Here is a 57,671-nt window from a genome sequence, read left to right on the forward strand (position 1 = left end):
AAACCTCCTCGCAATTACTGTTGAGCCTAATAAATGATGTTCTGGACTTCTCTAAAATTGAATCTGGTATGTTGCTTATCAGCCCTCATTCAACCGGTGTTCGTGAATCCATCTACGATATTGCTTCTATTATTTCCCCGAAAGCGAAAGAAAAAGGCATCGACGTTCAAGTCAGCATCAGCCGCAATACGCCCTATCACGTTATGTTGGATGATCACCGTATACGCCAAATTATCATGAACTTCATGTCCAATGCCGTAAAGTTCACCGAACAAGGCTGCGTTGAACTCTCTGTCATCACTAGAGAAATCAAAAATGGTGAAGCGAGCATCGAGTTTTCAGTCAAAGACTCAGGGATCGGTATTGATGAGCAGCAACAAAAAAAGATATTTGCTCCTTTCGCCCAAGAAGATAACTCCACCACCCGACAGTTTGGAGGGACAGGGCTCGGGCTTGCAATTAGCACGCAGCTGGTAGAGTTGATGGGCGGTGAGATTCAGCTTGAATCCGAGAAAGGAAAAGGTAGCCGATTTTTCTTCAAACTTACGGCTCCAATTGTGACTCAAGAGTTCAATGGCTATCACTCCCTTAATCACAACGATATATGGATAGTTTGCAACAACCCTACTTTGGAGCAAAAGCTGCGTGACGAGTTGAGCTTTTTCCACATCAATGTTCAGCAATCAGTAAATACACTGGATGCTCTGCCAACGTGGATTGATAACGAGCGCATCATTGTTATCAACGTAGAAACTTCTCCAAATACCGCAGCCAAACATCTAGGTGAAATGAAAAGACTTTGCATGCAAAATGTTCGAGTTTGTCTTATTAAACACCTTCATAGCGCCCAACGTGATTTTGGTAACAGCATTAGTGCATTGGTCACTCAACCCCTCTTAGGACAGCGCTTAGTAAAAGCACTTGAAACTTGTGCTGCAAACTTCTCTCAAGTAAACAAAGAGAACACGACCACACCCAATGCTAAGACTTTCCCAAAAATCTTGGTGGTCGACGACAACACCGTCAATCAAAAAATCGCTGGATTACACGTCACAAAAGCGGGCTTCGACTTTGATATCGCCGTAAACGGAGAAGAAGCCGTAGATATGTTTCAACAGAATCAATACTGCTTAATCTTAATGGATTGCATGATGCCGGTGATGGATGGGTTTGAAGCAACCAAAATGATCCGTCAAATTGAAGCCAAAGAAAAACGGACGATCAGAATCCCAATTATCGCGCTAACAGCAAGTGTAGTCGATGATGACATTCAAAAGTGTTTTGATGTTGGAATGGATGATTATGTGCCCAAACCTTTTAAAGCGGGTTTGTTGAAAGAGAAATTAGATAAAGCCATTGGACTACGCATTTCCAATATTGCTTCTGATGAAAAGCGACTGGCAACAAACACCACTCACACTCCTGAAAAAACCTCGCATGCTGAACAATCAGAAGCGACCGTGACGCCTATTCGCTCAGAACGGATTTTGCTCGTCGAAGATAACAGAGTAAATCAAAAAGTCGCTTCGCTGCTGTTATCCAAAGCTGGTTATCAATTTGAAGTGGCCGAAAACGGACAGGTTGCGGTCGAAATGTTCCAAAAAGACGGTGGGTTCGACATCATTTTGATGGACTGCATGATGCCGATCATGGATGGGTTCGAAGCCTCGCGACAAATACGCGCCTACGAAGCAAGTAAGGGTCTTCCGAAGACTCCCATCATCGCGCTAACGGCAAGTGTTGTGGATGATGACATTCAACGCTGCTTCGATTCAGGCATGGACGCTTATGTACCCAAGCCTGTTCGTAGAGAAAAGCTGTTGTACCAGATTGAAAATGCGATATAGGTAGCGATGATGAGCGGCGACATTTCTCTCCTCTGTTTTCTTTTGCGCTGCATAAAACGCTACCTATTCATTGTTGTTTTCCTTCTACCCATAGATAGTCAAGTACTTGCTGCAGAGAGCTACGCCGTTTTCTCGTTTAATAATGAGTTCTCGCCCCTAACCATCAATAAAGCGCGAAAGTTGTACAGAGGAAAAACGCAACTCTTACAAGGGCAGAGAATTGAGCTATCTGACTGGCCAGCGACATCAGCGGAGAGAGCGGAGTTCTATCGCTACCTTCTCAATAAAAACTTGGCGCAAATGAACGCGCACTGGGCAAGCTTGTCTTTTTCAGGCAAAGCGAGACCACCCAAAGTGATTGCAAACTCTAGCATTGATGCGCTGATCACGTGGATGCAAGAAAAGCCCAATCGGATTGGTTATGCCCCTGCGTCGAGCGTGCCTGGAAATGCTCGTATTTTGTGTGTGGTGAGCTCGGAGGATTAATATGAAAAAATATTTGACCATGTTATCACTGAGTGTTGTCGCCTTTCCGAGCTTAGCCACCATTGAGTTATCAGATCACCTGTCTTTGAGTGGTTTTGGTTCGACATCTTGGTCTAAGTCGGATAACTCCACAACGGTTCTCGTCAACCGCTTTATTCATGATGAAGCCTGCTACGATTGTGACACAACCTTCGGCCTGCAACTTGATTACTTTTACAAGGCATTTCGAGCATCCGCACAGATAGTCAAGCGTCCGCAAGATCATTGGAACTCGCCCCAATTAGAGTGGGCATATTTAGCTTATACCTATAAAAATGTAGAGATACGTGGGGGACGATTGAGGCTGCCGCTGTTTTTGATGTCTGAGTATAATTATGTCGGTCACGCTTTTACTCAAGCTCGACCACCAAATGAAGTGTATGACAGCATATTAGGCATCACCGCTTACAATGGTTTATCCATTCGCTGGAATCACGACCTCAATGAGCAAATCATGCTTACTGCAATGCCGTTTATAGGGTTTAAAGACAGCAGTGATGTCACCCTCAACGAAGACACTGAACTGAAGATCGAATCAGACAACACAGCCGGAATAAACTTAACACTCAGCGGAAATGCCTACCGTTTGAACTTTTCTTATCTACATGGCGATTATGACCAAACTACGGTTCTCTCCAATACCAAGCAATCCACACCTGAAGGGGGAGCCATGTTAATTGACCGCTTGGTTCTAAAAGAAAAAGGCAACACGATTGACCAGTTTTCTCTAGGAGTAAGGTATGAGCTTGATAACCTTGTGATAATGGCTGAAGGACAAACCAGCAACATTTCCTCCTCTTGGTACGCAACAACGAGTTACAACGTGAATAAATTGACCCCCTACATAGTTTACGGCCAGCAGTTTAATAGCAGTGATACAAAGAATGGGGACAGCTATCTGTTTGGGGTGAGATACGACCTAGATTATAACGTGTCACTGAATGTTGAATGGCAAAAGTTTAACGCCCACAATAACGATACTGGCGCGTTTTCATCAATACCAGAAGATAACAGCGCCAATCTTTACACCCTGATGTTAAATTTCGTTTTTTAACTTTTCTATACTGACTCCGTATAAACCATGGGCATTTACCTTTGTTATCGTTGATACATGTTGTGCGTGATTTGACGCTCTTTGTAATAGAATTCTTTGTCATGTTCGCCTATCTCTCGCAATACACGACACGGGTTCCCTACCGCAACAACATCACTTGGTATATCTTTCGTTACCACGCTACCAGCACCAATTACGCTGTTTTCTCCAATCTTGACGCCAGGCAATACCACTGAGTTAGCGCCGATCCATACATTATCACCAATATGAATAGGGATATTGAATTGCGCAACTTCTCTTCTGAGCTCCGGTTCAATCGGGTGGCCTGCCGTTGCTAGTGTCACATTGGGTCCAATCATGACGCTATTGCCAATGTAGATATACGTATCATCGACTAGGGTTAAGTTAAAGTTTGCATACACGTTATCACCAACGTATGTATGCCTCCCCCAATTCGCTCGAAGCGGCGGCTCAAAATAGCAGTTGTCACCAACAGCGCCGAGCAAACGTCGTAATATTTCTGTGCGCTTTTCAGATTCAGAAGGCCGAGTTTGATTGTAATCGTAAAGAACTTCTAAACACTGTGTTTGCTGCTCGACTAACGCTTCATCATTACAAAAATATATTTTCTGACTATGAAGCATTGATTCACTATCCATAATATCCTCCGTTCTATCTGCCCAGTAGCCTCAGGCTGCTGGAACACCTCGCAGTACGAGTTCCTGTCAAGATTGGCTAACAGAATGCATGATGTCGTTTTTTGCAATAAGTTTAATGACATGCTTGCGAGGCCTAACGCAAAATACCGAATAACTTGAAAGAAATATGTGAATCAGACGAGTAAATAACACAAAGCTCGATGCAGAGTTAGCTTTGTTTATCTCGTTTCATTTTCAAGCGCTTTTCTTTACGTCGTAACGCTCGGAAAAACTTCGACTCCTCGTGATACCAGCCGATAACACTAACCGGGAAGCCCACTAGCATCATGATAAAAAGATCCGCGGGCAGCTGCTCCAAAATATCACTCAGGGAGTGCAGCTCACCAAAAATGAATAAACCAATGACTTTACCAAGCAATAGTGCGCAACAAATCATAAAAAAAGACTTCATGATGTAATGCCATTTGCCTTTTTTACGCTCTTCTCGCCAATAGGCATATTTATGTTGTCGGTCGTACATTCATCCCCCCAAGTGACAATGTCACTAGCCACAAACATTCAGGCAAAGTAACGGCTTTAGCTGCACTCTAATGATAGTGTGAATCAGAAGCGAATGCTTGTCATGGCAATGAGAAAGCGGCACATCATGCTGCGCATTTTACGACCTTATGGACGCTAGCATGATCGTGCAATACAGGGAGATATCAGCTTGTTAATTACGGAGTGAGTTAATGTTTTCGGAACACCCAAATTGGACCAATAAGAAGAAACTGCAAATCTTCGAAAAAAGACGGTTTCTTCCCTTCTATTTTGTGACCAATGAACTGCAAGATCCACAGTACACCGAATAGGAGCATCGAAATATGCAGTACGGGCAGCGCCAATACCTCCAAAGACCATATCAGGCCGATGCACGCTAATGTATACCCTAACATCATCATAAAGACGCTGAGAGACAAACGAAAATAGAAAACCCATACCGGTATGACAGCAATCCAGACCCAGTTAAACTCGAAACCCAAGATGGAGATTTGAGGAATTGACCAAATTAGACCGACCACAGATAGGTAAATACCCGGAACTGCGATTGTGTGAATCTTTTGGTTGATGGGGTTTTGATGGCTCTCCCCATATTCTTTTAGCCATTCAGATAATGCTCGCATATCATTCCTACTTTTCCGCCTACTTATTCTTATATAGCTTGAGGATGGAAAAGGTGCGAATTTTTCTGTAATAGCTATTACTGACCAAGCAATGCTCGTTGCACTTTTGGTAGTTTGGCAACGACGAGAGTATAAGAGCGTTCACATAAATCCTGAATCAATCCATCTTCCACATCACCATTAAAATAAACCGTTATCCAGTGACGCTTATTTAGGTGATAACCAGGAGTGATGTCCGTAAACTGCGATGTTAAGACTTCTCCATCTTCTGGTTTTACTTTTACGCTGACATACTCCCGACCGTTTCTCTCTGCAATAATCGCAAACATTTTACCTTTGATTTTGTATACAAGCGCTTCTGGCCCAAATGGGAAATCACTCTCCGCACACATAAAGGTACTTAAATAACCTTCTAACTCTTTGCTTCTCATTCCGTCCCACCCTTCCTGTATCTTTTACTCAAACAAAGGCAATAGTAGTCTTAACGCCTGGTTAACCTGCGCTTTCTCATTGCCTTCTAAACCATGTAGCAGCGATTGCTGAACGTCCACATGCTCTAAGATCAACTTGTCAATTAAGGTTAAGCCCTTTTCAGTTAACTCAACGGTGACACTGCGTCTATCTTCTTTACTGTGTGTTCTGGTAATAAAGCCTTTCTTCTCGAGTTTATCTAATCGGTTCGTCATCGCGCCCGAAGTGAGCATCATCGAATCAATTAGCGCTGAGGGAGTAAGGCAATATGGTGAACCTGCTCGGCGAAGTGTCGCCAACACATCAAATTCACCCATCTTAAGATCGTACTTCTTATGTAGGTCAGCGACCCGACACTCCATGTGCTTAGCAATTCGCATTAGCCGACCCATAATTGCCATCGGTTCAGTGTCGAGCTCTGGCTTCTCCTTAGCCCACTGCTCTACCACTCTATCAATTGCGTCCATGGTTTCTCTCCAAACGTCATTTAATTTTTATTTTAACATAAAGATACTTTACAAAAAGTAACCTTACCGATATCTTTACAATTAATTATCTCAACGTAAAGATATTTAACATGAATATTTTGCTTGCAATGATCCCGGCTTTTTTTTGGGGGACAACTTATGCTGTTACTCAGTTTACGCTTCCGGACTGGCCTCCCGTTTTACTTGGTGCGCTAAGAGCATTGCCTGCGGGTCTTTTGCTCCTCGCAATAAAGCCATCTTTCCCGAAAAAGAGTGAATGGAAAGTGCTGCTTGTTTTAGGAACTATCAACATCGCTTGCTTCTTTGGTCTCATTTTTGTCATGGCGTTGACGCTTCCTTCTGCGATCTCAGGTGTCGGTATGGTATCAGTGCCCGTTTTTGCGATGCTGTTTGGCTGGGCAGTCTATAAGCGCCAGCCAAGCGCAATACAGGCAATAAGTGGAGCGACTTTGATTGCTTTGGCTTGGTTCTTATTTGATCCTAGTTCTATTTCGCTCAACCCTATGGGCTTGCTGGCGATGATCTCCGCCATCATGTGTATTGTGGTAGGCAGTAGCGTAACGAAGTCACTAGGAACGAAAATGCATTGGTGGACAGTATTAACATGGCAGCTCATTTTGGGTGGTGTGATTATGTCTGTCGCAACAAGCGTGCTGGCAATAAACAATCCAGAGCCATACGTTACAGCCATTCAAAACTTATCAATGACGAACACCCTTGGGCTGCTGTGGGTGATCATTCTGAACACTGCATTAGGCTACGGCATGTATGTTTGGCTATTGCAGCGTATGTCGGTCGTTGACTTTACTTTTGGTGGTATTGCCAACCCCGTTGCGGGCATTGTGTCAGGTTTGCTGCTATTAGGTGAGACTTTCACCCCTCTCCAATACAGCTTGATGCTAGGGATGATTGTTATGTCATTGCTCCCTCAATTGATCGCTTCATTAAAAACCAAAAAAGCCGCCCTTTCTTCCTAAGTAAAATCCTAACGCCCGATGCTAAAATCGGGCGTTCATATTCTCTGTAAACTCTGTTTGAATTCTAAGACTTCAACAGGTTTTTTATGGAACAGTGAACCCCAAAAGGTTCAGCAATAAAAAAGGTGCCGAAAGACACCTTTAATAATGAATACGCCCCATTATGCCTTGCTTTAAGTCATCACAAGGTTGTTAATAGGCTCTGGTTTAGCGTAGACATACCCTTGAATAAGGTAAATAGAATGCTGAGCCAAATACGCGACTTGAGCCTCGCTCTCTACACCTTCTGCAATCATCTCACATTCCGCTTTCTTTGCTGCCGAGACAATAGAATCCAACACTTTCAATTTTTGGTCATCAGAGCCTATTGGGTCGATGAACATCTTATCCACTTTCAAGCATCGGATACCCAGATCTTGCAAATAAAAAAAGCCGCCATACCCAGTCCCAAAATCGTCAATTTTGAACTTGTAGCCTTTATTCGCCAGATACAAAATCTCTTTTTTCGCTGCCTCTGTATCTTTTACAGGAATTCGCTCGGTCAACTCAAAATGCACTCTCTTCGGACATGGCCAATTCAGTTCTGACAGTAACTTAGTGAGTTCACCTGACTCTAAATGGGAAGAAACAATATTGATGCTGACCCACACATGCTCAGGTAACACACTAAGATCTTGTATGATTTTACGAATAAGCTGATTCGTCATTGGGACAATCAGACCACTTTCTTCTGCAGCGCCGATGAACATGTTTGGCGGCACCATACCATCACGGCGAGACCACCGAATCAGTGCTTCATACCCCACTGTCGCACCATCACGGCTATCGACAATCGCTTGGTAGTAAGGGACAAATTCCGCATTATTAATCCCATTCTGGATCAAACCTTTGATAGACTTTCTCAAGCTCTTACTGGACACATATACAAACGCAAAAGCCAGCCCCATAAGCACACTGACTAGGCCTCCCCATAGAAAGACTCTTTCCTGAGCATAGCTCTTCAGTTTCTCGCCACTGTGTATTTTGATGAGCATATTAGCTTGAGAATCAGCCGAGAAGAATAACTCCTTTGAAACTGCCGCTTCTTCTGCTGCAATGGCTGGTTTTCCTCGACTTATTGTTAAATCTCCAAATACAGGCTCATCATATATAAACTCGACGAACAAACAGTCTTCACAAGGCGTTTTGATCACTTCTTTAACCCAACTATTATCGAGAACCCAGACAACTTCGACATGTTCATTTTCATAAATGACCATCCACTCAACTTGATCTTGGTGTTCCGGTAAAATAAGTGATGCAAAAAAGTTTTCGCCAAGCTGAAATCGTTGCGCATTGGATAAATGAGATACTTCACGACCAATCGTGGAGCATGTTTTACCGTCATTCGTTTCCATCGCAATAAAACGGATGTAACGATTATAAAAACGTGGGTCGCGTAATGTTCTAACATCACTATTACTGCACGTGAAATCTAACTGCGCAACCTGCTTTACAATCGCCTCATCCAAATACATGGATCGTTGGTGTAAATAATCGACATAGGTGTCTATTTTAGTCTCTTTGATATAGCTGATGTAAAAATTGGCTATTGAATTAAAAGCCACAACAAAAACTGCAATGGGAACTAAGCCAAGCAAAATGGCATTTCTTGTTATCTTTGTAATCAAAGTTCCTCCTAACGTTCAGCCAAACAACTTAAATTAAAGAGTGACATGAACACTATCTCACGTTCACACACCAAAAAGTGAGGATCGAATCTCAATAAGAAGTATAGAAGAGCAAGGCTTGCCACAGAAAAATGAGAGTACTGCTGCATATCCAAGATAGCAACTCTCTTGAGTGAGACTTACCGACGATAATCGCGAGAAAAGAGGGGGTTATGCTCAACATAACCAATGTATAAAACGACTTTTTTGCCATCCAATGACTCGCCACAGTCACTAACTTTCTAATTGACCTTTGAAGGCACTAGCAACACACTGCATGATAAAATAGGAAAAGCTACTTAGAGCTTTTTACCAGCATTACAGGCTTATCGACCAGGGAGGGTCATGAAATGAAATTAGCTCAATTAAATATTGCGCTTGCTAAATATCCTTTGGATGCACCAGAAATTAAAGAGTTCGTAGACAATTTGGACTTAATTAATGGTATAGCTGAAGAAAGTGAAGGCTTTATTTGGCGTCTAAAAGACGACTCCGGTGATGCAACAAACATTAAATTATTTGATGACCCGAACATGATTGTAAACATGTCTATTTGGGAAAGTACTGACTCACTTAAAAACTTTATGTTTCGTACCGGTCATAGAGATTTCATGCGCCGAAAAAGCGAATGGTTTCATCGTTTAGCGGTGGATAGCTATGTTCTGTGGTGGGTAGAAGACGGTTATATACCAACACCACAAGAAGCCTTGTTACGCCTTCAGCATTTGCGCGAAAACGGAGATACGCCATTTGCTTTCACATTTAAAACAAACTTTACAGAAGCAGATCTTGTGTAAAGTACACGTATGCCAAAGAATCGGCGTTCAAATTTACACTGACTATAAGGTTAATTGGTGTGAATCACTGTCAGTTCTACCGACTTACTCGGAAAGGCGGGCAAGTGAACGCATAAAATGCGTTCACTTGGTTTATCGTTAATAGGGTGTTCTATTTCAGAAATAAAGTTCATTCGTGCTAAATTTACGGTACCATGCACAATTGACCAAATTGTAGTTATTCATGATTATACCAACTAAGACTCCCTCTCCCCTGCCCTCTGATGTATCTTGCTCTAACTGTAAGGCTTGTTGTTGCCGTCTCGAGGTTATGATTATTTCTGATACTGGCGTACCTGAAGAGTTTATTGCGCGTGACCAGTATGGAGGCGAAACAATGATGCGGCTAAATGATGGTTGGTGTGCAGCTTTAGACAGAGACACATTAATGTGTACGATTTACGAAAATAGGCCTTGGATTTGCCGCGAATTCGAAATGGGCTCCAATGAATGTTTAGATGAGCGAGTTAAATTCTTGTAAAACCACTCAAATTTACACTGATGGCAATGCGGAGTATTTGTAGAGGGTGTACAAAGGAAAAATAAGGTGTTTAAATCTGAGTATCAACAAATTATGGATACAAAAAAGCCCACCGTTTGGTGGGCTTTTTCTAAAATTTGGTGGGTCCGGGCGAACTCGAATCGCCGACCCCTACCATGTCAAGGTAGTACTCTAACCAACTGAGCTACGGACCCAAATTTTTTATGTTCCTATCCATTCAATTCAGAATGGTGCGTCCGAGTGGACTCGAACCACCGACCCCCGCCATGTCAAGGCGATACTCTAACCAGCTGAGCTACGGACGCATTTCTCTGGAACGACGAGGATATTAGCTATAAGCGAACGACGGTGCAAGCACAAATTTACCAACTTTGAACCGTTTGGCGAAAATGTAAACTCAACACGCGTTTTCAGATGATTTTATCGACAAGGACTGAGCCTGCTGGGTTTAAAAGTGTGATCTATATAACTTTTATTATCTCACTTAATTGTCGTAAGGCACTTCACTGAGCATCCAAATCTGTAAGGTTTGCGATACCTTAGGGCAAGTACCAAACAAAATCTGATATTTAGGTTTAAATGGTTCGCCGATATAGGTTGTACGGATCAACTCTCCTGTTTTGACGTCCACTTGAGTGCTCACCCTGCCTTTGAAGTTTTGAAATATAACAAACTGCTCACTGTGGTAAACCATTTGCTCTCGGTAAAACAAGAAATGATCTTGGGGTGTCTCCGTTAACTCACACTCCAGTGGTTTCAAATTAGGTATCGCACTAACATTAGATGCGATGAACAACGCTGACAAAATCCATCCGTATCGCATATGGCTTCCCTATTCTGCACTCTTTTTCAAAGTATAGGTCTTGCCTTGAGGACTGATACAAAAAAGGCTTTGATTGTCTCGAATCAAAGCCTCATCAGTTTTGCTGTTCAACTGTCGTCTTTAGTCGTCCGACTCAAACACCACATTGTAATTCTCGGTGTAAGTACAATTTGGTTGGCGGCTGCAAGTAAAGAAGCGTCGACCTTTGAATTCACCTTGGCTTGCGGTTTTAATGATCATCGGACTGCCACATTTTTTACAAAAGCGCACTTCTTTATCGGGCTCAATCAAATCAATGTGTGCTGCAAGCAAACGACGTAATCGCCCAACTTGATAACTGTGCTTTATCGAAGCGCCGATTAAAGGTAGGTTTGCCGTCTTACAAACATGGATCAGTAACTTTTGTCTTTCTACCTTGCCCTTGCTTAACTCTTGCCCGTTATCCAATTCAAAGATCACACGCGGCTCTAGCGTCCTAGGATCACAAATAACGTAATCAAAATAACTTCGAGATATGCGATTGTTCGCGACAAAAAACTGCTTCTTATTTTTGATTTCTTTTGGCGTAACCAAACTGGACATGTTTACTTTCGCGAATACTACGGCATGCTCCCCTACCGCCGCTCTTAACGCATTATAGAACGCACCCTCTTGACCTCTGAGCAGAGGACCTTTCGAGCGATAAGGATAATCACGCGTGTCGTCGTGCTTAATCACGTACTTTTGAATAACAAAGAAGAATAAAACCAGAAGAACAACAATGATAAAAATGTTGGTCATAAATAAAGTGCATCCAAAACAACTCGTTGCTCAAAGCGTAAATGGAAATGCTATGCAGAGCAACAAAACCTCGCAATTTTGAGGAGCCACTACTATAGCGTGATACAGAAAATTTGACTCCCCAATAAAAACGAGCCAATCACACACTTGGATTGGCTCGTTTAAATTTTTGTTAATACATTATGATGCTAAGAATCAACTATTAGCGTCTGGCTGATTCTCTGGCATCGCATCAATAAAAGCAGGCATTTGATTGCATGACTGCACAACCGCGTTAATGGTTGGATAAAGAGAAGTATCTACACCAAAGCGTTGTGCGTTATAAAATTGTGGTACCAGACAAATATCGACAATAGATGGCGAGCTTGTCAGGCTAAACTTACAATCACCATTTAGTTTACGATGCTTCTGAAGTTTCTCTTCTAATGCTGCAAAACCTTTGTGGATCCAGTGATGAATCCAAGCGACTTTGCGCTCTGGCTCGCAAGCTAACTCCCCCTCTAAATACTGTAGAACTCTTAAGTTATTCAGAGGATGAATCTCCATTGCAATATCCTGAGCCAAAGCCAGTGCTTGATATCGAAGTGGTGTTTGCTCGGGGATCACAGTGACATCCGGATAGTGTTCTTCTAAGTATTGAATGATGGCCAGTGACTGGGTTAACTGAACCTCCCCATCCACCAGCACAGGAACCAGTTCAGAAGCGTTTAACTCATGATACTCGTCACTGTGTTGTTCACCACCATTGCGCACCAAGTGTACCGATTTTGAATCATACGATAACTCTTTAAGATTCAAACAAATACGCACACGATACGCCGCTGAAGACCGCCAATATCCGTACAAAACCATGCTATCGCTCATATCGTCTCCCAACTGGCGCTCTTAATGCTTGAGATATTGGCTAACTTGTTGGTCAATCGAACCAAAGATGTTGTTGCCATCCGCATCGAACATTTCCAATCTGATTGAATCTCCAAACGACATGAAGTTAGTCGACGGTTTACCATCACGAATGGTTTCAATCATGCGAACTTCCGCGATACATGAATAGCCAACACCACCCTCCTCAATCGAAGTGCCATGTTCGGTGCCTTGCTTATTAGATACCGTGCCAGAACCTATAATCGCCCCAGCAGATAGCGGGCGCGTTTTAGTCGCATGAACAATTAAGTCTGCAAAATCAAACGTCATATCGATACCCGCATTTGGGCGACCAAACGGCTTGTGGTTGTATGTCGAGACCAGTGGTAAATGCACTTTGTTTTCGTACCACGCATCGCCTAGTTCGTCAGGTGTTACTGCCACAGGAGAAAACGCAGAAGAAGGTTTAGATTGGAAAAAGCCAAACCCTTTGGCTAACTCTGCGGGAATTAGTCCACGCAGTGAGACATCATTCACCAGCATGATCAAACGAATCGACTCCTGAGCCTCTGCAACACTTGCGCCCATTGGTACGTCACCAGTTACCACAGCAACTTCGCCTTCGAAATCAATACCCCATTCATCACTGGCAAACTCGATGTTGTCACAAGGACCAATAAAGGCATCAGAGCCTCCTTGGTACATCAGCGGATCCGTCCAAAAACTCTCTGGCATTTCAGCGCCGCGAGCCTTTCGAACCAACTCAACGTGGTTTACGTAAGCACTGCCATCAGCCCACTGATAAGCGCGAGGAAGCGGCGACTCACAGTAGTGCGCTTCAAACTCTTCATACCCTGCGACCATACCGTTGTTCAGTGCGACGTACAGCTCTTCCAGTTGCGGTGCTAGCGCATCCCAGTTATCAAGCGCAACCTGCATCGTCGCTGCCAAATTCATTGGGTGGAAAATTTCTGTCGCAGGTACGCAGCGCGTTAAGTCTTTACTCACGACCATCAACAAACCGTCACGAGTGCCATTTTTCTTGGTTGCTAATTTCATCCTTGCCTCTTACTTCTCTTGCCAGCTATAGACGTATTCTTTGTTTTCTACTTTTTCCAGTTCATCCGAGAACTGAAGCGCGTGGCGCGTATCTATCATCACCGCGACTTCGTCGGTAAAAGTCTTCTTATGCTCTCGCCCTGCTTTGAAAGCTCTCGGGTGAGGACCATGTGTAAAACCTGCTGGATGGAATGTCACCATACCCGCTTCAATGTTGTCACGACTAAAGAAGTCACCTGCATGGTAGAACAAGACTTCGTCATAATCGTCATTGTTGTGATAGAACGGTACTTTGAGCGCTCCGGGATCACTTTCAATCGGACGAGGAACAAAGGTGCACACCACAAATCCTGCTCCTACAAATGTAGTATGTGCAGAAGGCGGTAAGTGGTAACGATGTGACATAAGTGGACGAATATCACGCCAGTTCACTTTTACTACCGCCAAATCACCATGCCAGCCAATCGCATCCAACGGGTTGAATGGGTAAGTGATAACACTGACTTTATCGTGGCGTTTCACCTGAACCTGTGTTTGATTCTCAGAATATTGATCACGGAACTGATCGTTGATCGACGGCGTTTCCAAAACCGCTGGATCAAACACCGCGTGGTTTCCAACCATGCCTTTTTCGGGCAATGTATAGGCCGCATCGGTGTTTTCGATCATCAAAATGAACATCGGCTCGCTTGGCTCTAAACGCCAGCTCGTCGAGCGTGGGATCATAACATAATCCCCTTCGCTCACTTTCAAATGACCATAATCACAATACAGATCTGCCGTACCTTGGTGGATGAATAGCAGTTCGTCGCCATCCGCATTTCTCACCAAGAAGTCCATTTTTTCATCCATACGCCAAACACGAACTTTACAATTCGCGTTGTGTAATAGATGCGGGACTGCCCAAGGGGTAATATGGCTGGCTTTCTCGACTAAATTAAAATCGAACGCTCGTGGACGTAGCTCGCCCTCCCACTCAGACCATCCCGTTGGGGCATGTTGATGATGAAAATGTGTTGCGGGGCCGAAGAAGCCACTTCGACCTGCCTCACGTTCATAAATTGCCTCTTCCGGGAAGTCAGCATGCGCTTGTTTAGAGCACACTCCCTCCCGGTGAGGGAATGTGATCCATTTATGCATCGCTCAATACTCCTCGGCGAATTTGGTCTTCTTCTATCGATTCAAACAACGCTTTGAAGTTACCCTCGCCAAAGCCTTCATTGCCTTTACGTTGGATGATTTCGAAGAACACAGGGCCGATAACGGTTTGAGTAAAGATTTGTAGCAAGATGCCATCTTTCGTTGGCGCGCCATCAATAAGAATCTGTAAATCACGAAGCTTGCTTACATCTTCACCGTGGCCTTCAACACGCTGATCGACTTTCTCGTAATAAGTATCTGGCGTTGGCATAAAGTCCATGCCTCGCTCACGCAAGGTTTTGACCGTTTCGTAGATGTCGTCAGTGGTCAATGCAATGTGTTGAATACCTTCGCCATTGTATTCACGGATAAACTCTTCAATCTGTGATTTATCATCTGACGACTCATTGATAGGAATTCGGATTTTGCCGCAAGGTGCGGTCATCGCACGGCTGACAAGACCAGTCAGCTTACCTTCGATATCGAAATAACGAATTTCGCGGAAGTTACCAATGCGCTCATAGAAACCAGACCAGACATCCATGTTGCCTTGCTTAACGTTGTGCGTTAAGTGGTCGATTTCGTAAAGACCAACATTCGCTTTTGATAAACGCTCATCAGCATCATCATAAAAACGAAAATCGACATCATAGATGCTCTGCTTTCCATAACGATCGACAAAATAAAGCAAGCTTTCACCGATGCCATAAATAGCAGGAATGCTAAGCTCCATCGGCCCAATTTCCGTTTTATATTCTTTACCGCCATTCTCTAACGCATGCGCCAGAGCAACGGTGGCGTCTTTCACACGAAATGCCATGCCACAAACCGACGGACCGTGAACTTTGGCGAATCCCTCAGCTTGGCTATGCGGCTGCGCATTCACAATAAAGCTAATGTCACCTTGTCGATATAACCACGCTTCTTTTGAGCGATGCTTTGCGATTTCCGCAAAACCTAACGATATAAACAGATCTTTAAGCTGTTGAATGCCTTTGTTGTCAGCAGCGGTATATTCAACAAACTCAAATCCGTCTGTTCCTAGTGGGTTATATGCATCAACCATGACTTTCTCCTTGTCTCAGTAGCTTTTGTTTGGACTTATTTTTCTAACTTGGCGCAGGTCTTGAGAAATTGGAATACGTGGGGAGAAATCTTTATCTTGGCGATTTTTACGCACAATTGTAAAATGTATGTTACACAGAAAAAACGCATCGAATCCACTTTCGTAAACATCAAACAAAATGCTTATTTTCAATATATTAGATTGATATTTTCGGCTTTACGCCAACACACAAAATGTAAACAAGTTGTTACTTTGGCATTTTATCTTGGCAACGTAGCTCAAAAAGTAAAAGGAGATGGAAAGTCTATTGCACCCTATCTCTATCCGATTTATTCATTTGATCCTGCAAAACATCAAAAGTAATGTTTCGTGACGCTTCATACAGTTCGAAAGGCTCATCGGTCAGAATCGTGTCATGGATACTCCTTTATTGATTCACCTCAGTTTTATTCAAAAGTAACTGTGCCATAAGTGGTGCTCTGTTCCCTATCGAGCCGAGCCACAAGGCTTCACGCTCGATCAGAAAAAGAGACATCTAATGACACACATCAATCAAGAACGCCTAGTTGAACACTTTTGCCAACTAGTACGTATCGACAGCGAATCAAAAAACGAAAAACAAATTGCAGAAACACTGGCAGAACAGCTAGGCGAGCTAGGCTTTACCGTGCACAAGCTTCCAGTGCCTGAGCATATTTCTAACGGTTTTAACGTGTACGCCCGTTTAGACGGCAAAAAAGACGGCTCTATCCTAATGAGCTGTCATATGGATACGGTCACTCCAGGTATTGGCATTGAGCCAATCATCGAAGACGGCGTTATCCGTTCAGAAGGCAATACGATTCTTGGTGGCGATGATAAATCTGGTATTGCTGCCATCATGGAAGCCGTTCGTTGTATTCAAGCGGAAAACCTTGAGCACAAAACGTTAGAGCTTGCTTTCACCGTGTATGAAGAAGGCGGTTTATTCGGTTCACAATACTTCGATATGTCACACGTCACTTCAACGGAAGCAATCGTGTTAGATACGGGTGGTCCTATTGGCACTATTGTGACCGCAGCCCCAGGCCAGCAAAAAATCGTGGCAACAATCAAAGGTCGACCAGCACATGCAGGGCTTGCGCCAGAAGAAGGCATCAGTGCGATCATGGTGGCGGCAAATGCCATCAACCAAATGAAGCTGCTTCGCATCGACGAAGAAACGACAGCCAACATCGGTGTAGTGAATGGCGGTCAGGCCACAAACATTGTCATGCCTGAATTAAAAATCGTGGCAGAAGCACGCTCCCTGAATGGCAATAAACTAGATGCTCAGGTCAATCATATGATCTCAACATTAGAGTCTGTCTGTGAAAAACACGGTGCAGAAGTCGACATTGAATCTAGCCGAGCCTACGATGCATTTGTTATTGAAGAAAACCACCCACACGTTAGCGCTATAAAAGCGGCGTTTGCAGAGTTGGGAATTGAGGCTTTCACAAAAGGCACTGGCGGCGGTAGCGATGCTAACAACTTTAACAAGAAAGGTCTCACAACGGTCAATCTTTCAACTGGCATGGCAAAAGTACACACGACAGAAGAGTTTATCGCGGTAAGTGATATGGTCAAAATCACTGAGTTCGTAAAACATTTCCTAGTCAGTTAACGTCGTACCTTTTGAAGAACAGACGAACTACCCTCCCCTTTTAGCGCGCTTGAAGGGGATTTTTTATTTGCGCGAAACAAAGCCTACCCCGTAATGCGGACTTAGTGCCGGCTCCATATCAATCCCCCAGCTCACTTTTTGAGACCAAATAGCCCAACATTTGGCACCCTGTTACAACATTGTTAAAACTCGATTGTGTGGACAATTTATACAATATACATTTCTAGCATCTTTCAGGATGAAAAGAGTGAGACAAGGATGAAATTACCTAAGTTGCTTTTGTTAGCGTCGATGATGAGTCCAATACTGGCAACATCAAGCTATGCCGCGCCGTATCCCGCAGGTGTGACCCTCGATGAGACACAAGAAATTACGCTAAACAATGGGGCTGAAGTTACTTCTATTGACCCAGCCAAGCAAGCCGCAGAGCCCGCTTTTAATCTCGGTCGAGACCTGTTTGAAGGTCTGGTCATTCAAGATAAGCAAGGTAAAACCATTCCTGGTGTTGCTGAGTCTTGGTCAGTCAATGACAACAATACGGTTTATACCTTCCACTTACGTGATGCAAAATGGTCAAATGGCGAAACGGTCACTGCACAAGATTTTGTCTACAGCTGGCAACGCTTACTGAATCCAAGCACTGCTTCACCGTACGCTTGGTTTGCCGCCATTCCAAATATCGAAAACTCGCAAGCCATTATGAAGGGCGAATCCGATCCTGAGTCCTTGGGCGTGAAGGCGCTGGATGAAAAAACGTTCCAGGTAACACTCGAAGCGCCTATTCCCTTCTTTACGAAACTATTAAGTCATCCCGTGCTTGCACCCGTTCATAAAGCGACCGTAGAAAAACATGGCAACCGCTGGACCCAGCCTGAGCATATCGTTACAAATGGTGCGTTTACTGTCTCTGAATGGAAAGTTAACGAAAAAATGGTGATGGTTAAAAACCCACATTACTGGGACGCAAGCAATGTAGTGCTGGAAAAAGTCACCTGGCTACCAATTGGTGATGCAAACGTAGTGCTAAACCGCTACCTAGCCGGTGAGATAGACCAAGCGGTTTCCATTCCTGCTGCTCAGAAGAAAAAGTTAATTCAACAACGCCCACAAGAAGTGGCAAGCACCAGTGCGTCTCTTGGCTCCACATTCTATTACCTCAACACTCAACAAGGACCAACAAAAGACGTGCGGGTCCGTAAAGCCCTCTCATATGCCATTGACCGTCAACTGTTAACGAGTGCTATCTTGAGAAACGGTGGGGTTCCAATGTATACCCTTGTGCCACCTCAAACAGATGGTTTTAAATCTCACACTCCTGAGTTCGCAACTTGGAACCGTCATAAACGTATCGAAAAAGCGCAGCAATTACTGTCAGAAGCTGGATACGATAAAAGCAATCCGCTTAAGTTGACGTTTACCGTACCAACTTTCTCGATGGACGTAAAAATGGCAACGACCATGGCAGGTATGTGGAAAAGCCGTTTGGGTGCGCAAGTCACAATAAAACAGCTAGAACCGAAAGTGTTCTACGCACTTAAAGAGCCGACCGACATTACTCGCGGCGGCTGGACGGCCGACTACAATGAAGCCTCTACGTGGTTAGATATCTTTGTTTCTAATGGCGAGTACAACGATTCTCGTTATACCAACCCGCAATACGACGAGTTAATGGCTCGCTCAAAGACCATGAGCAATCCATCAGAACTGTATCTACAAGCAGAAAGCATGCTGATTGAAGACATGGCCATTATTCCTATTTATCGTCCGGGTAACGATCAATACCTCATCAAGCCTTATGTGGGCGGCTACGAACTGACAAACCCTGAGTCGTCGTACTACCGCAAGAATGTCTATGTGAAAGCCCACTAAAAGCATGTTTTCGGTCTGAGTCGGCAAGTTCAATGTTTACTTGTCGTTCCTCATATCTCTCGGTGGAGAAGGCAACCTGAGCTCAGACCATTTTTATTCATAACCGTTCGAAGTGATTTCGGATGACCAAAGGATGATGGATCATGATTTGGTACATTGTTAAGCGATTAGCTATCGCTATCCCCACGCTTCTATTCATCGCACTCGTATCATTTTGGCTGATGCACATTGCACCAGGGGGACCATTTGATATGGAACGGCCTATGCCAGAAGTGGTACGTGCGAATATCGAAGCAAAATTCCATTTGGACCAGCCCTTCCTTACTCAGTTTTGGATTTACATTGGTAATTTCATACAAGGAGATCTCGGTCCGAGCTTCGTTTATCAAGACTTCAGTGTTACACAGCTCGTCGCACAATCATGGCCAGTTTCAGCAGTATTAGGAGTACTCTCTTTTTGTATCTCCGTTCCACTTGGCATGTTACTTGGCACCATTGCGGCATTGAACCGAAATAGCCGCCTAGATTACGGCCTGATGACACTTTCGATGACTGGAGTTGTGGTTCCGGCTTTCGTGCTTGCTCCAGTTTTAGTCATGATCTTCGCTATTCAGCTCGGCTGGTTCCCTGCTGGTGGTTGGGAAGGAGGAAAGCTGGCTTTTCTTGTTCTTCCCGTGCTCAGCCTGGCGATTGGTTCCATTGCGAGTATTGCACGCGTCATGCGTGGCGCAATGATTGAAACGCTCAACCAGCCATACATTCGAACGGCAAAGGCCAAAGGTTTGTCCACAACCTACATTTTATTCCATCACGCTTTGCGACCATCCTTGATTCCCGTCGTTGCAATGCTCGGCCCTGCGTTTGTGTCTGTCGTGACAGGCTCGGTGATTATCGACATTTTCTTTGGTACAGGTGGCATGGGACAACACTTTGTGTCTGGGGCTCTCAACCGCGACTACGGCCTAGTAATGGGTATTACTCTGATTGTCGCTTCACTCACTATCTTCTTTAACCTTGTGGTCGACTTGCTATATACGATTATCGACCCTCGTATACGCGTTTAGGAGTCCGGCATGTTAACGATCAAAAAACTGGATACACAAGCTCTTCAAGATCAAGTCGTCGACAATATTGAAGCCGTCGAAGGTCGCAGTCTTTGGCAGGATGCATGGACTCGATTTCGTAAAAACAGAGCCGCGATGACATCAGTGTATGTTTTGGCGTTCATTACCTTATGCATCACCTTCGGCCCCTCTCTTGCCGCTTTTGGCCATGATGAAATTGACTGGGAAGTGCTCATCGATCCATACGAGCTAGGGAAACCTTCACTGAGCAGTGGTCATTACTTTGGTACCGATGATCTCGGGCAAGATGTCTTTGCTCGCACGATGCAAGGCGGCAGGCTCTCTATTTTGGTAGGTTTTGTTGGCGCCTTAGTCGCCGTTGTTATTGGTACGATTTGGGGAAGTATTTCCGGCTATCTTGGCGGCGTTGTCGATAGCGTAATGATGCGCATTATTGAGGTGCTCGATTCGGTGCCATTTATGTTTATGGTTATCCTGTTTGTTACCCTTTTTGGCAACAACATCTACCTGATTTTTATCGTGATCGGAATGGTATCTTGGCTGGGCATTGCCCGTGTTGTACGTGGTGTCACCTTCGGTCTCAAAAAGCGAGAATTCATCGAAGCCGCACACTCTATTGGGGTTTCTAAATTGACAATTGTCCGACGCCATGTTCTGCCTAATGTGCTTGGTATCGTGATGGTTTATTCCTCCCTAATGGTGCCTGGATTCATTATGTTCGAATCGTTTTTAAGCTTCTTAGGGCTTGGTGTTCAACCACCGGATACAAGCTGGGGGATCCTGATTTCCGAAGGCGCAAAAACGATTGACGTTGCATTGTGGATGCTGCTTTTTCCCTCTCTGTTTTTAGTTGCCACCCTCTTTTGTTTTAACTTCATCGGTGATGGCTTGCGTGATGCTCTTGACCCGAAAGACCGATAAGGACAAACCCATGCTATCTATTGAAAACATGAACGTGCGCTTCGATACGCCAGATGGGCAAGTGCAAGCGGTCAGTAATCTCTCCTACTCGATTAAAGCAGGCGAAACTCTTGGGATTGTTGGTGAGTCAGGTTCGGGAAAAAGCCAGTCTGTCTTCGCGTTAATGGGGTTAACCGCGGATAACGGCGCCGTGTCTGGCAGCGCGATGTTCCACGATGATGATTTACTCGCGATGTCGAAAAAGCAGCTCAACCGCATCCGTGCAGAGAAAATCGGAATGATCTTTCAAGATCCGATGACGTCACTCAATCCATTCATGAAAATTGGCAAACAGCTTTGTGAAGTTCTCATGATTCATAAAGGAATGACCCGAAAACAAGCAAAAGTTGAATCGATTCACATGTTGGATGCGGTGCGTATTCCCTCTCCCGAAACTCGGATGAACCAATACCCTCACGAATTATCTGGCGGAATGCGTCAGCGAATCATGATAGCGATGGCGTTGTTGTGTAAGCCCGAGTTATTAATTGCAGACGAACCAACCACCGCGTTAGATGTGACCGTTCAGGCTCAAATTTTGACGCTATTACGAGACTTACAACAAGAGTTCAACACGGCAATTTTACTGATCACTCACGATATGGGCGTCGTCGCCGAGATGTGTGATCGCGTATTGGTCATGTATGGTGGTCAAAAAATGGAGCAATCAGATACCGAGACATTGTTCGCTCAACCTGCGCACCCCTACACTCAAGGCCTGCTAAAGGCGATTCCTTCCATCACTGAAGATATGCCACGTTTACCAACCATCCCAGGTAACCCACCAAGTGCGTTGATTAACCATCAAGGGTGTCCGTTTAGAGAGCGGTGCGAGCATCGAGAGACGCGTTGCCAATACGAAACCCCACGGTTTTCTCCATTAAACACGAGCCAGTCCATTGCCTGTCACGTTAACGCACCCAGTGTTATCACTCCTATTCAAATAAAAGCTTAAGGAGGCGTTATGAATAAAAAAGAAGTCCTCATGTCTGCTCGTGATTTAAACGTCCACTTTCCTGTGTCGCGTCACCTTATTCCAAGTCGACGTAAAATCGTGAAAGCGGTCAATGGTATCGACTTAGATGTTTATCGAGGTGAAACACTTGGCATTGTGGGGGAATCAGGCTGCGGAAAATCAACGCTTGCACGCGCCTTACTTCGCTTAATTGAACCTACACATGGCGAGTTGACTTGGAAAGGTCAAGACATGCTCGGGTTTAGTAAAAAAGAGCTTTCCTCTCGACGTAGAGAATTTCAGATGGTGTTTCAAGACCCATCCGCTTGTTTGAATCCGAGATTAACCATCTCAGAATGCATCGCCGAACCACTGCTCACCCACGAGCCGCAACTTAAACGGGCAGAGGTAGAAAAGCGTGTCATCGCTATGATGGATAAAGTGGGTCTCTTGGCGAGCCAGCGAAACCGCTATCCACATGAATTTTCCGGAGGTCAATGCCAGCGTGTGGGCATTGCCAGAGCGTTAATTCTCAATCCAGATTTGGTCGTGTGTGATGAACCTGTTAGTGCGCTAGATGTCTCCATACAAGCTCAGGTCATCAATCTTCTAGATGATCTTAAACAAGAAATGGGGTTAACACTGGTAATGATTGCGCACGACTTAAGCGTGGTGCGCCACATCAGCGACCGCGTTATGGTGATGTATCTTGGTAAACCTATGGAAGTAGGACGTTACGATAAAGTATTTGATGATGCACAACACCCCTACACCAAAGCACTGTTATCTGCTGTCCCGATAGCTAATCCGCAATTAGCACGTGACCGTGAAATACAACTATTGCCCGGCGATCTTCCTTCTCCACTTAACCCACCGAGCGGTTGCGTTTTTCGTACTCGATGCCCAGAAGCCACAGAAGTATGCGGGCAACAGAACCCAATAAAAACAGGCTCCGAGCAGCATCATATCTATTGCTCAAATATGACTTTAGGAACCATTTAATGAACAATACTAACTCAGTAAACCAACGCCTTACGTTATTGCGTGAGGCAATGTCCTTTCACAACGTGTCTGCATATATCGTAACCAACAATGACCCACATAACAGTGAATACTCAGCGGATCATTGGTTAGCGCGAAGCTGGATTTCAGGTTTTACCGGCTCAGCAGGCGATGTCGTCATTACCCAACAAGGTGGTGGCCTGTGGACTGATGGTCGTTACTATATTCAAGCTGAAGAACAGTTACACGGGACAGGACTTGAACTGTTTAAAGCCAAACAACCAGAAACGCCTACAATTGCCAAATGGCTGGCTACCACACTCCCAGAAAACAGTATTGTCGCGGTTGACGGGCGCGCCATCAGTTACGCTTTTTATCAAGGCCTCAAACAAGCCTTTGAAGCGAAAAACATTAAGATCATTCTCGACCTGGATTTACTCGCACCGATTTGGCTTGAAAGACCACCTCGCCCAAGTGCCCCCGTATTCGAGCACCCCACCGCTTTTGCTGGCGTTGACACAGAAAATAAGTTAGCGAGAATCCGTTCTTGGTTAACCGAGAACCAAGTAGATAGCTTATTCGTGTCAACGCTAGATGATGTCATGTGGACAATGAATATTCGAGGTGGTGATACGAATTACTGCCCAGTTTCTGAAGCCTATCTAATCGTAGAGCAATCACTTGCGACACTGTTTATTGATAAGGCCAAACTGCCTCAAGACGTTGAAAGAGCGCTGACCGAGCAGAGTGTACACATTCGCCATTACAACTACGTAAGTCAGTATTTGAATCAGCAATGTGAGGGATTATCGCTCGCTTTTAGCCCGACCCACACAGACAGCTTATTGGTGAGTTCGATTGAACGGAATGTGAATCTGAAGCCAATGGCTTGCCCTGTAACGGCAATGAAGGCCATAAAAAATGCAACCGAGCTAACTAGCCTAGAACAGGCATTAACAGATGATGGTGTGGCAATCGTAAGGTTTATGAACTGGCTAGAAGAGCAAGTTCCAAGCGGACTCGTTACAGAATTATCTGCTGAGGCACAACTGAATCACTATCGCCGTCAAACCCGACATTATGTAAGTGACAGTTTCCGCACTATCGCAGGCTTCGCAGCTCACGGGGCAAAAATGCATTATGCCGCCGATGAAGAGAGTAATGCGGCGGTCAATGAAAGCAACTTCTTTCTCGTCGACTCTGGTGGCCAATACCTTGGCGGGACAACAGACATCACCCGTACTTTCCACTTCGGGTCACCGACCATTAAGCAGCGCAAAGATTATACCTTGGTGCTCAAAGCGGTCATCCGACTGACTCAGACTCGATTCATGAAAGGCTCAACGGGTGCTAATCTTGATATCATGGCGCGCGGCGTCTTATGGCAACGTGGTATTGATTACAAGTGCGGCACTGGACACGGCGTAGGCATTTGCTTGAATGTTCACGAAGGCCCACAAAATTTCTCGCAAAGCCACCACGAGGTTGAACTAAAACCGGGTATGGTCATTACTAATGAACCAGGCGTTTATCGCGAAGGTGAGTACGGAGTAAGAATAGAGAACATTCTTAAAGTTGTAGAAGTAGAACAAAATGAGTTCGGCACGTTTTACGGTTTTGAGACCATCACTCTTGCTCCAATTGCGACCAACGCCCTTGATTTATCAATGCTAGATCAAGCAGAGCTAGACTGGCTCAATCATTACCATTCACGTGTCTATCAGGCGCTTAGCCCTTTTCTTGATGCGCAAGATAAAAACTGGCTGCAAAGCACAACCCAACTTATTGAGAAATAGGATATAAGCCAGTTTTATAACGTTTTCATTTTCATCTCAAACTCCTTGTTTGCCAGCCTTCGGGCTGGTTTTTTTATAGAGATAACGGCGTAAAAACAAAAACGCCCCGCGATGTTAGCGAGGCGCTCCACTTAGTTTAAATGACGTAGTTAAATTGCCCTACTGACGACACTTCTGAACATCAAAATCAACGACGATGGCGGCATTCTCAAAGTCACCAGAGACTTTAACGTAGCCCCAGTAGTTACTCTGATTTGACAACGTAATACACTCTCCATTACCAATATTATCTGACCATCCGTGAAGATTAGTATCATCCGGCCAACCAGAGTTACTGTATTCAAGCTTTAGGTTGCCCGTACCATTCCCCGTCGTTATCGCCAGGTTTGAGCTCTCATTCACCGCTGGCACGCTTAGCCAAATGGTTTGTTGATTTGCCAAGCAAACTGGCTCTCCTGCTGTTAAGCGCCCACCGCTTACTTTACTTTGCACCGCGCAGTCTTGTGGCAATGTGTCATTACCGCCCAACGCTGAGATAACAACAGTATGAGTGGCGGTTGCCGTCAAGCCTTCACTGTCTGTCACACTTAGGCTGACCGAATACTCCCCTTCACTCCCATATTGGTGCGTCGGCTTGGTTTGTGTACTTGTCGAGCCATCACCGAAGTCCCATAAGACGCTGACGATCTTCCCGTTTGGGTCTGCACTGTTTTCACTGCTAAATGTAATGCTTTCACCGACTTTCCCCTTGTTGTTTGCGGTTATGACTGCATTAGGTGCACCATTTGAGACAAGGGCTTGCTGCCACTGCTCAAACTCACTTTGATATAAATTCGCCCATTGGGTGATCGTTGCTTTGTAATTGCTCCAATTCCCTTGGCGTGTTTCCACCAGCATTTGGTTTACGTCATCTTTATGATTTTCAAACATAAAACGTACAGCTAAGTACCCCCAACGATAAATTCGATCGACATCAAACCCATCATAAGTAGTCTCGAAAATCTCACTTAAGGTATACGTCGAGCCGTCTAAAATCGTCTCAAGTGCTGCTTGGTTGTCATTTTCTTGAGCGACATATTCTGCAATGCCTTCACTCCACCACACTATTTTTTCAGTTGGATGACTAAACCCTCCATAGAGATCAAATCGACCATCTAAGTAATGCACGTATTCGTGCTCTAGGTTCCAGACAAAGTGATCCGCGTTCGCATAAGAGGCTTCATAAGCAATAAAGTTGGGAATATTCCCCGGCTGGGAAGGGTCGCCCTCCAAGTACATACCGCCATTGTCAGTACTAATATCGAAAATTGGCCCTGCGTACTTACCATAATCAGTGCTTGAATCGAAGATATTGACTTGGAGCTGAGTGTTGTGGTCGTCTTTTACTGGCTGTTCACCAGTTTCTAATGACTGATGAAAGTAACCCTCTTCGTAGCCCATTTTAGAACATGCGGCCGCGTGTTGCTCTTGCGTCATATTCTGAGACAAAATTCGGATTGTCGGGCTACAAGTATAAGTTTGCGATAGCACCAAGCCTTTTAGCTCAGTTTCGAAATTACAAATTCCGAACTCACTACAATCTGCGTAATATGAGGCGGTGTCCGCCGCCGCAAGCCAAACCGCGTCACCCCGACCATACATTTCATACTGTTCAAAGATTCGACTCAGCTGACTCTTCACAACAGAACTCGCGTTACCCGTATACTTGGTCAGACGCCCGAGCTCTCGCCCCGCATTCGCGGCCATAAACTCATCTTCAGCACCGATTGATGACGCCCTTAGAGCAAAATCGCCTAAAGCTTTGGCAAGGTCCGTTTGGTTGCCAATTATTTGCACAAATTGCTCGTTCCACTGCCCACCAAACAAAATAGTGAAAACACCGTTAACCGCATTGCGCATATACCAGTGCTGGGCGTATTGATCATTCCAACGAGTAAGCCACTGGGTCACTTGCGGTAAGTACGCGTGCTGCAAGCCCGCACTATCCATAGTGATGATGACCTCACTAAGCACTTTGCCGTGACGGTCGCTGTTCTCGTAGAAGCTTGCGTTGTTAACAAACGCATCCACTGATTCTTTCACCGCTGGGGTGACCCATTCAATAAATGAGATGTTGTCATTGTAAAACTCGGCGTAATAACCCGCGCGTAAGTATAAGAACAACGTTTCTAGTTCATCGCTCCCGCCACCCGTATACCCCTTCGCCAACGTCGTAGTGTGCTTAGCGATGTTGTACATATGATCGGAGCTAAATACCGACTCTTGAATCCGACTTTCAGCAGAGAATAACTGGTTCACACACGTCGCGCCCTGACTTAAAATTTCGCTGATCAATTGGTTACTACTTTCGGTAATCAATGCCTCCAAATCACAAGCAGTGCTCGACTCATCAAGGCTTTCAAGTGACTGTACTCGAGTTACCTTAGAGGGCTGAATTGGGAGAGTTGCGGTTGGTTGGTATTCAACTCGATTGGATTCAACACCGTGTGTATGAGCCGAATGTGCATGTTGCTCTGTAACTTGAGAAACTGGCTCGCTTAACGCAAATACGCCAGTGCTGGTTAATGTTGTCGCAATCGCGACACTCAAAATCTTCAGTTCCATCTAATTTCTTCTATATTGAGTTTTCCTTAGATGCATTACGTCTTTTGCATCGCCACTGCCCTTATTACTGCAAGAGCATCTCCATATAATCTACTCGCAAGACAAGAAGAAACATTTTGTTAACAACCGAATGTGGCGGTATCAGTTTTTGGTACTCGAGTTGCCGTTGCACGAGCTTGCCAGAAATCGATTTGCTTTAGTAATATTGATCAACTAGTTGTTTATCTTTCCATTCAAATATCTTTTATTGCTCCTCACAAAAGCTATAAAATGGTTTCTTTTCTTTTTGCTAAACAACTCCTATGACCGACGCTGATATTGAGCTACAACACCTTTGGTTAGAAGTCCAAACCGAACGCTGGCAAAATCTGCCACGCTTTTTATTCAGTTACTACTGCTACAAGCACAACCTTGTCAGTAAAACCAACAAAGTTTGCTGGGAGACGGCACGTGCAAACCTGCCCGCTTCAACATCAATAAAAGAGCGAAAAAAGGCGGTGGTTGAACCGTTAGTCTCTGAGGAAACCGTCGTTGGGTTATTGAAAACCATCAGCAAAGATGGAGAAATGACGTTTGACGTGATGGTAACCACACTTAATACGTTTTTGCACTATGTTGTGATTAGCAAGGAAGAAAAAGCGCAACTTAAATCAAACATGCCAGCTATTTGGTATCAGCAATCGAACAAGTCGCCTTTGGCACGTTTCGAGCAAGCTGGCATTAAGCTACAAGAGTGATATGTCAGTCATCGATGACGACAAACACAAAAGAAAAGCGCCTACAATGAGGCGCATTTGATCAAAAATTGAGGTGTCCCTAAACAAAAGTGCAAAGTGACCAACAAAGAAAAAGTCTGGTCATTCTTGAATGCCTCGAATGCGTACATTACGTCTACGTAAAACTTCTAATGTCACGAGCAAACACACCGACATAAAAATCAGCAACGTAGCGACCGCCAATATGGTCGGACTAATTTGCTCTCGAATTCCTGACCACATCTGCCTCGGAACGGTTTTTTGTTCTGCTCCAGTCAGGAATAACGCCACCACAACCTCGTCGAACGAAGTGCCAAAAGCAAACAAACCGCCTGAAATCATCCCCGGACGAATCAGCGGAAAGGTAATGTGTCTGAAAGTATAAACAGGGTTTGCTCCTAAGCTAGCCGCCGCTTTTACCAGGCTATGATCAAAGCCGCTTAAGGTCGCAGTAACGGTAATGACAACAAAAGGCGTACCTAACGCGGCGTGTGCCAAAATGACGCCTAGATAAGTTTGTGATAAGCCAAGACGTGTGTAGAAAAAGTACATCGCAGCAGCAGAGATAATGACTGGTACGATCATAGGTGAGATCAACAGCGCCATAATGGTATTGCGAAAAGGCAAATTACTACTGGCTAAACCCAACGCCGCCAGAGTTCCTAGCCCTGTTGCAACGAGTGTCGCCATAAAAGCAATGAACGTGCTGTTTTTCAGCGCCAACAGCCACTGATCACTAGTAAACATTTCTTGATACCAGCGAGTAGAATACGCTGCCGAATCAAGGTTTAGCATCCCCTCGGTAAAAGTAAAGTAAGGCGTTGCATTAAACGATAACGGGATGATGGTCAGAATTGGAGCGATTAAAAAGAACAGCACCAACCCACAAAAAACTAAGTAACCTGCGTAAGCGACTCGCTCTACTTTTGATGCATAGTTTGGTAATGCCATGGTTATCCTCCTACCTTAAGATTATTAATGCCAACCACACGGTTGAACATATAAAACAGAACCAGTACAACGAACAAAAGCAGTCCACCCAATGCGCCAGCCATCCCCCAGTTCAGTGATGTCTGCATATGATATGCAATCATATTGGAGATCATCTGTCCGCTTCTTCCACCAACCAAAGCGGGCGTAATGTAGAAACCAATAGAAAGAATGAAAGTGAGCAAGGCCCCCGCACCTATCCCCGGTAACGTAAGCGGCATATAAACTTTGATGAACGCAATGAAAGGCGTCGCGCCTAGAGAACGAGCGGCACGGAAATAAGTTGGGCTAATTCCTTTCATTACGCTATACAGAGGCAGGATCATAAACGGCAACAGAATGTGAACCATAGACACCACCGTTCCGAAGGTATTGTGAATCATCTGAATTCGCTCGGAAGTAAAACCCGACCAAATAAGGAGATCATTAATGACCCCTTGGTTTTGCAGCAGAACAATCCAAGACGTGGTTCTGACTAATAATGACGTCCAAAATGGCAGCAGCACAATGATTAAAAGTAAGTTCGCGCGCTTATCAGGTAAATTGGCAAGCAGGTAAGCAACGGGGTACGCCATCACCAAACAAATTAAGGTGATTGAAATAGACATCCAAAAAGTTTTAAAGAAAAGGTCGACGTATATTTGGCGTTTTTCTGGTTGGGGCTCAATATCTCCAAACTCATTCACTTGCAAGTCTAGCGCAGCAAGATAATGACTGAATGTTAATGCGCCACTAAGATTCTTAAACGCCGCCCAATATTTAGGATTAGTCCATCGCTTATCAAGCTTGGCCAACTGTGTCACCGAGTTCGGCAGCGACGTCAAACGAGACAACTTTCTGCCGGTTTTCATGAGTAAACTGCGCATACCAGACTCTTCAATATTCATCCGGCTGGCTATTTTCGGTAGCTCTTTGCTTTGATAAAGCGTAAGTACTTCAACAGAGAATGCCTCAATGACTTCTTGATGAGGCTGACCTTGATAATCCCAACTTTCTAAGGCTTGAATAGTTTGTGGGAGTGACTGGGATATTTCTCGGTTATCCACGCTTCGATAAAGCATGTCGAGGATAGGAAAAGCAAACGTAAGCAGAATAAAACACACCAATGGCGTTGTGAGCATAATGGAGCGAAGCTTTTTTCGGCGCTCTGCCTTTTGCAACTGCGCTTTCAGATTGGTTTCTTGTTGATGAACTTGACGTTCGATTTCCAATACAGAATCTAATGCGGTTAGCTCTCGACTCATGCTGCTACCTCGCTACTTTGAGTTTGTGTCCCATCAAGAGCATGGCAATCCTCACTTTGCCAACCAATACGACAAATTGAGCCAGGCGTTAACTGCAAGTGTTTACGATTATCGTTAGGTACTTTAACGATGAAGTGACCAACGCTCTCTACTTCGACGACCAGACGATAATGATCACCGTGATAAATCAATTCTCGTAGAACGCCCGAGACTTGGTTCTCACAAGACGCTTTCTCTGGTTGAATAACAATCTTTTCTGGTCGAATGGAAAGTGTTGTTCTCTGCCTTTGCTCAGATACTCTGACAGGTTTCGCAGTAAATAACTCTTTCCCAACGAGCACTTGGCAATACTTTCCGTTCCACTCTTTGACTAAACCTGAGAGTTGGTTGTTTTCTCCGATAAACTGCGCCACAAACGTATTACTCGGAGATTCATAAAGCTCGGTTGGTGTCGCGAGTTGTTGCACTTCGCCGTGATTAAAAACCGCAATACGGTCGGACATAGTGAGAGCTTCGTCTTGATCGTGCGTCACATACAAAATGGTGATGCCAAGCTTTTCATGCAAATGTTTAATTTCCATCTGCATTTGCTCACGCAGCTGCTTATCTAATGCGCCTAGTGGTTCATCCATCAACACGAGTTTAGGCTCAAACACTAATGCTCGCGCTAACGCAACACGCTGTTGTTGACCACCTGATAACTGCTTTGGGTATCGAGTCGCAACATGCTCAAGCTCGACCATTTCTAATACACTCTGAACTTTGCTTTGAATCGTGTCACTGTCGAGTTTTCGCACCTTTAAAGGAAACGCAAGATTCTCGGCAATGGTCATATGTGGAAACAACGCATAGTTTTGAAACACCATACCGATATCGCGCTTGTGCGGCGCGAGATGATTAACGGGAACGCCATCGATATAAATGTCTCCACCGGTCGCGGTTTCAAAGCCCGCTAGCATCATTAAGCAAGTGGTCTTGCCCGATCCTGACGGCCCCAACATAGTAACGAACTCTCCAGGAGCAATATCTAAGTTGAAGTCTTTCACCACCAAATTCGTGCCATCGTAGGTTTTCTTAACGTGTTGAAAGCTGACATAGTCCTTGTTTTCCGTGCTCATGACTTCCCTCTTCTCATTTTTTGAATATTACGAATGAGTAGAGCGTCAGTTAACGCTCTACTAAACAGCACAATTACAGATTGTATTTGGATAGGTCTAAGCGGGTTTCTAACGCATGTTCAACCATTTGAATGACTTGTTGACGCTCTTCACCTTGTAAAAGTTGGCGTGGCGCACGAACTTGTTCAGATCCACGTCCGCAGACTTGCTCGGCCAGTTTAATGCACTGAACCAGCGTAGGAATGGTGTCTAAACGCAGTAGCGGTAAGAACCAACGGTAGATTTCTAACGCTTCAGCATAACGACCTTGGCTTGCCAGTTTATAAATCGCGACGGACTCTTCTGGGAATGCGTTGGTTAAACCAGAAATCCAGCCGGTCGCGCCTAGCATCAATGATTCAAGAGCGATGTCATCAACACCACTGAACACGGTAAAGCGGTCATCAAATTTATTGTAAAGCTCAGTGATACGACGAGTATCAGTGGTCGACTCTTTAATAGCTACAATGCTTTCAAACTCAGCCAGTTTCGCCATGATATCGAGGTTTACATCGACACCATAAGCAACCGGGTTGTTATAAATCATGATTGGCATTTCTGGCGTTGCTTTTGCTAGCGTGCGGTAATATTCGAACGTTTCGCTCTCAGACGTGCGGTAAACCATGGCAGGCATCACCATACAACCATCGATACCAATTTTGTACGCATCCTGCATGTAATCAACAGCTGCTGTGGTAATAGACTCTGCTGTACCAGCAATCAAAGGCACACGGCCATTTACGACTTCTTTTGCCGCTTGCAAGACCTGGCGTTTCTCCTCCGGGTACAACGCGCAGTTCTCACCGACGGTACCCAAGCAGATAATGCCATTCACACCATCTTTAATTTGGTTATCTATAACAGTTTGCGTTGCGTCTAAGTCGATTGACTGATCTTGACGAAATTGCGTACTGACCGCCGGATAAACACCTTTCCAATCAATTTTCATGAACTACTTTCCTTATGTGTATATTGTATGCAATTTAAATAAACGAGCAAAAATGCTCAGGCATGGCTATCTATGCCATTTTCTAACAACACCGCCTTTACAGCGGCCAAATCAGCCAAAGCGCTGCCAACTGATTTGTATAAAGTAATGACCTCATCGTTTTGACGTCCTGAGATTTGTTGGGCGCAAAGCTGCGGTAATTCCCCTTTGATATCGTCTGACGTGAACACGCCCTCTTGAATAGGAATGAGAAGATCGCCCGCTTCGGCTAATACATTAATGCGGCTATCGACATACACCTGCGCTCGTTGCACTGCTTCGGAGTCGCATTCACGCTTATCCAAGTCATGATTACCGACCAAATCAATATGGGTACCCGGCTGCACGTCCGCGCCATTAAACAAAGGCTCAGCTGATGCAGTGATACAACTGATGATGTCAACGTGTTTGATAACTTGGTCCACATTTTCTACGACTGAAACGCGAAACCGACGCTCATCAGGAAGCGACTGATACTCTGAAGATGACACAATGGCATCTACCGTCGCCTCGGCTTTGTTTGAGTTGCGCCCCCAAATGTAAACCTGCTTAAGCGGGCGAACCGCAGCGTATGCCCACGCAAAATAAGGCGCAAGATTGCCCGTTCCGCAGATCAACAGACGATCAGCATTGGGGCACGCTAAATAGTCCGCTGCCAACGCAGAAGCTGCGGCGGTGCGCCAAAACGTTAAAACTTTACCGTCTACGAGTGCGATCGGCTCACCATCGTTTCGTCTAAAAACAAGCAGCTTAGATGCAAGCGTATCTTTGCCGTGCTCAGGGTTATGCGGGAAATACGTAAAGGCTTTCACCGCAATCAACTCCTGGTTCCAAGCTGGAAGTAGCGCAAACGCCTCATATTCTCCCTCTTCTAAGGGCATAACTTGGCGTTGAGGTATTGTCGCTGGCCGCGAGTACATTTCACGCATCGTTTCAATAAGAGACTTCATTGTTAAACATTGCGCGACTTGCTGTGCTTCGATGATTTTCATCATTTCTCCGAAAACATAAATACAGTTGAGGAAAAGTACGGAACCTAGCTTATGGATGAAAACTCGGCCCCATACACAAATTAACGCCTAGTTAATCAGCCAAGTATTAAACTCTTCATTTAGTTCATCCGCGTAGTCTGACCACCATTCATCGTTAATCAGGAAGGCGGTTTGGAAGTTTTGAGGTGCGGTAGGAAGGTTCGCTAAAATGTCTGGGTTCACCTCCGCCGAAGACGACTTACGCGTAGGCCCATAGGCAACGTACTTAGCTTGATCAGCTAATGGTTTTGTTCCTGAAGAAAAAGCGATGAAATCCAATGCAAGCTTTGTGTTCTCACTACCCTTAGGTATCGCCCATCCATTCATGTAACCCATTTGACGGTCCCATATAATCCGAAATGGTTGACCCTCATCTTTACGGGCATTGTGAATTCGGCCGTTAAAAGCCGAGGCGATCACCACTTCTTTGTCAGCAAGCATTTGAGGTGGCTGGGCACCTGTTGTCCACCACAGCACTTCTGATTTGATCGTATCCAACTTAGCAAACGCACGCTCACGCCCCGCTTCGGTTTCGAGCAGGCTGTAGACCTCTTCTGGTTTTACACCATCAGCCAATAGTGCCCACTCAAGATTACCCTGAGGTTGTTTTTGCAATGCACGTCGACCTGGAAAAGTTTTTAGGTCAAAAAGATCGGTCAACTTGCTAGGCAAAACCTTACCTTTAAACGCGTCTTCGTTCACCGCTAATACTGTGGACACAACGATGGTATTGATTGCGCACTCGTGAATCGCACCATCAATGAAATCCTCTTGTGCTGGTGTTCCATCTGCGCCCGGAGGCAAAATACTTGGGTTCACTGGTTCTAATAACCCTTCGGCACAACCACGAACAATGTCCGGCTTGTCGAGAGACACCAAATCCCAGCGCACGTTGTTCGCTTCCACCTGCGCTTTAATTTCGGCTAATCCGCCGCTGAAATCCTCGGATACGATCTCAACACCTGTTTTTTTAATGAAAGGCTTGTGATATGCCTCCACTTGGCTCTTTGTGAATGCACCACCCCAAGATACGACCGTCAATTTGTCTTCAGCATAAGCAGAGGTCCCCAACAGCATTCCTGAAATCAACAGCGCCAATGGTGCTTTGGTCATTCGTGACATGTATTACTCCTTTTGGTTGTTTTTCTGGAGGCATCCGAGTACGGCTGTTGGACACCAGTTTTTGTTAAAATTAAGTTAACATTAGCATTTAATATATTTTATACAATATTTAATATTAAATTTTTTCAGGCAAATCGTTGTAGTGAAAAAGGTGAAAGATCAATCGATGTCGGCTTTCCTTCGATAAGCTCTAAAAGGAGATCTGCCGTAATCGCCGCTTGAGTTAATCCAAGGTGTTGGTGACCAAATGCCAGTAATACATTTCCATCCCAAATGCTATCAATAACCGGTAACGAGTCGACTGTTGAAGGCCGATTCCCCATCCACTTTTCTCCTTGCTTGAGTGGATGTAACCCCGATTCAAACATCTCATCACCTAACTGAAAAAGCATTTCTGAACGTTTCATATTGGGTGGTGACTCTACATCGGCATACTCAACAGTGCCTGCCAAGCGTAACCCACCTGACATAGGAGTCATGATGAATTTTCTATCGGCAGAGCTAATAGGAAATGGCAATACATCACGCTTGTCATCCACCATTAGGTGATAACCACGCTCGGCTTGAATAGGCACTTTGACTCCGGTTAGTTGCCGTATCAAAGGCTTAGAATGTACACCTGCGGCAACAATGATTCGGTCAAATGAATGTGTTTGAGACTCAACCAGCACATCGCCATTTTTCGCCAACGCAGATACACCTTTTTGTAAAACCTTACCGCCAAGAACTTCAAAAGCTTCACTTAGCTCAACACAGAGCTGATAAGGGTCTAGCGTATGACCTGTATCGGGAAAAAAGACTCCGACACAAACCTTATTGCTGAGATCAGGTATCCGCTCTCGAATCTCCTCTTGTGTCCAAACTTGATACGTCACACCGTTTTTAACCAGTGAGTTAAGCGTGCTTTGATAATTCTGAAACAGTTTCTCGTTTTCAAAAGTGAGCAATGAACCATTCATTTTTATTAGATGTGCTTTTCCGATTGAATCAAGCACGTCACGCCAACTTGCCACTGACCGCTCGTTAAGACTCTTAATCGCGTTTTTTGCCCGCTTCGCGGCTGATGGCTTTGCTTGTAATAGAAAACGAATCATCCACCCGATTGTGTTTGGAATATCTTGCCAACGGATCGAAACCGGACTTTTGGGTTCTAGCAGCATTTTAGGTAATTGTGGAAGCAGTGCTGGCGTTGCAAGAGGGAAGATTTGCTCAGTCGCGATATGACCTGCATTTCCTTTAGAGCATCCATTCCCCACGCCATTGGGATCAAAAATCGTGACTTGATAACCTTGCTGCTGCAATTTCAATCCAATTGATAAGCCAATAATCCCCGCACCTATCACAGCGATCCTTTCCTTTTTAGTTTCATCCTTGACCAACATAAATATGCTCCGAGTCACACTTGAAAATGCAGATTGTATACAATATATTTTACATTACGTTAACATCACTATTGTTTAATTCAACCATTTTTTCAGCAAGGAGCGAAAAATGAGACAAGGAACTTTTTTCTGTATTGATGCCCACACCTGCGGCAACCCAGTTAGGCTGGTAGCAGGCGGTGTGCCTCCACTTGAAGGCAATACCATGAGCGAAAAACGCCAATACTTTCTTGAGCATTATGATTGGATTCGTCAGGCACTCATGTTTGAGCCTCGCGGACACTCAATGATGTCGGGGTCAGTTGTCTTGCCTCCTTGCAGCGATAACGCAGACGCTTCAATTCTGTTTATTGAAACCAGTGGCTGCTTACCAATGTGTGGCCACGGCACCATTGGAACCGTCACCACCGCTATCGAGAATCGCCTTATCACTCCCAAAAAAGAAGGTCGTTTGATACTTGATGTCCCAGCAGGACAAATCGAAGTGCACTACCAAACAAAAGGTGACAAGGTCACGTCGGTAAAGATATTTAACGTACCAGCTTACCTTGCCCACCAAGACGTAACCGTGGACATAGAGGGCTTAGGTGAGCTCACCGTCGATGTTGCTTATGGCGGAAACTATTACGTAATCGTCGACCCTCAAGATAACTACGCCGGACTTGAACACTACTCTCCAGATGAAATTTTGATGCTTTCTCCAAAAGTTCGCGAAGCGGTATCTCGAGCGGTTGAGTGCGTACATCCAGAAGATCCAACAGTGTGCGGTGTTTCTCATGTGCTATGGACCGGAGAGCCCACTCAAGAAAACGCCACCGCTCGAAATGCTGTGTTTTACGGCGACAAAGCGTTGGATCGCTCGCCATGTGGTACGGGAACAAGTGCACGCATGGCGCAATGGCATGCAAGAGGCAAACTCAATCAAGGGGAAGACTTTGTTCACGAAAGTATCATCGGCAGCCTATTTCAAGGCCGTATAGAAGGCATTACCGAAGTGAATGGCAAAGCCGCTATTTTGCCAAGTATTGAAGGATGGGCACAAGTATACGGTCACAACACGATATGGGTAGACGATGAAGACCCATATGCGTACGGATTTGAAGTGAAGTAATAAGGATAATAAGGAAGAATGATGAACCCACAAGAACCAACCACTTTTTACGCAGTCAACGCCTTTACTGGTGAGCCTCTACCCACAGCGTTTCCGGTACATGGAGAGCAAGAAGTTAATCAAGCCGCCTCCGCCGCCCAAAGCGTTGCGCGTGAGTTTCGCCAACTAAGCAATGCAAAGCGAGCGAGCTTACTTTGCTCTATCGCCTCTGAATTGGAAGTGAAGAGTGAAGAAATCGTTGCTCGTGCTCATTTAGAAACTGCCCTTCCCGAAGCACGTTTAAGCGGTGAGATAGGACGTACCGCGAACCAATTACGACTATTTGCCGAGGTCGTGAGCTCGGGCAATCACCATCAAGCAATTTTCGATACGCCAAACCCAGACCGTCAACCACTGCCGAAACCAGATATTCGTCGTCAGCAAATCGCAATTGGCCCTGTCGCCGTGTTTGGTGCGTCTAATTTTCCGCTCGCATTTTCCACTGCAGGTGGTGATACGGCGTCGGCACTTGCGGCTGGCTGTCCTGTGATTGTAAAAGGCCATACCGCCCACCCTGGCACCAGTCAACTTGCTGCTGAGTGTATTGAGGCTGCACTTGAGAAAGAGTGCTTACCGCAAGCCATCTTCACGCTATTGCAAGGTAACAAGCGCGCACTTGGCCAAGCACTCGTTACCCATCCAAAAATTAAAGGGGTTGGGTTTACAGGCTCCGTCGGCGGTGGCCGTGCACTGTTTAATCTAGCTCAGCAAAGACCTGAGCCAATCCCATTCTATGGCGAACTAGGGGCGATTAACCCAACATTTATTCTCCCTTCAGCCATACGAGAGAACGCCTCATTGGCTGAAGAGTTTGTGGCTTCTATGACCTTGGGCTGTGGACAATTTTGTACAAAACCAGGCGTTGTATTTGTCTTGAATAGCCCAGAAACGCAAGCCTTTATCGAAACTGCTCAAGGGTTAATTCGACAACAATCAACGGCCACTTTGCTAACGCAAGGAATCCGAGAAACGTATGAATCAGAAGTTAACAAGCGAACTTCCGAAACAGGCATTAACGTAACTCGTTCTGAACAAGCAGAAGTGACCAATGTCGCACCAGCACTGTTCGTGACGGACAGTAAAAACTGGCGTAAAAACCCACAATGGGAGGAAGAAATATTTGGTCCTCAATCGTTAATCGTAATCTGTGAAGATTTCGATGACATGTTGAAACTGAGTGATTCACTGACTGGCTCGCTCACCGCAACCCTTCACGCTACCGCTGAAGACGAAGAACAAGCCAAGCAACTGCTTCCAAGTTTGGAAGAAATCGCCGGACGCCTTGTATTCAACGGTTGGCCAACTGGCGTCGAGGTTGGTTACGCTATGGTTCATGGTGGACCATATCCGGCTTCAACCAATTCTGCCTCAACATCTGTCGGGGCAGAGGCTATTCATCGTTGGTTGCGTCCCGTCGCTTATCAAGCTTTACCAGAATCTTTATTGCCGGATTCATTAAAAGCGTCGAACCCACTGGGTATTCAACGCGCCATAGATGGCAGTGTGTCCCAATAAGATCACCAAATGGCTCAAAAAGGCATCAACTGATGCCTTTTATTTCACTCTACTTCTCAAAAACTTCTTTCCTAGTTGGTTTGTGCCAGAAAAACAATAAACTACTAAAGTAAAATGGATTGGATACAATATTAATTTCACGGGAGACTTCAATGTCACAGAAACCTGTTTTTAAAACGCGCACTCAGCTCGTTGAGGAAGCAATTCGAACTCAGATCTTGAAGGGCGAGTTAAAAACTGGTCAACCTTTACGTCAAGATGCGTTAGCAAAAGAGTTTAACGTTAGCCGAATTCCTGTGCGTGAAGCGTTAGTTCAATTGGAAGCACAAGGACTCGTTAGCTTTGAACCTCACAAAGGTGCGACGGTCACTGAGCTATCTCCAGAGAAAATCAATGAGCTATTTGAACTGCGCGCTGTCGTGGAATGCCACATTTTAGAGCGTGCGATTCAAAATATGACAGACGCTGACCTTGAACGGGCGCGCGAAGTTCGCGAACGTTTCGAGTCAGTAGTGAACAGTGGCGACGAAGTAGAAGAATGGAGCAACTACAACTACGAGTTCCACAAAGCCCTATATGCGCCAGCCAACATGCCTGAAACTATGGACGTCATTTACAACTTGAACACAAAGTGTGACCGATACATACGTATGCAGCTATTGTTCACAACAGGCATTAAAAAGGCAGAAGAAGAGCACTTAAGCTTGTTTGAAATGTGCCAAAATCGCGATATAGAAGGCGCCAAGTATCTGCTGAAAAAACACATTCTAGAAGCAGGCACAGCGATTCGAAACCTACTGCTTGAAAGGCAAAATATCAGCCAGTAAACGGAATAACGAATAAGGTGATATTCAAGGATGAATGTTGGACCAAAGTTTTTACTCGCAGCGCTACGACAAAAGATTAAAGAAGAAGGGCTTTGCTACAATTCCTTGTCAGAGAAAAGTGGCATCCCTCTATCCAGTATTAAACGCCACCTACATAATCCTGCTTTAGGTTTGGATAAAGTACTTGTTTATCTGAACTACCTGAATACCGATCTCATCGAACTCGCAACCTTAGCCAACGAGCTCCAGCACCAAAACGAGCAAATGCTAACAGATGAAGAGAGCGCCCTTTTCGTTGAGCATCCTTATTTACTTGATTTTATTTATATGCTGACTTCTCGTGATATTAAACCGCAAGAGATAGCCCATACTTACGGACTTTCTGATACAAGCTTACGATTCTATTTGCGTATCGCGGAAATTCTAGGATATGTCGAAAACTTCGGAGACGGCTTGTTTTACCGTTCTGGTCGTCGATTTATTATGGAAGAAGGTACCGCATTGGACACCTTATTCAAAGAGCGATTTCAACAAGAGTCGCTTTCTCATAACATCAACCCAGGTGTGTGTGTGGGTCGTATTAGGCTCACCGAAGAGCAAAAAGTGCAAATAGAGGACGAGCTTTGTAATAAATTAGCGAAACTTAACGCAGTTAACACTTCCAACAACGAAGGTGAACTAACAAATATATTAATGCGCTGTACTCCTGGCGCTCAGATATTTTTCGCAGATGACTTACCGGATATTGATGGAAGCCTGTTAAAGCACGTCGCCCAATTGACTAAAATAAATTAAAACATCAGATTAAAGATTCACTCCAAACCTAGAATGCATCATTTATTCCTGCTAAATCTCTAATAAATAGAATTTCCCGACCCAAAACTTACTTTCTATTTAGCAAACAATAATTAGTCGACAAAGAGAACCCTCCATTTCATCTTTGTTTTTTTCCTTATTATTACGTTGAAACTGCTAAGGAACTTAAGGAATAACTAATGGATTTTTAAGAATAAAAGACAACCATTTTTACGTTATTTACCTCACACTCTTTAAATATAAATTTGCAGACGAACGAATTAAATTAATACATTCACCTAGCTAATAAAAACAAAAGCAAAACAGATAATTATAATTCTATTATTTATAAGGACATAGAAAAGTGAAATTTAAGTATTCTTTAGCAACGGCAGTCACTCTCGCATTATTACAAGGTTGTGGCGGTGGCGGCGGTGATGATTCATCTACTCCATCAACTAGCAGCGCAACCGGGCCAACATGGAAAGCCGGTGATTTTAGACAACCATCAAGCTCGTTTGTCAACCAATGTGAAACCCCACGAGTGGGTCGAGACCCATATAACAATTATGCCGCCTATCCAGATAAATTAGGTTCTGCTTTACACGAAAAACTCTTTTTAAGAGCTTTTACTAACGAAACTTACCTTTGGTATGACGAAGTTCCTGATAATAATCCAGCAAACTACAAAACCGTGACGGATTACTTCAACACACTGGTCACCTCTGCTACTACCACGACTGGTAAACCGAAAGATCGCTTCCACTTTACCGTCCCTTATGAAGATGATATGAAGTCATCGCAATCTGGTTTAGTCGCTGGGTTTGGTTTTAACTGGGTATTCCTACGTGGCGTACAACCTAGAGACGTTCGTATCTCCTATACTGAAGAAGCCTCTCCAGCAGATAGAAGCGGCATTGCTCGTGGTGATAAGCTTCTAAAAATCAATAATATTGATGTTGTTAACACCGGTAGTCAGTCCGACATTGATTTTATTAATAAAACTCTATTTAACCCTGACATCAATCAAGATTACACCTTCACATTTGAGAGTGTTGACGGCCTAGAGAAAACAGTGACGCTTACCGCCTCTGATGTCATGACTTCTCCAGTTAAAAATGCCAAAGTGATCGCACACAATGGTATGCAAATCGGCTATCTACAATACAACTCATTTGAACCAAGCGCTCAAGCCCCACTTATTGAGGCGTTCAGTACGCTCTCGGCAGAGAATGTTGACGAGATCGTCGTTGATTTACGTTACAACGGCGGTGGCTTAGTCCTTCAGTCCTCGCAAGTAGGCTACATGCTAAGCGGTGCTGGTCAGAACCGAGTCTTCAGTGAGTTGATTCACAACGACAAAGTGATGCGTACCATTAAAGATGGGGATAACATCTATCGCTTTACGAATCTAGCAATAGACTGGGCAGCACAAAAGTATTCGGACCAAGTGCTGCCGACACTGAACAAAAAGCGCGTATATGTGCTGACTTCAGGAGGCACGGCTTCCTCAAGTGAACTGTTGATCAACGCTTTGCGCGGCATTGATGTTGAGGTTATCCAAATAGGCTCAACAACCACAGGTAAACCGTATGGGTTCTCAGCAGAACAAAACTGCGGCACTATGTACTACACTATTCAGTTCAAGTCAGCGAACGAGAAAAAATTTGGCGACTTCTCTGATGGTTTTATTCCTACTCCAAAGAGTCAAATCAATACCGAGCTAGGCTTAAACAATAGAGTGGAAGGTTGCTGGGTCAATGACGACCTAACAAAACCATTAGGCGATCCGTCTGAAGGTATGCTTTCTGCGGCACTAAACTACATGGAAACTGGAACCTGTCCGCCGGTCTCCTCTTCTAGTTTCAACGCCATGCCGCGTAACATTTCATCTCCGGAGTTAAGCGATCTTCGCTCTCCGCTACGAACAGAGGCAATTCATGTTGAGATCAACTAACTTTTTACGAATGCTGATTCGGGTTGCGCTTTTCTTAGGCACTTCGATTTCTTTGATAGGATGCCAAGCTATGTCACAAGAACCCGTTGAAGCATTGAGTAAAAAGAACTCTCCGGAAACAGTCATAGAGATTCAAAACGCGATCGCAGAAATCCAAGGGACACCAGCACCTAGAATCGCAAATAACGTATTTGAATCCTCACCGCATTTGTTGATTGAAAAAGGACGAGTAAAAGGGAACAACAATCAACTGTTGGATGGCAGCTATACGGATCTTCCAGACCAATATACGTTGCAGATAAGAGGTGAAACCTGTGGCTTGTACTATGCCAAAACAGATACTTTTGTCTCTCTCAGTTCACTAGATTGTGAGCCCATCATTAAGTTTTAGATCTCCCAAAATAGAAGCCCGCTGATATCAGCGGGCTTCCTACTTTATTGTTCAGTGTGAAACGGTCAACGTTACTTTAATTCCATCCATGCTTTACGCTGTTGTTTATCCATGTATGACCAAGCTACAAAGCGGCTCACTTTCTGCCCTTGACTCATTTCAACAACACGAATGGCTTTCACACCCAATTTTTCAAGCTGCTTGCGCATCGGGCGAACGTTGTCTTTTTTGGATATAAGTGTCGTAAACCACAAGACCTGCGCAGCAAAAGCTTGGCTTTCATTCGCCATTTTTCGGATAAACGCCGCTTCTCCGCCTTCACACCACAATTCAGCGTTTTGACCGCCAAAATTCAACGCAGGTTTACTTGTCTTTACTTGTGCGGTTTGAGGTTTTAGCCCCTTCTTACGCTGGTTTGCTTTTAGATTATCGATTTTACGCTGGCTGCCCATAGCGGCATCTTCCGCCGAACGGTGGAATGGCGGATTACATGTCGTCACATCATAACGGTCATTCGGTTGAATGATACCGCGATAAATATTGGCATCATTGTATTGCTGTACCAGTGCAATTTTTCCCGTCAAAACACGATTGTGCTCTACGATCGTTTGAGCCGATTGGATGGATTTTGGATCGACATCGCTGCCCGTATAGTGCCAACCGTATTTTGTTACACCAACAATCGGATAAATACAGTTTGCTCCCACGCCAATGTCCAACGCTTTCACTTTTTGGTGCGCGTACTGACCTTTTACTTCACTATCAAGTAGTTCTGCCACTCGGTGAATGTAATCAGAGCGGCCCGGAATCGGTGGGCAAAGGTAGGTGTCGGGAATGTCCCAGAACTCGATACCATAATACGCAGCAAGCAATGCTTTATTGAGCATTTTAACAGCGTTAGGATCAGAGAAGTTTATGGAGTCTTCCCCTTTCGGATTTTTGATAACGAATGGCTTTAACTGTGGTTCACTTTCCACAAGTTTTTTAAAATCGTAACGACCTTGATGAACATTACGCTCATGCAAGCCATTCTTCGCTATTTTAATAAACTCGACTTCGCTCTTTCCTGCAGGCTGCGGAGATTTGCGCGCAACTTTGTCTTTAACACGCTTCGGCTTGGCTTTATTCGCGTCTTTATTCTGAGCCGCCTTTGAAGTCTTTGGCTTTGCTTGCTTCGCGTTGTGATTATTGTTCTTCATTCAAATTCGCTTTTAAATCGAGGTAAATCATAAACAAACGAGCATCAAATTCGAGTTGGTGATACTCAGGCTCCATGTAGCAACATAGCTGATAGAACGCCTTGTCGTGGTTTTTCTCACGAGTATGCGCCAACTCATGTACCACCAGCATTCTTAATAGTGGCTCGGGCGCATCCTTAAATACATTGGCAATGCGAATCTCGTTTTTCGACTTCAGCTTGCCGCCATGGTTTCTACTGATAACACTGTGCAAACCAAGCGCGTTGTTTACCGCGTGAATTTTCTTATCGTAGACAACTTTACTGATTGGCGCGGCTTTCTTCATGTAGCGGTTTTTGATTGCCATGGCGTACTCATAGAGCGCCTTTTCGCTTTTGATTTGGTGCCTATCGGGATAACGCTTTTCGAACCAAGGAACAAACTTGCCACTCGCTATCAATGAGCTCACCTGCTCTACGATGTTTTGTGGGTAGCCTTGAATATATCGAAGTGACGGATGCATAGAATTAACGTCTGTTATGACAAAATAAAGGCGCTCAATATACCTGAGATAAAGGACAGTTTCACCTTAGCTTTCGCCTTTCATTTATGGTGAAAGGCCGTTAAACTTCGCCTCCCAATGATAATGGAGAGAAATTCAATGAAACGTGTCGTTCTTTACGTCAAAGATAAATGCCCTCACTGCAAAGATGCTCAACGTTATCTGGATTCGAAAAATATTAACTATCGTTTGTGCAATGCTAAGATGCAACGCGGTCGCAAAGAACTTGATGCGCTTGGTGCTCGTTCAGTGCCAGTTTTAAAAATTGGTGATCGGGTAATGATTGGCTGGAACCCAAAGAACTTCGAGAAGATGTACAAAGGCGACTAGTGCTCGGACGATGAATCTGCGCTGCGTTTAAACGTAGCGCTTGATAAAGTCGATAAACGTTCGATCTGCTATTGATAAGTACCCCTGCTTGCGCCAAGCAAGTGCCAGATCCAGCGTCACTGGTGGTTCAAACGGTAGGCCAACAACGCCCGACTCATGTTGAGTCACCAGTTCCAGTAACGCGGTAATCGCAAACTCTTGTTTCACAATACTCAAAATCAAAGGCAGTAAGTTGGTTTCGAATGATGACTTCATGGTAAACCCATGCTCCTCACTCACCTGATCCAAAAATTCGCGGTGAAAATAGCCATGCTGAAACATAACCAAATCGTGTTCAAAGAACTCATCAAAAGTAAGAGAGTCTCGCTGGGCTAACTCATGCTCAGGAGAAACAACTGCGACCATTTGGCTAGTAAATAAATGGTCAGTTTCTAGGTCATCAGGCACGTTATCACAACTGATCACACCGATATCGAGTTGACCATTAAGCAGCATACGACGAATCGATTGAGTCCCAGCTTCGACCAAGGTCAATTTTAACTCCGGGAACTGGCTTTTAAACGCCATCACGATTCGTGGAAAGAAATAACTGCCCATCATTGATGGCGTCCCGAGTCGTACTTCGCCTTTCGCTAAACCTTTCAACTCATCAATCGCGAGCTGCGCGTCGTGCAACTGTTGAATCACCCGCTTAGCATGTATAAGTAGCGTTTCGCCCTCTTTCGTTAAGCTGATTTTTTTATCATCACGGCGAAATAAGGTAACGCCCAAAGACTGCTCAAACTTTTTGATAGAAATGCTTAATGCGGGCTGGGCAATATGCAGGGCTTTCGCCGCATGGGTAATATTTCCATGTTCAGCGACCGCCAGAAAATGTTTAAGTTGTTTCGATTCCATTAGATCAAAAATATATGGTATCCATATTTTTAATATATTTTTTTAATTTACAACGAACTGATAGATTGATCACAGTCTCTCCATTTGCTCACATTAGGCAGGATTCATGGTCAGTTTTGGCACACCGGAATACAAACGCATTACGCTCTCGCTAGCGCTTGGTTCCTTCTTGGTTTTTTCAAATTTATACCTACTACAGCCAATGCTGCCCACTTTTGCCCAAATTTTCACGATCTCAGAAACGCAAGTGAACTGGCTATTTGCGGCCTCAACACTCGCTCTCTCTTTTAGCCTCGTTCCAATGGCTGTGTTATCAGAATCAGTGGGACGAAAGCCAGTCATGATGGCCGGTCTGTTTTCGATTCCTACCCTTTCCGCTTTGATGCTGTTTGGTGACTCATTCCTGTTTTTGGTGGTATGTCGAGCATTGATCGGTGTCGCGCTCGCCGCTTTTGCGGCGGTCGCCGTGGCTTACATGGCAGAAGAGCTCGACAAGCACGCTTTCTCGATGGCAATTGGAACGTACATTGCGGCTAACTCATTAGGCGGTATTGCAGGGCGTATTAGCGGCGGCTTATTGGCGGACAATTTCAGTGTTGATGTCGCCATTGAAGTTATGATGGTGTTCACTCTTCTTGGTGTCATTGGTGTTCACTATTTATTGCCAACACAGCGCAACTTCACCCCGTCATCAAGCAGTTTGCGCCATCAAAATCGTGCGCTTATTGGTCATTTTAAAAACCAACGCGTGTGGTTCGCGATGCTGATAGGAGGACTCAACTTTGCTTTGTTCGTAAACCTTTACTCCGTCATGGGTTTCCGTCTGGTGAGTGAACCTCACAATGTGCCCGTCGGGTTGGCCTCACTGATCTTTATTTGTTACTTGGGAGGGACTTTCTCCTCTCGTTGCGCAGGCCACTGGAGTAAACGTTATTCATCAATCCTCGGTATGTTCTTAGGCGCGATAGTGAGCATGACGGGAATGTGGATTGCTGCGGTTGAAAGCCTGACTGCAATGCTAGTTGGGTTGTTGCTGATAAGTTTTGGTGCCTTCTTTACTCATACCCTCGCCTACGGTTGGGTCGGTCAGAATGCCACTCGTGCCAAAGCCACCGCGACAGCGCTCTACTTAGTACACTACTATGTAGGCGGTAGCTTAGGAGGATTCTTGCTTCTTTATTGTTGGCAACATGGTGGTTGGTCGAGTGTTCTTATGGGGGGAAGCGCCGTCTACCTAGCGATGTTTGCTGCGATTGCGTATTTGAAACACATCGCCGAAAGAAAGCACACTGACCAAACACCTGACGCAGCGAGTTTAAAGAGTAGCTAGGGTAAGCTCATTTGCGTAATACCTCTCTGGTTACTTGGATAACCAACTCTGCTATGCTTGCGCTACTTTAATAAAAACCAGAAAGTCGTATGTCAACGCGTTCAACACAAAACACAGATATCGAAGCGATCACTCAACAGGTCGATCAATGGCTCAACGATGTGGTAATCGGACTCAACCTTTGTCCGTTTGCTGCCAAACCGCAACGTAATAAACAAATCAAAATCTTTGTTAGTGAAGCGACTCAAGAAGAAGCGCTTCTTGAAGATATTTTATTGCAGCTGATTGAGCTGAGTAACACAGAACCCGAACAACTTGAGACCACGTTGGTTGTGGTTCCCAACATGCTACAAGATTTCTGGGACTACAACTTTTGTATCGATTGGGTTGAAGGATTAATTAAGCAGCAAAACTGGGAAGGTGTTTTCCAAGTAGCGACTTTCCATCCAGATTACTGTTTTGGCGGCGCAAGGCCTGAAGACGACGAAAACCTGACCAATCGTTCTCCTTACCCAATCTTCCATTTGATTCGCGAAGAGAGTATGGAAAAGGTACTAAAACACTATCCTGATCCTGAATCCATTCCCGATACGAACATCGCTCGTGTTTCCGCCCTTTCAGAGGAAGAACGTAAAAAGCTGTTCCCTTACCTATTTCGTTAAGCACCACCATTCCCAAAGGCAGATTTATCACCAGTTAGATGCAATGCCCTTGGGGTTCAAAGTGCGGTTTGATATCATTGCCGCTTCAATCGATTCAATGGAAATTAGAATGCAACTGTCAAAGCTAACCCAAGAGATTTTTGATCACTTATACCGTGATATCACCGAGTTCCGTAGTACGTTCGACTTACCGGTCGCAGACGCTGCAAGCCTTGATATGCAAGCAGATACACTACACACCTCTTTGGCGATCGAAGAGCTAACAGAGCTAGCAGAAGCAGATTGTAAAACTGAGCAAGCAGATGCCATCGTAGACAGCGTGTATGTATTAATGGGCCGTCTCGTTCATCTTGGCCACAGCAAAGTAGAAGACAACCTAGCGATCAGCTACTTAATTGATCTTCTATTAAACGTTGCAGTAAACCGTGGTATCGAATTTATTCCTTGCTGGGATGAAGTGCACTCAAGCAACATGAGCAAAGTATGCCGTAACGAGCAAGAGTACTCAGAAACAGAGGCATTCTACGCGGAACAAGGCATCAAGTTGATGGCGGTACAGAAAGGTGAATACATCATCGCGAAATGCGCCGAAGATTTCGTATCGGAAGGTAAAACCATTCGTAAAGGCAAAGTACTCAAATCAGTTTACTACCGCCCAGCAGATCTAAAACCGCTAACTCAGTAAGCGTTGAGTTTGGCTATCTCGATTAAAAAAAACGACCTCAAGTAGGTCGTTTTTTATTGTCTCTTAAATACTAATCAAAGATTAAATAAGGTTGCTCATCTACGATGACCTTTTTGACTTGAGTATTGAATACTTCCCCGAGGGCTTCTTCCGTTAGCACAGTATCGGCATTTCCTGATGAGTGCAGCACACCGTTGTTAAGCAGCAATACTTTATCTGCGTGCTTTAATGTGCGGTTGAGATCGTGATTAGCAACCAATACTCCAATTCCCTGCGCCGCCATAGCGTTAATCAATTGATAGAGCAGACCCTCTTGCGCAATATCTAACGGTGCTGCTGGCTCATCCAAAATTAAAAACTGCGAAAAAGGATTAATGGTACGCCACACCTGCAAACATACACCTGCTAATCGGACACGTTGCCACTCACCGCCGGATAATGTTTGAATACTGCGATGAAGCTTATCTTGCAGCTGTACCAGCTCCACCACCATATTGACGGCATCACGCACTTTGATATCCGCAATCTCAGCACCACTTGGCAGAGATAAAGCGAGATACTGAAACACATCAACATTAAACGCTGGACGTGATTGCTGACACAAATAACCTCGAACATGAGCTTGCTCTGACAACGGTAAAGTAAGCAAGTTTTTGTTGCCAACGTACACTTCACCACTCATACCCTCTCGGTGGCTTAACGTACCAGAAATCGCAGCCAATAAAGTACTCTTACCTGAACCATTAGGCCCAACGACATGTACGATTTCGCCTGCTTTGCATTCAAAAGAAAGAGGCAATAATCGACTACCAACCGACATATGTTTAACGTGCATCATGACTCTTCACCAGCATCCAGATGAAAATAGGTGCGCCAATCGATGTTGTCATGACACCTAAAGGTAGCTCAGCGGAGTCCAATAACAGCCTTGCGCCGATATCCGCAAATACAAGTAACGCAGCGCCAGATATTGCAGAAAGTGGCAATAAATAACGGTTTTCTGTACCAAAAGCCAAACGCAACAAGTGCGGTACCACCAAGCCAACAAAGCTGATGATGCCACCCAAAGCGACTGAACTCCCCACCAAGACAGAAATGGCGAGGATCAGTTTCCAACGCATTTGATGTACATCGACTCCCAATTGGGTCGCATGAATCTCACCAAGCATCAATTTATCAAGCGACTTGCCTTTGCAACACAACCAGATAAGCACCGGCAGCATCACCAAGGTAACGGTATGTTGATACCAACTTGCACCACCAATGCTGCCCATTAACCAATACATCAGTTGGCGTAGGCTAAGATCATCACTGAAGTAAAATGCCCACGTCACAATCGCGCTCGATAAAATACCCAATGCGACACCAACCAAAAGCAATCGAGCCGTCGTCAGATGCATTGCCCTTGCTATCGCCACCAAAACAAACGTGAATACCATCGAGCCTGCAATTGCTGCCAACATAAAAACAATCGGGGTGGGAAGAACAGGTGACGCGAACATGATTAAGACCATTGCTAAGCTTGCACCACCAGATATACCAAGCACGCCAGGTTCAGCCAAAACGTTCCCAAGCAACACTTGTAACGTCGCGCCAGATACCGCTAACGCAGCACCAATAATTGCCGCAGACACCAACCTCGGTAAACGCAAGTCCACCAGTAGCTTATGTTCAAATGCAGATAAAGATTGAAAAGGAGAAAGGAAAATTTCTCCGACCATCAAGTGGATGGCAGAGAGTACAGCGAGCACGATCGACATAACCATCAGGTTACGTTGCCAGCGTCGTTCCTTGTTCAGGATAAGTTGTTGAAAATCCATAGCGGCCGATAAAAACAAACGAGGCTTAACCTTACAGTTAAGCCTCGGTAAATTGCAATTAACTTCTCAAAGCAATGTTGGATTAATCGTAAACCAACTCGCCCTCTTCAAAACGGGTTTTCACTTCACAAACCATCAGAGCTGCACGTTGACCTATTGCGACATGGCGGTTCGGGAAGACAATCGCTTCATTTTCGTTCTTCGCCATTAATGGTTTGTCGCCATCATGACCAAACACTTCGCCGTGAACAAATGAAGTGAAGTTTTCAACATTGTCGTCGAACATAAAGTCAAAGTCTTCGTTCAGGCGAACGATTGTGCGACTTACGCGATATTTAATGCATGGTTTTGGTAGGTGTTCTGGCTTCGTTTCCGCAATCAAATTACGTAAAGACAAATCAAACGCAGTCAATTTATCGAGGTCATTTTCACCAATACGAGCCACACGACCAAGCTCCATTGTGAGAGCTTGCGCACCAAAGTTCTCGGCACTGTACCAGCTAAACGTACTAGATGGTGAGTTTGACAAGAGCACAGCTTCAATGTGTGCACTGTCCAAGAAATCGATTAATGCCTTGCTTCGCACAGGATGACGAGTCTTAGGACTTACTGCAAACGTATAGTGCTTCGAACCTCTAATCGCGCAGTGTAAATCAAGGTGCCAGCGTGTTGTCGGGTCGGTATCCTGATAAAAATCTCGAACAAGCAGCTTAAGCGTATCAGCGATGACAAGCTCTTTTGTCTGTTTGTGTTCTTTTTCGTCAAACAGACGGTTGAGGTTTTCTTCAAGGAATCGCGTGTGCGCCAGAGTGGATTCTGGATGAGCGATAATGAATAGACAACGGGTATCGACCGTCTGGAACCCAGATTCTATGTCTTGAATAATGGAATCCACCAGCTCCATCGGTGCCGTTTCATCTCCGTGAACCCCACAAGAGATGATGACGTTCTTCGTATCCTGAGTATAGTTCTCAGGGATCACTTCTAGTACACCACGCTGATAGAGTTTAAGTTTTACACCGTTAGAAAGCACCTGCTCCGCTGGTGCAACATCGATATGAACATCTAACGTGTCAGTTAAAAACGATTGGCGAAAGAGAGACTTCGTCATGCGTTACTCCTTAATAGCACGGCGGGTATGTTAATAAATTGTACAAAGGATTTTTGTTGCTGCGATCTCACTTATGAGTAGAAATCACTATTTCCCTCGAAAATCCGATACCTTTTCGCGCCAGGCACTCAAATCAAGCATTGAGGCGTTTAATTTTTAAACAATTACAAAGTGTTAGGGCTGTGAACTTTACCACAGCCCTGATTAAGATCATTATGATTTGATCAAATTTTTGTAGCTATAAAGCAGATTATGCATCAACACTGCGAAAAACTTAGCCGCGCTGTGCGAGCAAACGCTCAAACTCATCGACTTTTTCACGCACTAGCTCAACGCTCTGCTGCCAAAACGTTGGTTGAGTTAAATCCATCGATAGATGCTTTTCGACAACATCTTCCGCCATCATGCAGCCAGTATCGCGCAGCAAATTGATGTAATCGGTGTAAAACGCTTCGCCTTTGGTTTCTCGCTGTGCATAAATACCCTTGCTGAATAAGAAACCAAACAGGTATGGGTAGTTATAAAAACTCACACTATCGATAGAAAAGTGCAGCTTGCTTGCCCAGAAGTACGGATCCGGCTCGCTCATTACGTCGCCATACCATTCTTTCCAAGTTTCAGACATCAACTCACAGAATTCATCTGCGGTTAACTCTCCATCCTGGCGGCGTTCATAGAACGATTTCTCAAACTCGTAGCGAACCGGAATGTTGATCATTAAAGCTAGCGCAGATGACAACTCTTCCCACAACATCTCTAGCTTTTCATCGACGCTCTCCGCTTTCGAAATCAAATGATCACGAACGATGTTTTCTGCAAAAATAGAGGCGGTTTCTGCTAACGTCATTGGATAGTAAGTTTGGCAAAGTGGTAAATCGCGAATAACCCAGTTATGGAACGCATGGCCAAGTTCATGTGCCAGAGTCATCAGGTCTGAGCGGCTACCACTCCAAGTCATAAACACAAGTGGTGTTCGCGTTGCTGGTAGTTTGGTGCAGTATGCACCAAGGCGCTTGCTGGCATTTGGCGCGGCATCAATCCATCCGTTTTGTACCATCAAACGGACAAACTCCGACATCTCAGGGTTTACTGTTTCAAATGCTTCACAAATAACATCAATCGCTTCATCAAAGTCGTAGACCTTCGCTTCACCGCTCAAGGCGGGCATAGCTGCCAGATGATTCCAAGGTTTCATCTCATCCAGACCATGTACTTTCGCCATCAATAAACCCGCTTTCTGACCAATAGCTCGACTGTCTTTGGCTACGGTCATCATCGCATTTAAAGTTTCAGCTTGGATTCGGCTACCATGCAAACTCGGCTCGAGGAAGTGAACTTCACGCTTCGTCGAACGCTTTTTGTTTTCAGTTAAACGCCATCCTGCTAACGCATTCAAAATTGCAGCGAATGATTCTTGGTGCGTTTGCATTGCATCTTGTACGCCTCGCCACGCGGCTTCTTGACGCTCAAATTCAGACCCATAAAGGATGCTTGCCGCTTGAGAAAACCCAAGCTCTTCACTCTTACCATCTGCGTACTCAAGCTTCACTTTCAATGAGCCAGTCAGGTTATCATATAGGTTACCCCAAGCCGATTTACCATCCACACTCATCGCAGCCAGCAACTGTTCTTCGGCGTTGCTAAGACGAGTATCCGCCAGCTTTCTGGAGTTCAAGATAGAAAAAGCTTGCCCACTGATATCAGGATTCTCATGATCTAACACGCGCAAGATAAACTCTTCGTCGGCATGCGTTAATGTCAAATCAAAGGGACTGAACGCTTGGGAAAGCTCCGAAAAGATGCGGGTCATTTTACCAAGTAACGATTTCGCTTCGGCGTTTGTTGCATCAACAGAAGCATAACAACTCGCAAAATTTGCAACTGTGCCCGCTAAACGACTCGCGGCTTCATTGGTCAAAATCGCATTTTGCATGATCTCTACGTTGCCACAATCTGCTGATTGTTTATTCAAAAGATCAATACATTGTTCCACAAGAGCAATATCGTCTTGAATTCGTGGGTCAGAAAGGTCGTTATAAACGATGGACAAATCCCAACTCGGCGTTGTCATTTCTATATTTCCTTTTTATGTAACTGAGTCAATTTTCGCTTCCTGCACCTAGCAGATGGGCTTCCACTGACATCTTCCGTGACTATGCCTATAAGCAGTATCGCTTAGGGCATTTTAATATTTATAAATTAACGAGTTAAAAGAGGTACGCCAATCGAACGCACCGAGACGTAAATTTGCTCATCTATGGTAATTGTTATATGCGTGACAGAAGCGTTTCCTATCGACAACGTCGAATACCACTTGGGGTTACGCCAATCTAACTCCAATACATGAGCAAGAATCATACGAATGACGCCACCATGCGTGACGATAAGTAGATTGTCATTGATATCGTTGATGATTTGAGACCACACGCGACATATGCGCTCAGAAAATGTGCTTAAGCTCTCAGCATTCGGCAACGTGTGTTGTGCTGGCGATTGCCAAAAAGCATCTAGCTTTTTCCACTGTTCAGTAAGCATATCAAAAGGCACACCATCAAAATCACCAAACGCCATTTCTTGTAAAGATTCATCCGTCATTACTGGTAATAATTGCTGTTCAGCAATGATGTTTGCCAGTTCTTGACAACGTGAAAGCGGAGAACAAATCACTCCACCCACACCTCGTCCACTCTCGATCCAAGCCCGAGCAATGCTTTCTTGGTCAGCAGGCGTAACTTTTACATCTGTTTGGCCATGGAGTCCTGGTGGAGCATCTACTTTTCCATGACGCACAAGATAGATATTGAGTGTTTTCATTTTGTTCCATCCTACTCTTTAAGAACCAACGGCAAACCAGCAGCAACAAAGGTAACACGATGGCAAACACTGGCTAGTTTTTGATTCATCCGTCCTGCATTATCCACAAAGTAACGACTAACCGCCCCCAAAGGCACAATACCCATTCCAACCTCGTTAGAGACGAATATTAACGTCGCATCTGAGCCACGTACCACCTGTATAAGCTTTTCAATTTCTGCTTCTAGCTTCTCATTGGAACATTCATCACCTAACTCAAATATCCAATTATTGAGCCACAAGGTTAAACAATCGACCAGTACAACATCGGTGTTAGCGAAATTTGTCAGTAACTCAGATAAATGAAGGGGGCATTCATGCTCTTGCCACTCGCCCCCTCGTTGCTTTTGATGATGCGCTATTCGCTCTCGCATTTCTTGGTCAAATGGCAGCGCGGTTGCAACATAATGTAATGAGTGTTGAGAAGTGGTCGATAATTGCTTGGCTGTTTTTTCCGCCAAATGCGACTTCCCAGAGCGCGCGCCACCGAGTATCAATTGCTTCATGAGATGTGATAAAACCCAATCATAGTGAGATAAACAAGCAGTTCCGATAGCTGCTGCGCTGCGCCAAGACAATCCCCCGTAAAGCCGCCAATTCGCTTGGTTAACCAACGTTTGAACATCAAACGAAATACCACGAGAACAAGCGATATAAAGATCGCCTGCGTGATACCAAGCACAAGCAATGTTATGCCACCAGTAAACAACAAAATGGAGACTTCTAAAGAAGACTGGCTATTTGCCAGCGGTTTACTTTTCGACGTATCACTGTCACTGACATAAGGCATGTCATAAATAAGCGTCGCGGCTAGTGCTCGGCTTGCGGTATAAGCGACGACAATGACCAACCAAAACTGCGGTAAGTTAGCCAGTTCACTCCAAAAAACATACTTAGCCAATAACGCCATAATGAGAGTGGCTGCACCATAAGTGCCAATGCGGCTGTCCTTCATAATAGAGAGGCGTCGCTCGACAGTCATGCCACCGCCAATGCCATCCGCCATATCAGTCAAGCCGTCTTCGTGAAATGCCCCTGTTAACAATAAGCTAAACACCATCGTTAATACTATGGCAACCGATTCTGGGAAAAGAATTGAGGTGAGCGAAAATACCAGAGCACAAAGTGCTCCAAGCACGAGACCAACTAACGCGAAGTAACGACCGGCCTGATTCATGCGTTCTTCACTGTATGGCAAGGCTTGGGGGACGGGTAAGCGACTAAAAAAACTGATAGCTAATAGAAACAACTCCCACTGGTATCTTAACGATGATGGCGTGACGTTCTCAGAATTATCAGGGACTGACACTATACTGTAACTCCTGCACTCTCAAAGCTCGCCATCTTGTTGTAAAACTGGGCAGCAGCTTTTAACAAGGGTAAGGCAAGAGCGGCTCCGGTTCCCTCCCCTAATCGTAAACCAAGATCGAGTAGAGGTTCTGCTTTTAGGTACTCTAATACAAACTTATGTCCATTTTCTTCGGAGCGGTGGGCAAACAACATGTATTCGCGTGCTTCTTCGTCTAGCAACGTTGCAATATACGCAGCAACCGATACGATAAATCCATCCACTAAAACTGGGGTTTTAAGCCGCTTGGCTTCTAAAAAAGCGCCTACCATTTGTACGATTTCAAAGCCTCCAACCTGTGCGAGAATCGCTTTAGTATCAAGACCTCGACATCGGTTTACTCCCTGTGCAACCAGTTTATATTTGCGGCTCAACTGCTGTTGATTGATTCCGGTGCCAACGCCAACACAATAATCAATATCTAATGAACTCAGCGCCGATAACAGTGCGGAAGCCGAACTGGTGTTACCAATGCCCATCTCACCGAACATCAATAGATTTGAGCCAGACAAAATGGTTTGCTCAGCAATCTTCGCACCATACTCTAAACCTAGCGCCACTTGTTCTGGGGACATCGCTGATTGTTTAGAAAAATTAGCCGTACCGTTACCCAACCGTTGTTCAACCAAGTTTGGATGAGACTTAAATTCTGGAACCAGCACATCAATAGGTGCCAACATGCCGCAATCTATTACTTTGAGTTGGATGCCATTGATGTCGCAAAAACAGTTGATGGCAGCGCCGCCGGCGAGAAAGTTAGCCACCATTTGCTGAGTGACTTCGCTTGGCGCAATGCTTACGCCTTCCTCTGCAACGCCATGATCTCCAGCAAATACCAGCATGCTCGGTTTACAGATAGCGATGGAATCAACTGGCTGAGGTTTATCCTGACTTTGAATAAGAGCTAGCTGTAGTGCCACCTTTTCCAATAAGCCTAAAGAACCGACGGGTTTGGTTTTGTTATCTATGCGCGCTTGTATCTCCGCTGCAAAAGAGTCATCCATTTTTTACGTTCCTTTGATGTTGTCTGGGTGAGAGGTGTTCCATTGATTAAGAAATCTTGCTCAGCCCCAGTTTTGAGCGTCCACTATTGTATACCCTTGCATCCGCTTGGGGCAGCGCTAATCAGATTTCTGTTAGGAAAGTCTACTGAGTTCGCAGAGCGTCTCACCTTTCGAGCATTCGATTATAAGTAACTCCTTGAAATCCGCTACAATAGCTTAGGCTATATTCCCATATAGGAGAAAGGACATGGATAACAACACCTGCGCCATCATCGCTGGGGCGACTGGCTTAGTCGGTTCAAAAGTCATTACAAACCTCATAAATCAATCAGGTGTTGGGACCTTATATTATCTTTCTCGCCGCCCACTCGATGGCGTCCTAGATGCGGACAATAAGCTTGTTCCTCTCATTGATGCCGACCTTTCTATCCACCAATGGGATGATAACCAACCAACACCGACCATCGGCTTTATCTGTTTAGGCACAACCCTTAAGCAAGCAGGCAGTAAGGATAATTTACGTAGAGTAGATGTTGATCTGGTGTGTAAAGTCGCCCAACAGATGAAAACGATCGGAGTCAAACGCCTTGCGGTTGTTTCTAGCCTTGGTGCAAATAGTAAATCACCATCCCATTACTTAGCCTGTAAAGGACAAATGGAACAAAGAATCGAAGCTATGGGTTTTGAGGAAATCGTGTTTGTTCGCCC

General features: G+C 44.8%; 56 protein-coding genes and 2 tRNA genes (2 of these 58 cut by a window edge). 25 read left to right on the forward strand and 33 right to left on the reverse strand.

Features of this window, described 5'->3' with window-relative positions:
• The 3 genes in view from F7Y48_RS00900 to F7Y48_RS00910 are tightly spaced (at most 9 nt apart) and all read left to right on the forward strand, a layout consistent with a single transcriptional unit that may run on beyond the window.
• Nucleotides 1-1,847, forward strand: the 3' portion of a protein-coding gene (locus tag F7Y48_RS00900) for a response regulator (RefSeq protein WP_395205868.1). It extends 1,321 nt beyond the left edge of the window; 1,847 of the gene's 3,168 nt are visible here — the last part of the coding sequence; its start codon lies beyond the left edge, outside the window; its stop codon occupies nt 1,845-1,847.
• 9 nt (nt 1,848-1,856) lie between these two features.
• Nucleotides 1,857-2,333 carry a hypothetical protein gene (locus tag F7Y48_RS00905; protein ID WP_104971622.1) on the forward strand — a complete coding sequence of 159 codons (477 nt, stop codon included), beginning with the start codon at nt 1,857-1,859 and terminating at the stop codon, nt 2,331-2,333.
• 1 nt (nt 2,334) lies between these two features.
• On the forward strand, nt 2,335-3,426 hold the full coding sequence (locus F7Y48_RS00910) for a sulfate ABC transporter permease (RefSeq protein ID WP_316679704.1): 1,092 nt from the start codon (nt 2,335-2,337) through the stop codon (nt 3,424-3,426).
• Nucleotides 3,427-3,470: 44 nt separating this feature from the next.
• Here F7Y48_RS00910 and F7Y48_RS00915 read toward each other — a convergent pair whose 3' ends face one another.
• The 5 genes from F7Y48_RS00915 to F7Y48_RS00935 form a co-directional block, all read right to left on the reverse strand.
• Nucleotides 3,471-4,085 carry a sugar O-acetyltransferase gene (locus F7Y48_RS00915; protein WP_104971620.1) on the reverse strand — a complete coding sequence of 205 codons (615 nt, stop codon included), beginning with the start codon at nt 4,083-4,085 and terminating at the stop codon, nt 3,471-3,473.
• A 208-nt stretch (nt 4,086-4,293) separates the two neighbouring features.
• Nucleotides 4,294-4,605: a hypothetical protein gene (locus F7Y48_RS00920; protein ID WP_046874879.1), complete on the reverse strand. Its 312-nt coding sequence runs from the start codon at nt 4,603-4,605 to the stop codon at nt 4,294-4,296.
• Between the two features lie 208 nt (nt 4,606-4,813).
• On the reverse strand, nt 4,814-5,248 hold the full coding sequence (locus F7Y48_RS00925) for a DUF962 domain-containing protein (RefSeq protein WP_012841889.1): 435 nt from the start codon (nt 5,246-5,248) through the stop codon (nt 4,814-4,816).
• Between the two features lie 77 nt (nt 5,249-5,325).
• The gene (locus tag F7Y48_RS00930; RefSeq protein ID WP_005393450.1) at nt 5,326-5,679 is read right to left on the reverse strand and encodes an MmcQ/YjbR family DNA-binding protein; all 354 of its coding nucleotides are present in this window, start codon (nt 5,677-5,679) and stop codon (nt 5,326-5,328) included.
• A gap of 24 nt (nt 5,680-5,703) precedes the next feature.
• Nucleotides 5,704-6,186: a MarR family winged helix-turn-helix transcriptional regulator gene (locus tag F7Y48_RS00935; RefSeq protein WP_005393451.1), complete on the reverse strand. Its 483-nt coding sequence runs from the start codon at nt 6,184-6,186 to the stop codon at nt 5,704-5,706.
• 110 nt (nt 6,187-6,296) lie between these two features.
• On the opposite strand from F7Y48_RS00935, the gene F7Y48_RS00940 reads away from it, so the two are divergent.
• Nucleotides 6,297-7,184, forward strand: a complete 888-nt coding sequence (locus F7Y48_RS00940; protein WP_005393452.1) for a DMT family transporter — start codon at nt 6,297-6,299, stop codon at nt 7,182-7,184.
• A gap of 173 nt (nt 7,185-7,357) precedes the next feature.
• On the opposite strand, the gene F7Y48_RS00945 is transcribed toward F7Y48_RS00940, so the two are convergent.
• The gene (locus tag F7Y48_RS00945; RefSeq protein WP_258507944.1) at nt 7,358-8,854 is read right to left on the reverse strand and encodes an EAL domain-containing protein; all 1,497 of its coding nucleotides are present in this window, start codon (nt 8,852-8,854) and stop codon (nt 7,358-7,360) included.
• A gap of 389 nt (nt 8,855-9,243) precedes the next feature.
• Here F7Y48_RS00945 and F7Y48_RS00950 point away from each other — a divergent pair, with 389 nt between their 5' ends.
• Nucleotides 9,244-9,690, forward strand: a complete 447-nt coding sequence (locus F7Y48_RS00950; protein ID WP_104974183.1) for a DUF3291 domain-containing protein — start codon at nt 9,244-9,246, stop codon at nt 9,688-9,690.
• 223 nt (nt 9,691-9,913) lie between these two features.
• On the forward strand, nt 9,914-10,210 hold the full coding sequence (locus F7Y48_RS00955) for a YkgJ family cysteine cluster protein (protein ID WP_074191235.1): 297 nt from the start codon (nt 9,914-9,916) through the stop codon (nt 10,208-10,210).
• Nucleotides 10,211-10,348: 138 nt separating this feature from the next.
• Here F7Y48_RS00955 and F7Y48_RS00960 read toward each other — a convergent pair.
• The 8 genes from F7Y48_RS00960 to hppD all read right to left on the reverse strand — a co-directional run bounded on the left by F7Y48_RS00960 (nt 10,349) and on the right by hppD (nt 15,963).
• Nucleotides 10,349-10,425, reverse strand: a tRNA-Val gene (locus F7Y48_RS00960).
• Between the two features lie 34 nt (nt 10,426-10,459).
• Nucleotides 10,460-10,536, reverse strand: a tRNA-Val gene (locus F7Y48_RS00965).
• Between the two features lie 179 nt (nt 10,537-10,715).
• Nucleotides 10,716-11,054: a hypothetical protein gene (locus F7Y48_RS00970; RefSeq protein WP_005377830.1), complete on the reverse strand. Its 339-nt coding sequence runs from the start codon at nt 11,052-11,054 to the stop codon at nt 10,716-10,718.
• Between the two features lie 120 nt (nt 11,055-11,174).
• The gene (locus F7Y48_RS00975) at nt 11,175-11,834 is read right to left on the reverse strand and encodes a DUF2726 domain-containing protein (RefSeq protein ID WP_316679705.1); all 660 of its coding nucleotides are present in this window, start codon (nt 11,832-11,834) and stop codon (nt 11,175-11,177) included.
• Nucleotides 11,835-12,029: 195 nt separating this feature from the next.
• The gene (maiA, locus tag F7Y48_RS00980) at nt 12,030-12,698 is read right to left on the reverse strand and encodes a maleylacetoacetate isomerase (RefSeq protein WP_182018882.1); all 669 of its coding nucleotides are present in this window, start codon (nt 12,696-12,698) and stop codon (nt 12,030-12,032) included.
• Nucleotides 12,699-12,719: 21 nt separating this feature from the next.
• The gene (locus F7Y48_RS00985) at nt 12,720-13,757 is read right to left on the reverse strand and encodes a fumarylacetoacetate hydrolase family protein (protein ID WP_316679706.1); all 1,038 of its coding nucleotides are present in this window, start codon (nt 13,755-13,757) and stop codon (nt 12,720-12,722) included.
• 9 nt (nt 13,758-13,766) lie between these two features.
• Nucleotides 13,767-14,897 carry a homogentisate 1,2-dioxygenase gene (locus tag F7Y48_RS00990; protein ID WP_258507945.1) on the reverse strand — a complete coding sequence of 377 codons (1,131 nt, stop codon included), beginning with the start codon at nt 14,895-14,897 and terminating at the stop codon, nt 13,767-13,769.
• Complete coding sequence (gene hppD / locus F7Y48_RS00995) at nt 14,890-15,963, reverse strand: 4-hydroxyphenylpyruvate dioxygenase (protein WP_005377835.1); 1,074 nt, start codon at nt 15,961-15,963, stop codon at nt 14,890-14,892. Before hppD ends, F7Y48_RS00990 begins: the two co-directional genes overlap by 8 nt.
• 538 nt (nt 15,964-16,501) lie before the next feature.
• Here hppD and F7Y48_RS01000 point away from each other — a divergent pair.
• The 7 genes from F7Y48_RS01000 (at nt 16,502) to F7Y48_RS01030 (ending at nt 25,275) form a co-directional block, all read left to right on the forward strand.
• Entirely contained in the window at nt 16,502-17,608 is a 1,107-nt protein-coding gene (locus tag F7Y48_RS01000; protein ID WP_053807328.1) for a M20/M25/M40 family metallo-hydrolase, read from the forward strand.
• A gap of 258 nt (nt 17,609-17,866) precedes the next feature.
• Nucleotides 17,867-19,477 (forward strand): peptide ABC transporter substrate-binding protein, encoded by a 1,611-nt coding sequence (locus tag F7Y48_RS01005; protein ID WP_053807327.1) that lies wholly within the window; start codon nt 17,867-17,869, stop codon nt 19,475-19,477.
• A 143-nt stretch (nt 19,478-19,620) separates the two neighbouring features.
• Nucleotides 19,621-20,541 carry an oligopeptide ABC transporter permease OppB gene (oppB, locus tag F7Y48_RS01010; RefSeq protein ID WP_005377838.1) on the forward strand — a complete coding sequence of 307 codons (921 nt, stop codon included), beginning with the start codon at nt 19,621-19,623 and terminating at the stop codon, nt 20,539-20,541.
• A 9-nt stretch (nt 20,542-20,550) separates the two neighbouring features.
• Nucleotides 20,551-21,483: an ABC transporter permease subunit gene (locus F7Y48_RS01015; RefSeq protein ID WP_005377839.1), complete on the forward strand. Its 933-nt coding sequence runs from the start codon at nt 20,551-20,553 to the stop codon at nt 21,481-21,483.
• A gap of 10 nt (nt 21,484-21,493) precedes the next feature.
• Complete coding sequence (locus F7Y48_RS01020) at nt 21,494-22,477, forward strand: ABC transporter ATP-binding protein (RefSeq protein ID WP_258507946.1); 984 nt, start codon at nt 21,494-21,496, stop codon at nt 22,475-22,477.
• Between the two features lie 9 nt (nt 22,478-22,486).
• Nucleotides 22,487-23,479, forward strand: coding sequence for an ABC transporter ATP-binding protein (locus F7Y48_RS01025; RefSeq protein WP_053306923.1), 993 nt, complete (start codon nt 22,487-22,489; stop codon nt 23,477-23,479).
• Nucleotides 23,479-25,275, forward strand: coding sequence for an aminopeptidase P family protein (locus F7Y48_RS01030; RefSeq protein ID WP_258507948.1), 1,797 nt, complete (start codon nt 23,479-23,481; stop codon nt 25,273-25,275). The genes F7Y48_RS01025 and F7Y48_RS01030 overlap by 1 nt, the downstream gene beginning before the upstream one ends.
• A gap of 159 nt (nt 25,276-25,434) precedes the next feature.
• On the opposite strand, the gene F7Y48_RS01035 is transcribed toward F7Y48_RS01030, so the two are convergent.
• On the reverse strand, nt 25,435-27,879 hold the full coding sequence (locus F7Y48_RS01035) for a collagenase (RefSeq protein ID WP_316679707.1): 2,445 nt from the start codon (nt 27,877-27,879) through the stop codon (nt 25,435-25,437).
• Between the two features lie 302 nt (nt 27,880-28,181).
• On the opposite strand from F7Y48_RS01035, the gene F7Y48_RS01040 reads away from it, so the two are divergent.
• The gene (locus F7Y48_RS01040) at nt 28,182-28,616 is read left to right on the forward strand and encodes a hypothetical protein (protein WP_258507950.1); all 435 of its coding nucleotides are present in this window, start codon (nt 28,182-28,184) and stop codon (nt 28,614-28,616) included.
• Between the two features lie 120 nt (nt 28,617-28,736).
• On the opposite strand, the gene F7Y48_RS01045 is transcribed toward F7Y48_RS01040, so the two are convergent.
• From F7Y48_RS01045 to F7Y48_RS01075, 7 genes are all read right to left on the reverse strand, one after another.
• Complete coding sequence (locus F7Y48_RS01045; RefSeq protein ID WP_005393492.1) at nt 28,737-29,585, reverse strand: ABC transporter permease; 849 nt, start codon at nt 29,583-29,585, stop codon at nt 28,737-28,739.
• 2 nt (nt 29,586-29,587) lie between these two features.
• A complete protein-coding gene (locus F7Y48_RS01050) occupies nt 29,588-30,868 on the reverse strand; it encodes an ABC transporter permease (protein WP_258507952.1) in 1,281 nt (426 codons plus the stop codon).
• Nucleotides 30,865-31,986, reverse strand: a complete 1,122-nt coding sequence (locus F7Y48_RS01055; RefSeq protein WP_258507954.1) for an ABC transporter ATP-binding protein — start codon at nt 31,984-31,986, stop codon at nt 30,865-30,867. Before F7Y48_RS01055 ends, F7Y48_RS01050 begins: the two co-directional genes overlap by 4 nt.
• A gap of 73 nt (nt 31,987-32,059) precedes the next feature.
• Nucleotides 32,060-32,974, reverse strand: coding sequence for a dihydrodipicolinate synthase family protein (locus tag F7Y48_RS01060; protein WP_005389756.1), 915 nt, complete (start codon nt 32,972-32,974; stop codon nt 32,060-32,062).
• 56 nt (nt 32,975-33,030) lie between these two features.
• The gene (locus F7Y48_RS01065) at nt 33,031-34,005 is read right to left on the reverse strand and encodes an ornithine cyclodeaminase family protein (protein WP_258508244.1); all 975 of its coding nucleotides are present in this window, start codon (nt 34,003-34,005) and stop codon (nt 33,031-33,033) included.
• A gap of 87 nt (nt 34,006-34,092) precedes the next feature.
• On the reverse strand, nt 34,093-35,166 hold the full coding sequence (locus F7Y48_RS01070; RefSeq protein ID WP_258507958.1) for a polyamine ABC transporter substrate-binding protein: 1,074 nt from the start codon (nt 35,164-35,166) through the stop codon (nt 34,093-34,095).
• A 125-nt stretch (nt 35,167-35,291) separates the two neighbouring features.
• Entirely contained in the window at nt 35,292-36,548 is a 1,257-nt protein-coding gene (locus F7Y48_RS01075; RefSeq protein ID WP_258507959.1) for an NAD(P)/FAD-dependent oxidoreductase, read from the reverse strand.
• A gap of 109 nt (nt 36,549-36,657) precedes the next feature.
• Between F7Y48_RS01075 and F7Y48_RS01080 the strand changes: the two genes are divergently transcribed.
• The 6 genes from F7Y48_RS01080 to F7Y48_RS01105 all read left to right on the forward strand — a co-directional run bounded on the left by F7Y48_RS01080 (nt 36,658) and on the right by F7Y48_RS01105 (nt 43,183).
• Entirely contained in the window at nt 36,658-37,659 is a 1,002-nt protein-coding gene (locus tag F7Y48_RS01080) for a 4-hydroxyproline epimerase (RefSeq protein ID WP_048626298.1), read from the forward strand.
• A 21-nt stretch (nt 37,660-37,680) separates the two neighbouring features.
• Nucleotides 37,681-39,213 (forward strand): aldehyde dehydrogenase (NADP(+)), encoded by a 1,533-nt coding sequence (locus F7Y48_RS01085; protein WP_258507960.1) that lies wholly within the window; start codon nt 37,681-37,683, stop codon nt 39,211-39,213.
• 152 nt (nt 39,214-39,365) lie between these two features.
• Nucleotides 39,366-40,040 (forward strand): GntR family transcriptional regulator, encoded by a 675-nt coding sequence (locus tag F7Y48_RS01090; RefSeq protein ID WP_005377862.1) that lies wholly within the window; start codon nt 39,366-39,368, stop codon nt 40,038-40,040.
• Between the two features lie 30 nt (nt 40,041-40,070).
• The gene (locus F7Y48_RS01095) at nt 40,071-40,835 is read left to right on the forward strand and encodes a transcriptional regulator (RefSeq protein WP_139060185.1); all 765 of its coding nucleotides are present in this window, start codon (nt 40,071-40,073) and stop codon (nt 40,833-40,835) included.
• Between the two features lie 364 nt (nt 40,836-41,199).
• Nucleotides 41,200-42,792 (forward strand): S41 family peptidase, encoded by a 1,593-nt coding sequence (locus tag F7Y48_RS01100; RefSeq protein ID WP_258507961.1) that lies wholly within the window; start codon nt 41,200-41,202, stop codon nt 42,790-42,792.
• A 70-nt stretch (nt 42,793-42,862) separates the two neighbouring features.
• Nucleotides 42,863-43,183, forward strand: a complete 321-nt coding sequence (locus F7Y48_RS01105) for a hypothetical protein (RefSeq protein ID WP_005397755.1) — start codon at nt 42,863-42,865, stop codon at nt 43,181-43,183.
• A gap of 71 nt (nt 43,184-43,254) precedes the next feature.
• On the opposite strand, the gene rlmF is transcribed toward F7Y48_RS01105, so the two are convergent.
• Together rlmF and F7Y48_RS01115 are read right to left on the reverse strand one after the other, a co-directional pair.
• Nucleotides 43,255-44,382, reverse strand: a complete 1,128-nt coding sequence (gene rlmF / locus F7Y48_RS01110; RefSeq protein WP_258507962.1) for a 23S rRNA (adenine(1618)-N(6))-methyltransferase RlmF — start codon at nt 44,380-44,382, stop codon at nt 43,255-43,257.
• Nucleotides 44,369-44,884: a M48 family metallopeptidase gene (locus F7Y48_RS01115; protein WP_054867354.1), complete on the reverse strand. Its 516-nt coding sequence runs from the start codon at nt 44,882-44,884 to the stop codon at nt 44,369-44,371. Before F7Y48_RS01115 ends, rlmF begins: the two co-directional genes overlap by 14 nt.
• A 138-nt stretch (nt 44,885-45,022) precedes the next feature.
• Between F7Y48_RS01115 and F7Y48_RS01120 the strand changes: the two genes are divergently transcribed.
• Nucleotides 45,023-45,253: a glutaredoxin family protein gene (locus F7Y48_RS01120; protein ID WP_005377871.1), complete on the forward strand. Its 231-nt coding sequence runs from the start codon at nt 45,023-45,025 to the stop codon at nt 45,251-45,253.
• A gap of 27 nt (nt 45,254-45,280) precedes the next feature.
• Here F7Y48_RS01120 and F7Y48_RS01125 read toward each other — a convergent pair whose 3' ends face one another.
• Nucleotides 45,281-46,150: a LysR family transcriptional regulator gene (locus tag F7Y48_RS01125; protein WP_213868416.1), complete on the reverse strand. Its 870-nt coding sequence runs from the start codon at nt 46,148-46,150 to the stop codon at nt 45,281-45,283.
• Between the two features lie 106 nt (nt 46,151-46,256).
• On the opposite strand from F7Y48_RS01125, the gene F7Y48_RS01130 reads away from it, so the two are divergent.
• The 3 genes from F7Y48_RS01130 to F7Y48_RS01140 all read left to right on the forward strand — a co-directional run bounded on the left by F7Y48_RS01130 (nt 46,257) and on the right by F7Y48_RS01140 (nt 48,827).
• Nucleotides 46,257-47,480, forward strand: a complete 1,224-nt coding sequence (locus tag F7Y48_RS01130; RefSeq protein WP_114322429.1) for an MFS transporter — start codon at nt 46,257-46,259, stop codon at nt 47,478-47,480.
• 89 nt (nt 47,481-47,569) lie between these two features.
• A complete protein-coding gene (locus F7Y48_RS01135) occupies nt 47,570-48,142 on the forward strand; it encodes a DUF1415 domain-containing protein (RefSeq protein WP_025766766.1) in 573 nt (190 codons plus the stop codon).
• A 109-nt stretch (nt 48,143-48,251) separates the two neighbouring features.
• Nucleotides 48,252-48,827 (forward strand): nucleoside triphosphate pyrophosphohydrolase family protein, encoded by a 576-nt coding sequence (locus F7Y48_RS01140; RefSeq protein WP_258507963.1) that lies wholly within the window; start codon nt 48,252-48,254, stop codon nt 48,825-48,827.
• 70 nt (nt 48,828-48,897) lie between these two features.
• On the opposite strand, the gene btuD is transcribed toward F7Y48_RS01140, so the two are convergent.
• From btuD to cobT, 8 genes are all read right to left on the reverse strand, one after another.
• Nucleotides 48,898-49,665, reverse strand: a complete 768-nt coding sequence (btuD, locus tag F7Y48_RS01145) for a vitamin B12 ABC transporter ATP-binding protein BtuD (RefSeq protein ID WP_082245220.1) — start codon at nt 49,663-49,665, stop codon at nt 48,898-48,900.
• A complete protein-coding gene (btuC, locus tag F7Y48_RS01150; protein ID WP_053807303.1) occupies nt 49,652-50,647 on the reverse strand; it encodes a vitamin B12 ABC transporter permease BtuC in 996 nt (331 codons plus the stop codon). Before btuC ends, btuD begins: the two co-directional genes overlap by 14 nt.
• 82 nt (nt 50,648-50,729) lie before the next feature.
• Entirely contained in the window at nt 50,730-51,758 is a 1,029-nt protein-coding gene (locus F7Y48_RS01155; protein ID WP_006741645.1) for a succinylglutamate desuccinylase, read from the reverse strand.
• Nucleotides 51,759-52,032: 274 nt separating this feature from the next.
• Nucleotides 52,033-53,829, reverse strand: coding sequence for a M3 family oligoendopeptidase (locus tag F7Y48_RS01160; RefSeq protein ID WP_256898990.1), 1,797 nt, complete (start codon nt 53,827-53,829; stop codon nt 52,033-52,035).
• A gap of 128 nt (nt 53,830-53,957) precedes the next feature.
• Complete coding sequence (gene cobC / locus F7Y48_RS01165; RefSeq protein ID WP_316679708.1) at nt 53,958-54,572, reverse strand: alpha-ribazole phosphatase family protein; 615 nt, start codon at nt 54,570-54,572, stop codon at nt 53,958-53,960.
• Nucleotides 54,573-54,583: 11 nt separating this feature from the next.
• On the reverse strand, nt 54,584-55,117 hold the full coding sequence (cobU, locus tag F7Y48_RS01170) for a bifunctional adenosylcobinamide kinase/adenosylcobinamide-phosphate guanylyltransferase (protein WP_005397778.1): 534 nt from the start codon (nt 55,115-55,117) through the stop codon (nt 54,584-54,586).
• Nucleotides 55,114-55,920, reverse strand: a complete 807-nt coding sequence (locus F7Y48_RS01175; RefSeq protein ID WP_046874846.1) for an adenosylcobinamide-GDP ribazoletransferase — start codon at nt 55,918-55,920, stop codon at nt 55,114-55,116. The genes cobU and F7Y48_RS01175 overlap by 4 nt, the downstream gene beginning before the upstream one ends.
• Nucleotides 55,920-56,963, reverse strand: a complete 1,044-nt coding sequence (cobT, locus tag F7Y48_RS01180) for a nicotinate-nucleotide--dimethylbenzimidazole phosphoribosyltransferase (RefSeq protein WP_065646827.1) — start codon at nt 56,961-56,963, stop codon at nt 55,920-55,922. Before cobT ends, F7Y48_RS01175 begins: the two co-directional genes overlap by 1 nt.
• Nucleotides 56,964-57,210: 247 nt before the next feature.
• Between cobT and F7Y48_RS01185 the strand changes: the two genes are divergently transcribed.
• Nucleotides 57,211-57,671, forward strand: the 5' portion of a protein-coding gene (locus F7Y48_RS01185; protein ID WP_005397784.1) for an NAD(P)H-binding protein. 229 nt of this gene lie beyond the right edge of the window; the window shows 461 of its 690 coding nt (coding positions 1-461); its start codon is at nt 57,211-57,213; its stop codon lies beyond the right edge, outside the window.

The organism is Vibrio sp. 2-1-2a (assembly GCF_032648565.1).
GTDB classification, from domain to species: Bacteria; Pseudomonadota; Gammaproteobacteria; order Enterobacterales; family Vibrionaceae; genus Vibrio; species Vibrio diabolicus.

Bases quoted from the DNA above. Each gene is read 5' to 3' on its own strand.
- F7Y48_RS00935 (WP_005393451.1), bottom strand. From the start codon at position 6,186: ATGGACGCAATTGATAGAGTGGTAGAGCAGTGGGCTAAGGAGAAGCCA.
- F7Y48_RS01005 (WP_053807327.1), top strand. From the start codon at position 17,867: ATGAAATTACCTAAGTTGCTTTTGTTAGCGTCGATGATGAGTCCAATA.
- F7Y48_RS01065 (WP_258508244.1), bottom strand. From the start codon at position 34,005: ATGAAAATCATCGAAGCACAGCAAGTCGCGCAATGTTTAACAATGAAG.
- F7Y48_RS01135 (WP_025766766.1), top strand. From the start codon at position 47,570: ATGTCAACGCGTTCAACACAAAACACAGATATCGAAGCGATCACTCAA.
- F7Y48_RS00940 (WP_005393452.1), top strand. From the start codon at position 6,297: ATGAATATTTTGCTTGCAATGATCCCGGCTTTTTTTTGGGGGACAACT.
- F7Y48_RS00950 (WP_104974183.1), top strand. From the start codon at position 9,244: ATGAAATTAGCTCAATTAAATATTGCGCTTGCTAAATATCCTTTGGAT.
- F7Y48_RS00920 (WP_046874879.1), bottom strand. From the start codon at position 4,605: ATGTACGACCGACAACATAAATATGCCTATTGGCGAGAAGAGCGTAAA.
- F7Y48_RS00975 (WP_316679705.1), bottom strand. From the start codon at position 11,834: ATGACCAACATTTTTATCATTGTTGTTCTTCTGGTTTTATTCTTCTTT.
- F7Y48_RS01130 (WP_114322429.1), top strand. From the start codon at position 46,257: ATGGTCAGTTTTGGCACACCGGAATACAAACGCATTACGCTCTCGCTA.
- F7Y48_RS01085 (WP_258507960.1), top strand. From the start codon at position 37,681: ATGAACCCACAAGAACCAACCACTTTTTACGCAGTCAACGCCTTTACT.
- F7Y48_RS00905 (WP_104971622.1), top strand. From the start codon at position 1,857: ATGAGCGGCGACATTTCTCTCCTCTGTTTTCTTTTGCGCTGCATAAAA.
- F7Y48_RS00970 (WP_005377830.1), bottom strand. From the start codon at position 11,054: ATGCGATACGGATGGATTTTGTCAGCGTTGTTCATCGCATCTAATGTT.
- F7Y48_RS00985 (WP_316679706.1), bottom strand. From the start codon at position 13,757: ATGAAATTAGCAACCAAGAAAAATGGCACTCGTGACGGTTTGTTGATG.
- F7Y48_RS01035 (WP_316679707.1), bottom strand. From the start codon at position 27,879: ATGGAACTGAAGATTTTGAGTGTCGCGATTGCGACAACATTAACCAGC.
- F7Y48_RS01115 (WP_054867354.1), bottom strand. From the start codon at position 44,884: ATGCATCCGTCACTTCGATATATTCAAGGCTACCCACAAAACATCGTA.
- F7Y48_RS01160 (WP_256898990.1), bottom strand. From the start codon at position 53,829: ATGACAACGCCGAGTTGGGATTTGTCCATCGTTTATAACGACCTTTCT.
- F7Y48_RS01155 (WP_006741645.1), bottom strand. From the start codon at position 51,758: ATGACGAAGTCTCTCTTTCGCCAATCGTTTTTAACTGACACGTTAGAT.
- F7Y48_RS01075 (WP_258507959.1), bottom strand. From the start codon at position 36,548: ATGTTGGTCAAGGATGAAACTAAAAAGGAAAGGATCGCTGTGATAGGT.
- F7Y48_RS00955 (WP_074191235.1), top strand. From the start codon at position 9,914: ATGATTATACCAACTAAGACTCCCTCTCCCCTGCCCTCTGATGTATCT.
- F7Y48_RS01055 (WP_258507954.1), bottom strand. From the start codon at position 31,986: ATGAGCACGGAAAACAAGGACTATGTCAGCTTTCAACACGTTAAGAAA.
- cobT (WP_065646827.1), bottom strand. From the start codon at position 56,963: ATGGATGACTCTTTTGCAGCGGAGATACAAGCGCGCATAGATAACAAA.
- F7Y48_RS01120 (WP_005377871.1), top strand. From the start codon at position 45,023: ATGAAACGTGTCGTTCTTTACGTCAAAGATAAATGCCCTCACTGCAAA.
- F7Y48_RS01140 (WP_258507963.1), top strand. From the start codon at position 48,252: ATGCAACTGTCAAAGCTAACCCAAGAGATTTTTGATCACTTATACCGT.
- F7Y48_RS01060 (WP_005389756.1), bottom strand. From the start codon at position 32,974: ATGAAAATTGATTGGAAAGGTGTTTATCCGGCGGTCAGTACGCAATTT.
- F7Y48_RS01125 (WP_213868416.1), bottom strand. From the start codon at position 46,150: ATGGAATCGAAACAACTTAAACATTTTCTGGCGGTCGCTGAACATGGA.
- F7Y48_RS00910 (WP_316679704.1), top strand. From the start codon at position 2,335: ATGAAAAAATATTTGACCATGTTATCACTGAGTGTTGTCGCCTTTCCG.
- F7Y48_RS01030 (WP_258507948.1), top strand. From the start codon at position 23,479: ATGAACAATACTAACTCAGTAAACCAACGCCTTACGTTATTGCGTGAG.
- F7Y48_RS01000 (WP_053807328.1), top strand. From the start codon at position 16,502: ATGACACACATCAATCAAGAACGCCTAGTTGAACACTTTTGCCAACTA.
- F7Y48_RS01080 (WP_048626298.1), top strand. From the start codon at position 36,658: ATGAGACAAGGAACTTTTTTCTGTATTGATGCCCACACCTGCGGCAAC.
- F7Y48_RS00925 (WP_012841889.1), bottom strand. From the start codon at position 5,248: ATGCGAGCATTATCTGAATGGCTAAAAGAATATGGGGAGAGCCATCAA.
- F7Y48_RS00915 (WP_104971620.1), bottom strand. From the start codon at position 4,085: ATGGATAGTGAATCAATGCTTCATAGTCAGAAAATATATTTTTGTAAT.
- maiA (WP_182018882.1), bottom strand. From the start codon at position 12,698: ATGAGCGATAGCATGGTTTTGTACGGATATTGGCGGTCTTCAGCGGCG.
- F7Y48_RS00930 (WP_005393450.1), bottom strand. From the start codon at position 5,679: ATGAGAAGCAAAGAGTTAGAAGGTTATTTAAGTACCTTTATGTGTGCG.
- F7Y48_RS01095 (WP_139060185.1), top strand. From the start codon at position 40,071: ATGAATGTTGGACCAAAGTTTTTACTCGCAGCGCTACGACAAAAGATT.
- btuD (WP_082245220.1), bottom strand. From the start codon at position 49,665: ATGATGCACGTTAAACATATGTCGGTTGGTAGTCGATTATTGCCTCTT.
- rlmF (WP_258507962.1), bottom strand. From the start codon at position 44,382: ATGAAGAACAATAATCACAACGCGAAGCAAGCAAAGCCAAAGACTTCA.
- F7Y48_RS01025 (WP_053306923.1), top strand. From the start codon at position 22,487: ATGAATAAAAAAGAAGTCCTCATGTCTGCTCGTGATTTAAACGTCCAC.
- F7Y48_RS01070 (WP_258507958.1), bottom strand. From the start codon at position 35,166: ATGTCACGAATGACCAAAGCACCATTGGCGCTGTTGATTTCAGGAATG.
- cobC (WP_316679708.1), bottom strand. From the start codon at position 54,572: ATGAAAACACTCAATATCTATCTTGTGCGTCATGGAAAAGTAGATGCT.
- F7Y48_RS01015 (WP_005377839.1), top strand. From the start codon at position 20,551: ATGTTAACGATCAAAAAACTGGATACACAAGCTCTTCAAGATCAAGTC.
- btuC (WP_053807303.1), bottom strand. From the start codon at position 50,647: ATGGATTTTCAACAACTTATCCTGAACAAGGAACGACGCTGGCAACGT.
- F7Y48_RS01050 (WP_258507952.1), bottom strand. From the start codon at position 30,868: ATGAGTCGAGAGCTAACCGCATTAGATTCTGTATTGGAAATCGAACGT.
- oppB (WP_005377838.1), top strand. From the start codon at position 19,621: ATGATTTGGTACATTGTTAAGCGATTAGCTATCGCTATCCCCACGCTT.
- F7Y48_RS01045 (WP_005393492.1), bottom strand. From the start codon at position 29,585: ATGGCATTACCAAACTATGCATCAAAAGTAGAGCGAGTCGCTTACGCA.
- hppD (WP_005377835.1), bottom strand. From the start codon at position 15,963: ATGGTTGATGCATATAACCCACTAGGAACAGACGGATTTGAGTTTGTT.
- F7Y48_RS00990 (WP_258507945.1), bottom strand. From the start codon at position 14,897: ATGCATAAATGGATCACATTCCCTCACCGGGAGGGAGTGTGCTCTAAA.
- cobU (WP_005397778.1), bottom strand. From the start codon at position 55,117: ATGAAGCAATTGATACTCGGTGGCGCGCGCTCTGGGAAGTCGCATTTG.
- F7Y48_RS01020 (WP_258507946.1), top strand. From the start codon at position 21,494: ATGCTATCTATTGAAAACATGAACGTGCGCTTCGATACGCCAGATGGG.
- F7Y48_RS01105 (WP_005397755.1), top strand. From the start codon at position 42,863: ATGTCACAAGAACCCGTTGAAGCATTGAGTAAAAAGAACTCTCCGGAA.
- F7Y48_RS01040 (WP_258507950.1), top strand. From the start codon at position 28,182: ATGACCGACGCTGATATTGAGCTACAACACCTTTGGTTAGAAGTCCAA.
- F7Y48_RS01090 (WP_005377862.1), top strand. From the start codon at position 39,366: ATGTCACAGAAACCTGTTTTTAAAACGCGCACTCAGCTCGTTGAGGAA.